Below are 57,671 nucleotides of genomic sequence, written 5' to 3'. Positions count from 1 at the left end.
ATAATAAAGCAGTTTATATGATGTTTTATGCATTCTATGCATATTCGGGCAACATAACTGTGTTTATAAGGAGTTTTATAACTGCATTTGCGGCGGTGGCTGTATTTGCTGTAATACTTGATATGCCTAAAAATCTTACTTTGTTTGCGGGACTTGTAGGTGCTGTGGGATATATGGCATATCTTACTGCGGGTATATATTCAAAGCTTGAGGTAACAAAGGTGTTCTGGGCTATGATAGTTGTTGCGCTTATAAGCCATATACTTGCAAGATGTCTGAAAGCTCCGGCAGCGGTATTTTCAGTATGCGGTATGATACCGTTTGTTCCGGGTGGGGGGATATATAGGAGTGTACTGTATTTCATAAGAGGACAGGGTTCATTAAGCAATCATTACTTTTCAGAAACTTTGCAGATTGCAGGTGCGATAGCACTTGCGATATTTATAGTGGATTCTCTTTTTAAGATGCACAATAAAAATAATAAAAAGAATAAAAAATGAGTATAAATGTGCCCGGCGGGATTTGAACCCACGGTCTTCAGAGTCGGAGTCTGATGCGATATCCAGCTTCGCTACGGGCACATAATTATATGGCACAAGACTGTGCCATGTGCTATATTAGCATAATAGAATATTTTTTTCTACACAATTTTATAATTTTATACTTTTATACTATGTGTTTATAATGCATGTTTAATGTAAATTAAAAGGGGTTTTATATTTTAATATGAAATTTGAAAAGAACAGAAAAATATTTGGTTTTGATGAGTTTGAAATTCTAAACAAATTAAAACTGGCTGCACTTCCTGCGGCTACAATAGTACTTATAATAATTATAGTTATATTTGACAAGAGCGGATCGGCAAAGAAAAAGGGCAGTCAGGAATCTGACATGCAGTATTCAGCCGCTACCTCATCACAGGCGTTTATGATAAATGATCCTGAAAAGTATGATTTTTATGCCTATGGCTTGCAAAAAGACAGCGTGCCTGAGATAAATGAGCTTGTAAACAGCTATTTTGAGGCAAAACTAAAAGGTGATGCCTCAAAGATATATGATATATACGGCAGAACCGATGCTGAGGGACTTAAGGATCTTGAGGCGGCACTTAAGCAGGAAAAAAAGCTATATAAAGATTTTCAGAATACGGTATGCTATGTTGCCGCAGGACTTGAACCTGATTCATATATTGTACTTATAAGCACTGAGGTTTTATTTAAAAGGGCATCGGTAAATGCTCCCATGCTTATTATGGCATATATTATAAAAAATAGTGATGGAAAGTATATTATAAAGGACAACAACCTGTTGACCGATGATGAAAAGGCGGTTGTTAAAAAGGTTTTGTCTGCAAAAGAGGTAATTGCTCTGAATAATGAGAATAGGAAAAAGCTTTCTGAAGCGGTAGCTGCAGATCTTCAGGTTTCAATAGCTTACCAGAAATTTATGGCAGGAAATGATATGCTTAAAGGCTCCGGGGATGGTGAAAATAAAAATGAAACATTAAATTTTGAAGATGTTGAGATATGGCTTGAGGGTGGCAGTGAGAGCGATACGAGCGTACAGGGTAGAGAGGATGCAACTTCACCTCAAAGTGAGGAGGCTTCCGCCTCAAAAGAAGGCAGTGAGGAAAGTGCTTCAAATGAAACAGGTGAAGGCGGCAGCTCAAACGATACGACTGAAGCCGCACAGTCTTCAGAAGCTTCTGAAAGTACCCAAAGCTCAGGGGAAACGGAGTCTCAAGGGGCTCCGGATAGTGCCTCCGAGGGTCAAGGCGGTGGCAATTAATGAAAAAAAGTGATTTTTACTATGAACTGCCTCAGGAGCTTATAGCACAGGATCCGCTTGAAGTGCGTTCGCTTTCAAGGCTCCTTGTACTTCATAGAACGGGGGCCGGCATAGGGATTGAACACAGGCAGTTTACTGATATTTTAGAATATTTAAAGCCGGGAGATTGCCTTGTTTTAAATGAAACCAGGGTAATACCTGCCAGACTTTTTGCACTTAAGGAGACTACGGGTGCAAAAATAGAGCTGCTGCTGCTTAGGAGGCTATCAGAGGGCAGCTGGGAATGTATTGTAAAACCGGGGAAAAGGTGCAGGGAAAATACGGTACTTATATTTGGCGACGGGCTTTTAAAAGGGGTAATTACAGGTATAGGGACAGGTGGAAATCGTATAATAAAGTTTGAATATAACGGAATATTTGAGGAGATACTGGATAAACTGGGACATATGCCTCTGCCTCCATATATAAAACATGAACTTAAGGACAAAAATCGTTATCAGACGGTGTATGCAAAAAATGATGGAAGCGCTGCCGCTCCTACTGCGGGTCTGCATTTTACAAAGGAACTTCTTGAGAAGGTAAAAGATATGGGAGTAAATCTGGCAAAAATAACGCTTCATGTCGGACTGGGTACATTTAGACCTGTAAAGGAAGATGATATATTAAAACATCATATGCATTCTGAATATTATATAATAGATGAAGAAGCCGCAAACAGCATAAATTTTGCAAAACAAAACGGTTACAGGGTAATCTGTGTCGGAACTACCGCATGCCGTACCGTTGAAAGTGCCTCTGATAATAATGGAGCGGTACATGCAAAAAGTGATATGACTGATATATTTATATATCCCGGATATAAATTTAAGGTGATGGACGGGCTTATAACCAATTTTCATCTGCCGGAGTCAACACTTATAATGCTTGTAAGTGCTTTTGCCGGTCATGGACGTACACTTGATGCCTATAGGGAGGCTGTGGAGCATAATTACAGATTTTTCAGTTTTGGAGATGCCATGCTTATAATTTAGTATAAGGAAATGATAATTAAATAATCTGATTAAATAATTATTTCCTTATCGGTGTTTTTTGTAAAGAACTTGTAAGTTTACTATTTGGCTTTTTCAAAGTATACTAATAAATATATAAAGGTTCTTAAAAAGGAGGATAATATGAAGCATATTAAAGCGATTTTCGGCATAAGCTTTGTTATATCATGCCTGTTTGCATCAAAGGCTTATGCGAATATAAAGACAATTACCGAAGTGAATTTTAAAGTACATCATGAGCTTGAGGCAGGACTGTTCCTTGAAAATCTGGCAGTGGACACATCATCACCTAAAGGAGGCGATATAAATGTCTATGTCAAATCAAAACAGTACTCACTTGGAGTTATTGAAAAAACAAATTCGGGTAAAAATAAAACAGGCATAGGAGACAAACTGAGAATTAAAGTATCTGCAAGTCCGTCCGGAGGTTCAAACGGATACCAGTTCAGAGGCAATTACTCAAAGGATAATGTAAAAGTTACAGGTGCCGATGTGATATCGGTTGAAAAAAAGGGCAGTAATCTTGAGATTGTAGTGGAGTTAAGACCTGTAAAGGGTACTTATGAGCCTCCTAAGGAAGTTGAGCTTGTTGACGGGCAAAACGCCATAGGAAGAGGAAGATGGAAAAATCCGGAAGACAGTTCAGGCTACTATGACATTACACTTTATAGAGGAGAATCCCCGGTTTTTTCAGTTGAGGATCATCAGGGGGAAAGTTTTAATTTTTATCCATATATGACGGCTGAAGGAACTTATAAGTACAGGGTAAGGACGGTACCGCATACTCAGGAGCAAAAAGAAGTAGGAAAAAAATCCGAATGGGTTATGTCGGATGAATACTATATAGATAAAAACCATATCTCTGACGGAAGCGGAAAAGCAAATGCCGCTACGGCACAAAATGACGGAAAAGTAGGCTGGATAAAAGAAGATGTTTATTGGTACTATAAATTTCCGAACGGCAATCTTAAAACAAACGGTTGGGAATATATAAACGGAAAGTGGTATCTGTTTAATGCAACAGGTATTATGCTTACAGGCTGGCAAAAATATAATGCAAAGACCTATTATATGAATCCTGAGGGCGATATGAGGACCGGCTGGTTTTATGATGAGGGCAGATGGTACTATTTAAGTACTGATGAAAAAGAAAAAGAAGGTCAGCTTGTTATGAAGGCGTGGATTAAAGCTCCGGAAAACAAGACCTACTATATGAACGCAGACGGTGCTATGGCACAGGGCTGGCTTGAGATAGGAAATAAATGGTATTATTTTTACCCCGATACAGGGCAGATGGCATATAATACAAGAGTTGATACATTTTACCTTGATGCCGATGGAGTGTGGATAAAAAATAAAAGCAGATAGAAGTATATATTTGGATAAAATTTAAAACCCCTGCGGACTATTTCCGCAGGGGTTTTTTGGGGGCTTTTACAGATTGTTAAAGTTTTAATGTTTCAAATATAACGTTATATCAGCGTATCTTTGTCATCTTTCCTTCATCATTGACATAATAATTGTCAATCCACTGTTCCGTTTTAAGTTTTCCTTCTTCATCAAGGCAATACCATGAATTTTTATACTTAATCCAGCCGGTTTTCATAAGACCGTCTTTATCAAGATAATAAGTACTGTCATCATGAATAACCCAACCGCTTACGTTTTCACCCTTTTCATTAACACAATGCCATACATTGGAGGTAGTCTTTGTCCAATTGTATGAATCTGCATTAACTGCTTTGACTGAAGCAAAGGCGGGTGTTAAAGACATTATGGAAATTGTTGAAGAAAGAACTAAAGAATATAAAATCTTTTTTACTCCCATATACGATACCTCCTTTTTTAAAATTATTATCAGGTTAATGAAATCCTATGAGCAATATCTCATTCATCATCAACTCATGAATTGATTATACCAGATATTTAAAATAATAAAAGAGTAAAATTGTGATAGTAAGAACATTGTAAGAAAGCTGTAACCTGTAAACTTTTTTTCATTTGAGCCTTTTTATAAAATGTGGTATACTCTGGGAAAAGACATGCTTATATTTATGCAGGTTTTACAGATTAAAGGCGAGGAGATTTTAATAAACCAGATATGAAGATTAAACTAAGTGACTATATTGCTAAAAAAGTAGTTGATTTAGGGATTAAAAATTCATTTTCAGTAACCGGAGGAGGTGCAATGCATCTTAATGATTCCCTTGGGCATCAGGAGGGGCTGGTTACGGTTTACAATCATCATGAGCAGGCATGTGCCATAGCAGCTGAGGCTTATGCCAGGATACACAATAAAATTGCTCTTGTATGTGTTACTACGGGTCCGGGAGGCACTAATGCAATAACAGGAGTTGCAGGTGGCTGGCTTGATTCCATACCCATGCTTATAATATCAGGTCAGGTCAGGTATGATTGGACTGCAAGGTCATCAGGAGTTGATATAAGGGCTATGGGAGATCAGGAGTTTGATATATGCAAAATGGTTTCATGTGTAACAAAATATTCTGAAATGGTAACGGATCCCATGAGGATAAGGTATTGTCTTGAAAAGGCTGTCTATCTGGCGTATTCAGGACGACCGGGACCTGCATGGCTGGATATACCTCTTGATGTACAGGGAGCGTATATAGAAAGCACTGAACTGGAAGGTTTTGACATCAAAGATTATGAATCCGGGGGAGACGGTTGGGGCTGCAAAACAAGTAAATATATTGCAGCTGAGGATAAAAGAGGATGTGGTGAAAAGCGGCAAAAGCTTCCCGGCAGGGTGAGTGATGAAATCGCCTCGGAGATAATACAAAAGATAAAGCAGGCAAAAAGACCTGTGTTTAACGCCGGAAACGGTATACGGATAGGAAATGCACATAAGGAGTTTATAGAAGTTGTACAAAAGCTGGGTATACCTGTGGTAACCGGTTGGAATAGTGAGGATTGTATATGGGATGACCATCCGCTTTATGTAGGACGACCCGGAAATTTTGGGGACAGACCCGGAAATTTTGCAGTACAAAATTCGGATCTTGTATTTTCAGCAGGTTCAAGGCTTGGTATAAGGCAGGTGGGATTTAACTGTAAAGGCTGGGCAAGACAGGCATATACCATAGTAAATGATATAGATGAGAATGAACTTAAAAAGCCTACACTGCATGTATCAATGCCTGTGCATGCAGATTGCAAAGAGCTTTTTTCTGCGATGCTCAGGGTGCTTAAAGCTGAAAAGACGCCTATATGGTCAGGAGGCGGTCCGGGTATAAAAGGTATGAACTGGGTGGATACATGTATGTACTGGAAAAAGAAATATCCTGTTTGCAGAAAAGAGTTTTTAAAGGATGATGACAGCAAACAGGCTGATGTATACGCATTTATACATGAGATAGGGCTAAGAGCAAAAGAAAAACAGATTATTGTTGTAGGAAACGGTTCCGCATGTGTGGTAGGAGGACATTCATATATAATTAAGAGAGGGCAGAGGTTTATATCAAATTCGGCATTTGCCTCAATGGGATATGACCTTCCTGCTGCAATAGGTGCATATACGGCAGTCATTGAAAAAAGCACGGAATCAGGTGATGAACACTATGAAAAAGAACTTGTGCTTATAACCGGAGACGGAAGTATACAGATGAATTTACAGGAACTTCAGACTATAATACATCACAGAATGAATATAAAAATCTTCCTTATAAACAATGAAGGTTATCACAGTATACGCCAGACCCAAAGAAAGTTTTTTTCACAAAGACCTATGGTAGGTATAGGTCCTGAAAGCGGAGACTTAAGTTTTCCGAGTATGGAAAAACTTGCATGGACCTATGGCTATCCTTATATAAAGGCGGAACATAATTCACAGCTTAAGGCTGCGGTTGATGCGGCATTTAAAACGGAAGGTCCCGTGATATGTGAGGCATTTGTAACTAAAGACAGGGAATTTGAGCCTAAGTCTTCGGCAAAAAGACTTCCTGACGGCAGTATAGTAAGTCCTCCTCTTGAGGATCTTACACCGTTTCTTTCTGATGAGGAAATGGATGAAAATATGATAATACCACGTGAAATATAGTTATAATTTATGTTGAATTTTAAGAAAAAGAATTTTAAGAGAAAGAACTTTAAGATATGAAAATATTTCTTACAGGTGCAACAAGCTTTATAGGGAGATATCTGGCTGTAGAGCTTGTAAAAAGGAATCATGAAGTATACGCTCTTGTACGTCCGGGTTCCGGAAATGAAAGCAAATGTGATTTCAGAAATATCCATGTCATAAGGCATGACATGAATTCCATAGAAGAAATGTCGTTCAATAAATTTCCCAGGATGGATATATTTATACATCTTGCATGGGCAGGTGAAGGTGCTGACGACAGGATGAATGAAAAAATCCAGAGACTGAATATAAAAAATACTTTAAATCTGATAAGTCTTGCTCAGGTTACTGGCTGTAAAAGATTTATATTTGCCGGTTCACAGGCGGAGTACGGTGTTACTCTTGACAGGATAGGAAAGAAAGGCTTTGACAGGAGTTATATATATGATGAAAATCTTTCATGCAGTCCGGTTTCAGAGTACGGCAAGGCAAAGCTGCGAGTACTTCAAAATGCCTGTGTATTGTGTGAGGATATGGATATGGAATACATACATTTAAGGCTTTTTAGTATATACGGCACAGGAGATCACCGAAATTCACTTGTAAGCACATGTATAAGAAATCTTCTTGAAGATAAGGAAGTTATATTCGGAAAATGTACGCAGCTGTGGAACTATCTGTATGTAACCGACTGTGCCTCTGCGATAGCCGATCTTGCACAGTGCAAGTTTATGTCCGGAAGACATGAGGAGGCTCATGTTGTAAATATAGCAAGTGATACTACAAGGGTGCTTAAGGATTTTGTACTTGATATAGAGAATGTTCTTGGAAAAAAGGGTAAGGTTTTATTTACAGGTAAAAACGACAGGAAAGAGGGGATACCGTATCTTAATCCCTCGATAGAAAAGCTTAAAAGACTTACAGGCTTTAAAGCCGGTGTGGATTTTAATAAAGGGATACAATTAATCAGAGATGCAATGCTTTCAGAGAGATGATGTTTAAATAATAGTTTCATTAAAATAGAGATATTAAAATTATTGTGAATAGAACTTTAAAAAGGATTTAGAAAAATTTGAAAAAAGATTTTAAAGATGATTTGAAAAAAGATTTAAAAAAAGATTTAAAAAAATATACAACAGAAACATCATCCGGAAAGTGCAAATCGGATACTGAAAAAGTTCATGCAAAGAAATGCAGATCAGATAATTCAAAAACGCAAGGCAAGGTATTTAAAACAGGCTCATTGCCTGTTTTACAAAATGTTAAAAGTTGTATAGCCTGCAGTGGAAGATTAAAAAAGCTCTTTTCAATTGAAAACATGCCTGCCACAGCCCAGGATATACCTGATTTTAAAGACCTTAAAAATGATAATCCCGCCGATATTACAATTATGTTCTGTACAGGCTGCGGGCTTGTACAGCTTGGTGAAGAGCCGGTGTATTATTACAGGGACGTGATAAGGGCAGGCGGGGGCTCAAGCACAATGTATGAGCTAAGAAAAAAACAGTATGAAAAATTTATAGAGATCGGAAACTTAAAAAACAAGAAAATAATTGAAGCGGGCTGCGGTGCCGGTGAATTTCTTGAACTTTTTAAGGACTTTAAGGTTCAGGCTTACGGCATCGAACATAATGAAGAGCTGGCACAAAAAGCAAGAGATAAAGGACTTGATGTTGAAACAAATTTTCCTGAAAATGAGTATACAGTATTTAAACATGCGCCCTTTGATGCATTCTGTTCATTTAATTTTCTTGAGCATCAACCGGATCCGCTTGGCTATTTAAGGGCGATTTATTCAAATATATCCGATGACGGTTTCGGGCTTATTACAGTACCTGATCTTGAGTATATAATTAACAATAAGGGATATTACGAGATAATACCGGATCATATAGCTTATTATACGGTAAACAGCTTAACAACATTATTGAACAATGCGGGTTTTGAGGTGCTTTCAAGCTGTATAGTAAACTTTGATACCATAGAAGTGATAGTTAAAAAAAGAAAAGCCCCGGATTTTAGACCTGTTTTGAAACAAAAAGATGAGATAGAGAAAACTTTTGACAGTCTTTTTAAAAGGGCGGAGGTTCAAAATAAGAGCGTGGCGATATGGGGAGCGGGTCATCAGGGTTTTACACTGTGTGCCACAATGCTTTTAAAAAACAAAGCGGATGGTATAAGTAGCGATGACGGGTATAAAAAGTGTAATACAGGTGATGGGAAGATTATAAAATATATAATAGATTCCGCAAAATTTAAGCAGGGAAAGTATGCCCCTGCCTCACATATACCTATTATATCACCTCAGGCTGCCCTTGAAGATCCGGCAGATATTATTATAATAGTTGCACCCGGTTACAGCAGTGAGATAGAAAATATTATAAAAAGGGATTTTAGACCGGGTACGGAGATCTATACACTTAAGGATGATTTAAATAAACTGACTTAAAAAATTGAGAGGTAAATATAATTGAAAGCATTTATTCTTGAAAGTCCGGGGAGAGCGGTGTTTGAGGATATGCCTGAACCGGTGCTTAAAGATAGTTACAGTGCGATTTTAAAGCCGGTGGCAGTGTCTGTATGTACTTCCGATGTAAATACGGTTTATGGAAGCGGAAGCAGGAAGCCTGACCGGCTTATATTGGGACATGAGGCGGTGGCGGAAGTTTATAAGACAGGAAGTGGAGTAAGGGATTTTAAGCCCGGAGATTTAGTGGCAGTTCCTGCAATGACACCTGATTGGCATTCGCCTGAGATTCAGGAGGGGAATTTTTTGCATGCAGGCAGGGCATTTTCATCAAATGCTCTGGGCAGAAGTATACCCGGGGTGTTTGCGGAGTATTTTGCTGTAGATGATGCCGATGCTTCTCTGGCAAAAATTCCTGAAAATGTGTCGACAGATGATGCATTAATGTGCGTTGATATGGTTACTACCGGGTTTGGCGGCATAGAGGCTGCCGATATCCGTTTTGGAGACACGGTGGTTATTATAGGAATAGGTGCTGTCGGTCTTATGGCGGCGGCAGGTGCAAGACTGCACGGTGCAGGCAGGATAATTGCGGCAGGTACAAGAAAGGTATCAGTACCGCTTGCATTTAAATACGGCGTAAATGACATTATCAATTATAAAGAAAAGGACATAAAAACCGAGGTATTGAGACTGACTGAAGGCAGAGGAGCCGATGCGGTTATAATATGCGGAGGCGGTGATGATGTGCTTTGTCTTGCTTATGATATAGTACGTTATGGTATAGGACGTATAGTAAATTTAAAGCATTTTCCGGGCGATGAGGCTATACCTGTACCTAAATTTTCTTCAGGCAGAGGCATGGGCGGAAAGACCCTGTATATGGAACTTGGCATGGGAGGCCGTATAAGGCTTGAAAGGCTTATGAGAGTTGTAAAATATGCAGACTTCAATCCGGGTTGTATGATTACGCATAAGTTCTGCGGTTTTGAAAATATCGCCACTGCTCTTGAGCTTATGAGGTTTAAAGGTGATGATGTAATTAAGACCGAGGTAATATTTTGATTTTTATCAAATCGCTGTGGCTATATGCCGCACCGGTCTGTGATGATATAATTAAAATTGGAAAAATATTTTAATATCGGATATTGCGGGATACTTTAATCCGGAGATTTAAATTTGAGCCTTAAAAGCCGGAGATTTAAATTCAGGCTTTTAAATCCGGCTCTTTAAATTTAATAAGAGGTTTTAATTTATGAAAACTATAAGCATAGTTGTACCATGCTATAATGAAGAGGCGAATATAGAGGCGCTTGCATATGCTGTAAAAGATATATTTAAACTCAGGCTTGCAAATTACAGGTATGAACTTATATTTATTGATAATGACTCATCAGATTCTTCAAGGGATATTATAAGAAAATTATGTGCTGAAGATAAGGACATAAAGGGGATATTTAATGCGAAGAATTTCGGGCAGTTCAATTCCCCCTATTACGGTATGCTTCAAAGCAGCGGTGATGCCGTTATACTTATGGCGGCTGATTTTCAGGATCCCGTTGAGATGCTGCCTGAGTATGTAAAGGCGTGGGAGGAGGGATATAAGATTGCGGTAGGCATAAAAAAAGCCAGCCGTGAAAATTTCCTTATGTACCGTATGAGGAGTCTTTATTATAAGATTATAAAAAAGCTTTCAGATATTGAACAGATTGAACATTTTACAGGTTTTGGGCTTTATGACAGAAGCTTTATTGATGTACTCAGGAGGCTTGACGATCCTACGCCGTTTTTACGTGGAATTGTTGCGGAGCTCGGTTTCAGGCGAAAGGAGATACCCTATGAGCAGCCCAGAAGGCGTGCAGGAAAAACAAGCAATAATTTTTACAGACTTTATGATGCCGCAATGCTTTCAATCACTTCATATACCAAATTCGGACTTAGGCTTGCGACCTTTATAGGGGGGATTTCTTGCATTTTAAGTATGACTGCCGCTTTTGTATACCTGGTACTTAAACTTATGTACTGGGACAGATTCCCTGCCGGAATGGCTCCTATTCTTATAGGCATGCTGTTTTTGGGCTCTGTCCAGATTTTTTTTATAGGAATGATTGGAGAGTATGTGCTTACTATTAACCAGAGGGTTATGAAAAGACCGCTTGTGGTTGAAGAGGAGAGAATTAATTTTTGAGGTTTAATCAATGAAGTATAAGATAGATATAGTCCGTGTCAGAGAGAATATTATAACTATAAACGGCTGGGCTGTCGGTAAAAGACCTGATTCCTGCATTAAATTCAATGTATATGCAGGTGATAAAAATAAAATTGATTTTAAGCTTGTACTTACAAGGCGAGATGATGTAAGCAGGATATACTTTGGAGAGACAGTTGATAAAGAACTTGGATTTGATATAAGATTTGAATATAAAAGGACTGAGGACTACTACCTTGTAATAGATGCGGACGGAGCAAAAAAGACTGTTAAGTTTAATGAGGAGCTTATAGCAAAACGTTCAAGTGCAGCCCATAAGAGATTTGAAAAGATAAAGGATCTGTGCAATATGGAAACTGTAAGGGTTTCTTTAAATTTCTTAAAGGAGCATGGACTGAGAGCTTTATATAGAAAGTCTGTTGCAAAGATAAAGGGTATTGACAGCGATTATGAATATGGTGAATGGTATGAAAAAACCAAGCCGTCAGATGAGGAACTTCAAAGGCAGAAAAAAGAGGTATTTGAATATATGCCTAAATTTTCAGTGGCAATACCGGCATATAAAACACCTAAATTTTTTATGACTGAATTAATTGAAAGCCTGCTTGCACAGACCTATTCAAATTTTGAAATATGTATTGCCGATGGAAGTCCTGTTGAGGACGGGGAGCAGGATGCAGAGAGCATAGCTGAGATCCTTGCCCGGTATGCTAAAAAAGACAGCAGGGTAAAATATAAAATCATAGGTGAAAATCTGGGGATTTCAGGAAATACCAATGAAGCTTTAAAAATGGCACAGGGAGATTTTATAGTGCTGTGTGATCATGATGATTTGCTGCCTTTAAACGCTTTATATGAAGTAGCTTCGGCAATTAATAAAAACAGGGATTGCGATTGTCTTTACAGTGATGAGGATAAATTGGATCTTGACGGTGGAGCACTTTTTGACCCGCATTTTAAACCTGATTTTAATATAGACCTGCTTAGAAGCGTAAATTATATATGTCATCTTTTTATAATAAAAAGGCAGCTTCTTGATAAGATAGGCATGTTTAATGCGGATTATGACGGGGCACAGGATTATGATTTTATATTCAGGGCATGTGAAAATGCACAAAAGATAGTGCATATACCGAAGGTACTGTATCACTGGAGGTGCCATATGAATTCAACGGCGGCAAATCCTCAAAGTAAACTTTATGCATTTGAGGCAGGTGCAAGGGCTATAAGGGCACATTACGAACGCACTCTCCCGCATATCAGGATAGACGGTATAGAAAAAGGGATTGATTACGGAATTTATCATACTTTTTTCCATATTGAGTCGGAGCCGCTTATATCGGTGATTATACCGAACAAGGATCACAGTGCCGATCTTGATATTGCGATAACCTCGCTTATGTCGGGCAGTTACAGAAACCTTGAGTTTATAGTAGTTGAAAATAATTCCTCTCTTGATGAGACATGGGAATATTATAAATCAATTGAAAAAAAATATAATAATGTAAAGGTTGTCAGATGGGAAAGGGAATTTAATTATTCCGAGATTAATAATTTCGGGGTTTCACATGCCTCAGGAGATTATCTTCTGTTTATGAATAATGATGTGGAACTTAAAGAAAAGGATTCTTTAAGGGAAATGCTCGGGTATGTGCAGAGGGAAGATGTAGGAATATGCGGATGCAAGCTTTTATACAAGGATGATACTATACAGCATGCCGGAGTTGTGGTCGGTTTCGGAGGGATTGCAGGCCATACTTTTATAGGGCTTCATGATACTCAAAACAGCTATTTCCATAGAGCTGCGACAGCACAGGATTATTCAGCGGTTACTGCAGCCTGCATGTTGACTAAAAGGTCGGTATTTGACGCTGCCGGTGGATTTTCAAAGGAGCTTGCGGTAGCTTTTAATGATATAGATTTCTGTATGAAAGTAAGAAGACTTGGGAAATTAATTGTATACACCCCTTATGCCGTGTTTTATCATTATGAGTCAAAATCGAGAGGGCTTGAGGACACTCCTGAAAAGATGGAGAGATTTAACCGGGAAACTGCAAGCTTTATTAAAAAATGGCCGGATATACTTAAGGACGGAGACCCTTATTACAACCCGAATCTGACATTAAGAAAGTCGGATTTTTCCCTTAGAGATTTATATAAGGAGAAGATAGGTGAGCAATATCATATAAAGGATATAGAAAAGTATTTTTAACATAAAAAATAATGATATATGCTATATTTTACAAATACAATATACCTTAGATAAACTGACAGAATAAATTGCTATGAATAAAATTATGAACTGAGCACAGGAAAATATATGGAAAAAAAAGTAAGGGTAATAATACCTAATTATAATGGTTTAGACTTTCTGACTGAATGTATAAAATCGCTTAAAAAACAGACATGCGACTGTTTTGATATACTTGTAGTTGATAACGGTTCAGATGACGGCAGCAGACAGTGGCTTAAAAAAAATAAAATACCGTCTCTTTTTCTTACTAGAAACAGGGGGTTTGCAGGAGGAGTAAATGCAGGTATAAGGATATCAAATACCAAGTATATAATACTGCTTAATAATGATACGATAGTATTTGAGGACTTTGTGGAAAATCTTCTTAAAAGGATTGAAACTTCTGACAGGATATTTGCAGTAAATCCTATGATGATACAGGCGCATAGAAGAGAGCTTATAGATGATGCAGGCGACGGATACAGCATTATGGGTTGGGCATATCAGAGAGGAACCGGTGAAAAAACGGATTGCTATGAAAAAGCTGAATTTATATTTTCAGCCTGTGCAGGAGCTTCAATTTACAGGACTGATTTAGTAAAAAAATTCGGTTTATTTGATGAGATGCATTTTGCGTACCTTGAAGATATAGATTTAAGTTACAGGGCAAGGCTTGCAGGCTGTATAATTATATATGAGCCCAAGGCAAAGGTTTATCACCTGGGAAGTGCAACCTCCGGTTCAAAATATAATCCATTTAAGGTCAGACTTACAGCAAGAAATAATATATATTTAAATTATAAAAATCAATCGGATTTACAGCTTTTTATAAATGCGCTGCCCTTAATTTTGGGGATTGTGCTTAAGGGAGTATTTTTTTTAAAAAAAGGCTTTTTAAAAGATTATATAGCAGGTATAATTGAGGGGGTATGCACATTTAAAAAATGCAGGCGTGTCGATTTTGAAAAAGTGCCTATATACAGAATTATGGCAGTCGAGTTTGAACTCCTGCTCGGAGCACTCAGATATACCGTACATTTTATAAAGAGACGGCTGTAATTGAAATTAATGTAAGATTATAAAAAAATTAATAGAAAAAAATATAAAAATATGTATAATATACGGAGCAGCGATTATGATAGAAAATAATCAAATACGCCTTAACAGGCTGTATATGATAATTGACGCATTGACCATCATTGCCGGATATACAGCAGCATATATAATAATATTTGGCAGAAATGCAGCGACAGCGGCACTTCCTGCAAGTATATATATAACGGCGATGGCATTGATAGTTCCGCTGTATATAATATTAAATGAGATATTCGGACTCTATACTCCTAAACGGATAGGTGGTGTAGGAAAAGAATTTGAGGGTATATTAAAAGCAAATACAATAGGTTTTCTTATAATAACCCTTGTACTTTTTTTAGGTTCAAAAAATCTTTATCTGTACCATTTTTCAAGAAGACTGGTTCTTATATTCTATATAAACTGTATAGTATTTGAGACTGTCGAGAGAAATCTTATAAGATTTTTTTTCATGAAACTCAGGATAAACGGTCATAATCTTAAGCATATACTGCTTGTAGGTTACAGCCGTGCAGCAGAAGGATATATAGACAGGGTAACTTCAAATTTGCAGTGGGGATATAAGATAATGGGTATTCTTGACAATAATAAAGAAAAAGGATACTCATACAGGAATATCGCAGTTATAGGAGGCATAGACAACCTTAAAGGCATACTTGATGCGAATAATCTTGATGAGATTGCCATAACACTCGGACTTGAGGAATACGAGCATCTTGAGGATATAGTAAAAAGCTGTGAGAAGTCGGGAGTACATACAAAATTTATACCCGATTATCAGAATATAATTCCTACGATTCCGTATATAGAGGATTTGATGGGGCTTCCGGTTATAAATATAAGACATGTACCGCTTACAAGATGGCATAATGCAGTTATAAAAAGAATTGTTGATATATTTGCGGGTATAACCGGACTTATAATATTTTCTCCGCTTATGATTGTTATAGCAGTGCTTATAAAGCTTACAAGCCGGGGTCCTGTGATATTTCCTCAGGAGAGAGTAGGGCTTCACAATAAACCTTTTAAGATGTATAAATTCAGGTCTATGGCTGTACAGGAAAAGAAAAAAGAGGCAAAGGCGTGGACTACGCCTGATGACCCCAGAGTAACGGCAGTAGGCAGATTTATAAGAAAAACAAGTATAGATGAGCTGCCGCAGTTTTACAATATACTGATAGGCAATATGAGTATAGTGGGTCCCAGACCTGAAAGACCTTATTATGTTGAGAAGTTTAAAGAAGAGATTCCACATTATATGATAAAACATCAGGTCAGACCCGGTCTCACCGGATGGGCACAAGTCAACGGATTCAGAGGGGATACATCGATACAAAAAAGGATAGAACATGATCTGTATTACATAGAAAACTGGACATTGGGCTTTGATTTTAAGATAATGTTCCTGACTATTTTTAAGGGCTTTATAAATAAAAATGCTTATTGACAGAAGATATACAGAAGCAGATATTTATGTAGTTATATTTTTACATACTTATTGATTTTGAGAAAGGTATAATCGTATGAAGGATGATTTACAAAAGAAAAACGATTCACAAAAGAAAAATACAAGACCACGCTCAAGAAGCCGCAGAAAAGTATTAAAAGATGCTGTAAAAGAACAACAGGATATACAGCAGAAAAATACAGACGGTCTTTTTGCCGATCAGGCTTCATCTGACGGGACAAAGTCCGCAAATATGCCTCTTGAAAGAACTGCACATAAAAATGTACAGGATCAAAACTCAAAAAACCGAACTGCACAGGGTAAAAAGCAGCCTGTTTCTAAAAAAGATACGGGTAAAAATGATGAAAAAAATCAAAATCAGCCCAAAATGTCAGCGGAAGATATACAAGTAAAAAAGACAGATATTAAAAAGCAGGCTGATTCAAAAAATAATGAGGCACAAACTGCAAAGCCGAACCGTCAGGTACCGGTACCGCTTAACGCTTCAACACAGGATATAGTATCTGAAATTCAGGATAATCTGCGAAATGAAATTAAAAAAGAAAACAGAAGCCGTGCACTTAAAAAGGAGAAAGAATACAAGCCTAAAAAGAAATCAAAACTTCTTAAGGTAGTGCTTATGGTTATTGCTGAAGCACTTGTGCTTGGAGTTATTTTTTCATATGCTTATATGCTTGATAAGTACAGCAGGATACAAAGACCTGAATTTAACAAATCAAATGTTGTAAATAACGATCTTTCGGTTGAAAATATAAAACGTATGGAAGGATACCGGAATATAGCCATATTCGGTGTCGACACAAGAGATAATTCGGTTACAAGAGGAAATTCCGACGTTATAATAATAGCAAGCATTAATCAGGCAAACGGCGAGATAAAAATGGTAAGTGTATTTAGAGATACTTACATGAATACCGGCAATGACAAATACAATAAGATTAACAACGCCTATGCGGTAGGAGGTCCTGAGCAGGCACTGAAGGCTATAAATAAAAACCTTGATCTTAATATTACGGAATATGTAACTTTCAGCTGGAAAGCCGTTGCTACCGGAATAAATATACTTGGAGGCGTTGACCTTGAGATTACAAAGGCTGAACACAGATATATCAATTCATATATTACAGAGACTGTAAAATCAACTAAGATAGGTTCAGTACAGATACCTGCCCCGGGTATGCATCACCTTGACGGTATACAGGCGGTAGCTTACGGCAGATTAAGATATATGGACAGTGATTTTGCAAGAACTGAAAGACAGAGAAAGATTATAACACTTGCACTTGAAAAGGCTAAAAATTCCGATTTAAAGACACTTAACGATCTTTTAGGAAACATGCTTGAGATGGTTGCTACAAATCTTACATGGCAGGACGGTCTTGATGTTATATCGGATGTTAAGATGTATCACATAGGTGAGACGGCAGGCTTTCCTTTTGCACGAGGAGGAGGAAACATAGGCAGAAAGGGAGACTGCGTAATACCTCAGACACTTGAGAGCAATGTAAGGCAGCTTCATAAATTCCTTTTTGAAACTGAAGATTATGAACCGTCTGAAACGGTTAAAAGTATAAGCCGCAGGATTTCATCGGATTCAGGCATGTATAAAGAAGGAAAATATATAGATCATGTACCTACTGATAAGGGATATGTTCCTGATGAAGGAGAACGCTCAGGAAGCGGCTCTTCCAAGTCCGGAGGTTCAGGCGGTTCTCATTCAGGAAATTCATCAGGTTCTGACGGCGGCTCATCAGGTTCAAAATCATCAACCAAAAAATCAAGTGAGTACGGGGTTGATTATGAGACCGATGATAACGGTGAGACAAAATGGTTTAAAAAACCTTCTGATGAAAGCAAGAATTCAGAAAATAAAAAGAATTCTTCATCAACGGCAATATACGGTCCCGGAGTTGATGATCCGACAAAGGACACCGGAAATAGACTGGATTCAACAAGTGATGAATATATAGGATCGGGGGAACAGAGCCCTGAAAAGAAACCGCATGAAAGTTCTGCAAAGGGTATAAATCCGGGAAGTGAAAGCACATCTGAGAGAAAACCCTCATCCGAATATACAAATCCTGCGGAATCTACAGCTGAGAGAAAGCCTGCAAAGACAAATGAGTCAACCTCAGAAAAAAAGCCGGCACAAGGCGGTGAAACCAAGTCTTCAAAGAAGGCTTCAGGTGAAGAAACAATAGCACCTGCACCGAACTAATAAGCAGTATATATTTTCACACAATCATTTATATTATGACACATTTTATACACAAAGCATTGGTAAACTACATACATAGTTTACCAATGCTTTTATGCATATAGAGATAAACAGCTTAAAGGTCCTCAAGGGCACAACAGCGTATTAATACTGAAGATGGAGGTACATTATTATGTATGACGATTATGAAAACAACCAGAATATAAATAATGAAGGCACTAATAATAAAAAAGACTTTAATGGAGGAAATTATAACAGAGAAAGTTCTAACACGGAAAACGTTAATAAAGAGGGCTTGAATATGAATAATGCTTCTTATTCCGGCTTAAATGCGGAAAATACATCTGCAAACAGTTCATATTCAGGTACAACCTCAGATTCGGACATGTATTCAGATGGGGCTTCTGATTCCGGTATATATGCAGGAGGCAGTTCAAATGTTTACCGGGATTCAGGAAATACATATTCAGATAGCACAAATACATACCGAGGCACTCAGGAAAGTACATATCAGAATGCTCAAAATAATACAAATATATATTCCGGTAACCAAAGCAGCTCAAATATATATACAGACTCAGGCTATAACAATAAATCAGACAGTGAAAATTCATTAGGATATATGCAGGAAAGTGCAAATATCCCTGCCTCATATAACAGCCATACACGAAACACATATTCATCAAACAGATATGTAGATAATACATATTCATCAAACGGATATAATGAGAATATGTATTCATCAGGTTCAGCTGCAAACAGGCGATATACAGACGGATATGAGGGTAATGCGGCATATCTTCGCAATCCGAATAATTATAAGCGTTCAGGCGGCAAAAAGGGCGGTTTTGTAAAAAAAGTTGCAGTTATTACAGCTTCGGCGGTTTTATTTGGAACCGTAGCAGGAGGTACCATGGTTGCGGTAAACAGATATGCCTATAAGCCGGATATCGGAAGTTCCGATTTACAGGAGCAGGCAAGACAGACTGAACAGACATCAAAGATTGCAAGTATTCAAACCAAGGATTCGGTATCGGGAAATACTGATGCCGATTCGGGCTCAGTACAAAGAGCGTCAAACGGTATTGAAGCTATCGCTGAGCGTTCTATGCCTTTTGTAGTTGCAATAAACGGAACTACAAAGATAGATGCTTCAGGCTGGTTTGGAGAAAGGCAGATATATGAAACTCCTTCAAGCGGTTCAGGTATAATTATAGGGCAAAATGATGAGGAATATCTTATAGTTACCAATAATCATGTTATAGATGATACAAGTAAATTAAGTGTGGTATTTATAGACGGGCAGGAGGTATCTGCAAATATAAAGGGCGGTGATGCGGATTCGGATATAGCGGTGATTGCGGTTAAGAAATCGGATGTAAAGCAGGATACTGTTGACAAGATAAGTATAGCGAATCTTGGCGATTCCGGAAGTATAAAAGTAGGTCAGAGCGTAGTGGCAATAGGCAATGCACTGGGTTACGGACAGTCGGTTACAGCAGGTATAGTAAGTGCGCTTAACAGGGAAGTACAGACAAAAGACGGTGTAAAGAAAAGTCTTTTGCAGACTGATGCAGCTATAAATCCAGGAAACTCAGGAGGTGCTCTTATAAATATGGACGGTGATGTAATAGGAATCAACTCGGCAAAATATTCCTCAACTGAGGTTGAGGGTATGGGTTATGCGATACCTATATCCGATGTAAAGGGAATAATTGACGAACTTTCAAATCAACAGACTAAAACCGAGGTTGAAGAGTCAAAACAGGGATATCTGGGAATACGTGGACAGAATATAGATTCAGATATGGCTCAGGCGTATGATATGCCCAGAGGCGTATATGTTTATAAGATACTTGAGGGCGGTGCGGCTGCAAATTCACAGCTTAGAGAAAAGGATATAATTACTAAGATAAATGCTCAGACAATAAGGAGCATGGATGATCTTAAAAAACAGCTTACCTATTACTCAGGCGGTGAGGAAGTTAAACTTACAATACAAAGACTTGAAGGAAGCGAATATAAGGAGATGCAGGTAACGGTTAAGCTTGGATTCAGAAAGGATACTGAAGTTAATAATTAGGAGCCGTCTGTAAAAGTATGGCAAATCGGGAGATGGGGACTGCCCCATCTCTCTTGGCATATAGAAAAAAGCACAGCTGAGTTATAAAATAAAACCGCAGCCACATTATAATAATACGACAGCTGCATACTTGCACAACTTGTAAAATCTGTATATAATGGATAAGATAGGAGATTAATTTTGAACTTTCTGTACAGAATTAACTGTACAGATATAATGTCAGACATAGCATCAGGCATAACGGATGCGGATCTACGGTCCGTATAAAAAACGATATATGGCTAACGGACTAATTTTAAGGAGAAATATGGACAGAAAGCAATTTTATAAAAAATATACATATAACCGGAATAAGAGCGGAAATGATTTTGACGGTAAAGATTTTGATATCAGCAAGTTTAGAATCAGAGGTATTAATGTAAAAGACAAGAAGGATTCAAATAAAGGCAATAAAAAACAGGATGATAATACAGACAGGGTTATATGCAGTATGTGCCACAGACCTGAAGACACTGCCGGAAAGCTTGTAAATATGCCGGGCGGAGTAAAGCTCTGCCATGACTGTCTGCAAAAGACTGTTGATACGGTAAATAATGGAAAATTTACATTTGCCAGAATTGAAGATTTTCCTTTTATGGAAGGCGTAAAAAAGGATTTTGAAGGTCTTATGAATTTTAATGTAGGGAAAAAAACTAAAAAAAGAGTCGTCCTAAGACTCCTATGTTCAGTATGAAGGATGTGCCTGCACCACATATAATTAAAGAGAGGCTTGATGAATATGTTATAGGGCAGGATAAGGCAAAAAAAGTTCTTGCGGTTGCGGTTTATAATCATTATAAACGAGTATTTCTTGAACAGAGAAGACCGAAGGCAAATACTGCCGACAAAAGTCGTCCGGTTGAGGGAGACAATATAAAAAGCACAAAGGCACAGACATCGGGGAATGTCAGGATAGAAAAGTCAAATATACTTATGATAGGTCCTACCGGAAGCGGAAAAACTTATCTTGTAAAAACCATAGCCAAGCTTTTAAATGTGCCGCTTGCGATTGCGGATGCAACATCACTTACAGAAGCGGGATATATAGGTGATGATATAGAAAGTGTAATCTCAAAGCTTCTTGCAGCAGCAGGCAATAATGTAGAGAGGGCACAATGCGGCATAGTATTTATAGATGAGATAGATAAAATAGCAAAAAAGAAAAGTACGAGTTCAAGAGATGTAAGCGGCGAGAGCGTACAGCAGGAGCTTTTAAAACTTCTTGAAGGCAGCAGAGTTGATGTGCCTGTGGGCTCAAACCAGAAAAATGCAATGTCTCCGCTTTACAGTGTAAATACTGATAATATACTGTTTATATGCGGAGGAGCTTTTCCGGATCTTGAAGATATAATAAAGGAAAGACTTAATAAAAAAAGTCTTATGGGTTTTAACTCAGAGCTTAAAGACAAATATGATAATGAAGACATATTAAAATATGCCTCAAATGATGACATAAGAAAATTCGGTATGATACCCGAGTTTTTAGGAAGACTTCCTATACTTGTAACTTTGGCAAAACTTAAAAAAGAGGATCTTGTAAAGGTATTAAAAGAACCTAAAAATGCTATATTAAAACAATATATAAGGCTGCTTGAGCTTGACGGTGTAAAGCTTGAGTTTGACGATGATGCACTTGAGTGGATAGCACATGAAGCTATAAAGAAAAATACGGGAGCAAGAGCACTGCGTTCAATAATAGAGGAGTTTATGCTTGATATAATGTATGAGATACCTAAAGATCCGAATATAGGCAAGGTGGTAATAACGGGTGCATATCTTGAGAAAAAAGGCGGTCCCGGCATAAGCATGAGAATAGATGAAGGCAGAAGTATACATGCAAAAAACTAATCATTGTGAACAGCTGCTATACTATATAATAGCAGTGTTATTATCAGGTGTCGATATTCTTGTAAAAAACAGGATTGAAAGGCTGCCTCAAAAAAGCCTGCCTAAACCTTTTAAAATACCCTGTATCGGACATTTTAAAAATAAAAAGACATATAAAAAAAATAATATTAAAGAAGATATTATCAAAGAAAATAATATTAAAAAAAATAATATTAAAAAGAATCACGAATTATTTAAAAATGAAAAAATCCTGATTTACAGCTGCCGGAATAAAGGTTTTTCAATGGGAATATTTGAGGGCAGCGGTATAGTGAAATATCTTCCGGTACTTATAACAATTCATATAATGAATTGCCTTTACAAAGGAATTAAACTTAAAAAAGGATTTTTGCATAATATATCATTAAGCCTTATTGTAGCAGGTGCACTAAGCAATATTTATGACAGGTTCAAGAGAGGCTATGTTGTTGATTATATTAATATAAATGTTTCAGTATTAAAGAGAATAGTATTTAATATGGCTGATGTATATATACTGCTTGGAAGTATGCTGCATGCAGCTGTAAAGATATAGACATAGGAGCTGATTTGGATAATCATACGATTTGGCATATAGTTATACTTATAATACTTTTAGGTCTTTCAGGCTTTTTTTCATCGGCGGAGACGGCATTTACAAGTTCAAACCACATAAAGCTTCGTACCCTTGCCTCAAAGGGAAATACAAATGCGGTTCTTGTACTTAAGATAATGAAAAAGCCTGAAAAAATGCTTTCAGCGGTGCTTATAGGCAATAATATAGTAAATCTTTCAGCCTCGGCACTTCTAACCGCTATTACTATAAAACTGTTCGGCAATGCTTCAATAGGTGCAGCAACGGGAATACTTACATTTTTAGTGCTTATATTCGGCGAGATAGCACCTAAGAGTTTTGCAACAAAAAATGCTGAAGTGCTTGTACTTATATATGCCGCACCTGTATACGGGCTTATATTTGTACTTACACCTGTAATTGCTGCGGTAAATATTGCTGCAAGTGCGGTATTAAAGGCTTTTGGAATTGACGTTAAAAAAAATAATGAAGCCATGACTGAAGATGAACTTAGGACCATAGTCAATGTAAGTCATGAAGAGGGAGTGATTGAAAATGAAGAAAGAAATATTATAAATAATGTTTTTGATTTTGCCGGAGTGCTTGCAAAGGATGTGATGGTTCAGCGCATAGACATGGTATTTATAGATATAAATGCAGGATATGATGAGATTATAGAAATATACAGGCAGGAGAGGTATACACGACTGCCTGTATATGAGGGCAGTACCGACAATGTAGTAGGTATAATAAATATAAAGGATCTGCTGCTTTATGATAAAAGTGAGGATTTTTATATAAAGGATTATATGAGAAAGCCTCTTTTTACTTATGAATATAAAAAGTTGTCGGAGCTTTTACTGCAGATGAAAAAATCATACAGCAATCTTGCCGTGGTTCTTGATGAATACGGGATAACTGCCGGCATGGTTACAATGGAGGATATACTTGAGGAGATAGTCGGCGAGATAAGGGATGAATATGATACTGACGAGGAGGACAGTTTTAAGAAGCTGGGAGAAGGCATATATATGCTTGACGGCTTTGTAAAGCTTGATGAAATCAATGAAAGACTGGGAACAAACCTGTGCCTTGATGATTATGAGTCGATAGGAGGGTTTGTTATGGGACAGCTTGAACATATTCCCAAGGTCAGGGAAGGTATAAAGGTAGGAGATGTAAGCCTGACTGTTGAAAAGATGGATAAGGCGAGGGTGGATAAGGTGAGGCTTGAACTGCTGAATAAGACTCAGAAACTGTAAAATTTTGATTTGTCTGAATATAAATTGCGATTGGTTGTTAATTGTTAATTTTTAACATATATATATAAGATTATAAAATAAATTTGTTTAAAAGGTAGTTTGTAAAAAACATTTTTATTGGTATAATGTATAAGAGGAATAAAAGTATATAGAAATATTTATAGGATTAACATTACTTAGAGCATTAAAGAGAGTTTGTTTATTATATCAGGAGGAAAGATATGATGAAAGAAAAGTACTATTCCATAGGGAACACGTCCTCTCTCTGCAGAATTCCTGTAAAAACGCTTCGTTATTATGATAAGATTGATGTTTTAGTACCAAGTCTTAGAAAAGAAGGCAGCCATTATCGCTACTATAGCAGAGAACAACTTAGGGCAGTTTTTATTATAAAACGGCTTAGATTTTTAGGATTTTCATTAAACGAAATAAAAGAGATATTAAAAGAAAATAAACTTGATCATATGGAATATATACTGAAAATCAGGCTTGGCAGACTGCGTGAGGAAATTGAAGAATTAAAGCGCAAGCATAATGAGGCGGAGATATTTTTAAGGAATATTTTATCAGGAAAAAAATACTTTAGTATTGATTCGGATCCGGAAGAGAGAATAACAATTGAAAAAAGACCTGAGATATTTTTATACAGCAGACGGAAAATTATGTATTCTTATAGAAATGAAGATGTAAACCTTGAAAATTGGATACAGATTATTGAAGATGTAAGGAATGAGAAGCTAAGTGTATGCGGTTCTATTTTTGTAACGTATAATTCTGAAATTTTCGGTCAATTTTTTCAAAAAGACTGTGAAGTGGAATTTGCCATACAGGTTGAAAACAAATGTAAGGATATGGATAATGTTCATAAGTTCGGGGGATTTGAGGCTGCGACTTTAGTTCATGCAGGCGATTATAAAGATATATTTAAGTCCTATCTGGCATTAAAAAGATGGATAGATAGGAAAGGTTATAGTATAGCAGGACATTCCACTGAAGAATTTATAGTTTCTCCGGTAGATATAGGGAATAATATGATGCATATAACAAAGATTATTATACCTGTAAAGAAGCAATAGGAAAAAAGCGATAAGAAAAAATCATATAAAAAAATTTATACTGTAATTTCACAAAACACTTCACCAGGTGGAGAGTTTGATAAAGTAAGACTTGGTAAGAATAATAAAAAAATATCAAAGGTATTTATAAAAATCTAGTATTATTAATAGTGTTTTTGTGTAAATATATGGGTATATAATAGTTTTTTTGTAAAAATAAAGATTTGTTTTATAAACAAATGGGAGGGTAATGTTTAATTACCCTCTTTTTTTATTGAATTTTAAGACTGCCCGTATTGACTTGCCATTTCCTGTATGCTCTAAAATATATTTATAACAAAGTTATAAAATCTTATATTTTACTTTAGTTCTATGCTCAAGAATCAGGTGAAATATAAAAGGTTTTAGACTTAAAGCTTTACATTTACGGAAAGGAGGATAAATCATGGATGCAGGCTATATTTTTTCAATAGCAGTCGGAAGTGCAATTGTTGCAGGGACATGGACAGGTATAAGCACCGCCTATGCAGGACCGCTTATTGTAAGCTGGGTAGGTTTTGCCGGATGCACCTCATATTTTACTGCAGGCGGCGGAAAGAACGGTTTTATAAGATCTATGGTCAGTAATTATGCAGGAGTGCTTATAGGCTGCATTGTAATTATGCTTGGAAGTCTTATATCGGACGGACCGCTTTTTAGCGGGATATGTACAGGCTTTTTTACAGGTGTAATATGTTATCTTGCACATTGTGATCTTACAAAATTTGTGCCATGCACATTTATAGGAGGGTTTTCGACATTTGCTTCAGGAGGTAATTGGAAAATGCTTTTAATATGCCTGCTGTTTGGAAATTTGGTTGGTGTCGGAAGCGATTATTTAGGAAGATTTATTTATAAAAGTATCTTTGAAAAGAGAAACAGGGGAAGTAATAAAAAAGACTGGATAATTGCAAAAATACTTAAAGATTGATATTTGAACCATAGACGGTAAGAGGAAGGAATAAAAATATGAGCGATATTGTTAAAAAAGCATATGCCCGGGAGGCTGAAACGGGCTTTAATTACAGAACTGCTATGGAAGAAGCTTCAAGATGCCTTTTATGTGAAGATGCTCCATGCAGTCGGGATTGTCCTGCTTCAACAAACCCTGCAAAGTTTATAAGGTCATTGCGCTTTAAAAATATAAAGGGGGCGGCAGAAACGATACGTGAAAACAATCCGCTGGGCGGATGCTGTGCATGGATATGCCCATATGACAGGCTTTGTGAAAAAGCATGCAGCAGGGTGGGAATTGACAGACCTATAAAAATAGGAAGTCTTCAGAGATTTCTTATAGAAGAGGAAGAACGGGGAAAGATGGACTTTATCAAAGCAAAACCCTTATGCGGTAAGAAAGTTGCCTGTATAGGTTCAGGACCCGCTTCACTTTCATGTGCAAGACAGCTTGCGGCTGAGGGGGTAAGTGTAGAGATATATGAATGCAAAGCTTCTGCAGGAGGTATTTTAAGTCATGGAATTACACCGACAAGACTTCCCCAAAGAGTTGTTGACCATGATATAGAGCTTATTAAAAGACTTGGAGTAAAATTTCATTTCGGTGAAAAGATATCTAAGGAAAACATTGACAGCCTGAAAGATAAGTTTGATGCGATTTTTATAGGTATAGGACTTTGGTCCTCGAAAAAACCTGATATAAAAGGAAAGGAATTTAGCGGTGTTGAGTATGCACTTGACTTTTTAGAGAGGGCAAGAAGTAATACGAAATCGGTAGTGCTTAATGATGATGTGGTGGTTATAGGCGGAGGTAATGTGGCTATGGATTGTGTAAGTACTGCAAAACAGCTCGGTGCCAAAAATGCTGTAATAGTTTACAGAAGAAGTATAGAAGAGGCACCTGCGGATATAGATGAGCTTAAATTTGTACAGTCAATGGGAATCCCGGTAATAACGAATTTTATACCTGAAGAAATAAAAGGCAGTGAAGGGAGAGTAAAAGGCATAAGGTTTAGGGGGAGAGATGGATATTCAGAACTTTTACTTAATGCACAGCACATTATTTTTGCTATAGGTCAGGAGCAGGTAAGTGAATTTAAGGATATTAAAGAAAAAGAAAATATTTTTATAGGCGGCGATGCGGCTCACAGTTCAGGAGCTACAGTAGTTGAGGCTGTAGCCCAAGGAAAAGCTTCGGCAGTAAAAATTCTTAATTATTTCAAATCCTTAGACAGCTTATGTAAAACAGGAGGTAAAGTATGACTTTAAAAAGAGACTTATCAATAGATTTTTTAGGAGTTCATTGTGAAAATCCTTTTTTCCTGTCATCTTCTCCTGTGGGCAGCAATTATGAAATGTGTGCAAAGGCACTTGAATGTGGTTGGGGAGGTATTTTTTATAAAACAATAAGTGTATTTATTCCAAATGAATGTTCACCAAGATTTGATATAGCTTCAAAAGAAAATACTCCGTGGACAGGTTTTAAAAATATGGAGATGACATCCGATAAACCTAACGAAGTGAATTTCGGATATATAAAAAGGCTTAAGAAAGATTTTCCTGAAAAGGTTATTGTAGCCAGTATAATGGGAAGCAATGATGACGAATGGGCAGTGCTTGCAAAAGAGGCGCAAAAAGCCGGTTCCGATATGATAGAATGTAATTTTTCATGCCCGCAGATGACCTCATCTACTATGGGTTCCGATGTAGGGCAAAGTCCCGAACTTGTAAAACACTATTGTGAAGTTGTGTCTGCAAATACGACTCTGCCTGTAATAGCTAAAATGACTCCGAATATAGGAAATATGGAGATACCTGCCAGGGCGGCGATTGAAGGCGGTGCAAAGGGAATAGCGGCAATAAACACCGTTAAATCAATTACTAATATTGATCTGGATTTGAATATAGGTATGCCGGTGGTAAACGGAAAATCTTCGGTGTCAGGTTATTCGGGAGCGGCGGTAAAACCGATAGCACTTAGATTTATATCGGATTTAAAGCATGATCCGCTTCTTAAGTCAATACCTTTAACAGGTATAGGAGGGATAGAAACCTGGCGTGATTGTGTGGAGTTTTTATTACTTGGTGCCTCAAATATCCAGGTAACGACTGCCATAATGCAGTATGGCTATCGTATAGTTGAAGATATGATAAGCGGTTTGTCATTTTATATGGAAGATTACGGGATAAAAAAGGTTGAGGATATAGTCGGAAAAGCGCTTGACAGTATAGTGGGTGCCGATGAACTTGACAGAACATATAAGATACTTGTAAAAGTGAATGAGGAAAATGCACGGGCTGTAAAAGATGTTATGTTTCATGTTTTGACGGGGGGCATCAGGCAATAATATTTGATGATGAGAGAAGAAGACCTGAAATTGATGAGGAAAAATGTGTAGGCTGTCATCTCTGTCTGAATGTATGTCCTGTTATGAACTGTATAATGCCAGGAAAACTGGTTATGAAAGATAGCGAGTCAAAACATGATATTTTACTTAAAGAGAGTTATTTATAGGTAAGTTCGTAATTAAAGTGGAAACTGCCTGTATATTTAAATAATTATTTATTGATGAAAGGAAGGCTAAAAAATGAAACATTATAATTTGATTATCAAAAACGGAATAGTGGTTACAACTGAAGGCATGTATAAATGTGATATAGCAGTTAAAGATGAAAAGATAGTTGAAATGGGACTCAATATAGAAGGCGAAGCGGATAAAACAGTTGATGCTTCAGGAATGCTGGTTCTTCCCGGAGCAATGGATGTACATACACATCTTCAGATGCCGTTTGGAGGAACGGTATCTGCTGATAGTTATCTTTCAGGCACAAGAGCTGCCGCATGCGGAGGCGTAACCACACTTTTTGACTATCCTGTTCAAAGAGCCGGCGGCACAATAATGGATCTTATTAATTCAAAAAAGGAAATTCTTGAAAAAGATGCCTGTATAGATTGGGCTTCGCATTGCTGTATAACCAATCTTAATGACGGTGCGATACTTAAGGAGATGGAAAAAGCGGTTGAAGAGGGTATTACAAGCTTTAAGTGTTTTCTGGTTTATAAAAAAGAAAATATGATGGTTGATGACGGAACTCTTGCAAGACTGCTTTTAAGAGCAAGAGAGCTTGGTGCACTTGTAAATATACATGCCGAAAATCCCGATCTTATAGATATGTATACAGAACAGTTTTTAAAGGAAGGTAAAACCGGAGCATGGTATCATTATTTAAGCAGGCCTGAATTTGTGGAAGCCGAGGCTGACAGACGTGCCGTTCATTGGGCAAAGCATCTTAACGGTCCTTTATATGTAGTGCATATGGCTGATAAAGAGGGGCTTGAGGCATGTATCCAGGCGAAAAGAGAAGGTGCCGAGGTTTATATAGAAACCTGCCCGCAGTATCTTGAATTTACATGTGATGTATATAAAAGAGAGGACGGACGCAATTTTGTATGCTCACCTCCTATGAAAGGTCAGGAAAGTCAGGATGCACTTTGGCAGGCTATAAAAGCCGATCTCATAGATACTGTCGCAACAGATCACTGTCCTTTCCAGAGTTATGAAAAAGACTGGGGTAAGGATGATTTTACCAAAATACCGAATGGCTGTGCAGGTGTTGAAAACCTTTATCCGTATATGCTTGATGCGGCAAATAAAGGCAAGATCACCTTTTCACAGGCGGTAGCCCTCTGCTCTACAAATCCGGCAAAGATCTTCGGATGCAGTCAGAAAGGAGAACTCAGAGTAGGTAAGGATGCAGACATAGTAATATATGATAAGAATAAGGACTTTACAGTAAGCGTAAAAAACATGCATTCCGATTATGACCATACTATCTGGGAAGGGAAGAAATTCCACGGTTATCCGGTACAGACCTATTTAAGGGGCAATCTTGTTTATGATAACGGCGAATTTACCGGAAAACCTGGCATGGGAAAATTTGTAAAGAGAGTTCCTAAAAAATGATAATTTATGGATGATGAATACTGTGTGAAATTATCTGACGATACAGGGAAACTTTTATTGTCATATGCACTGGATATAGGGGCTGAAATGCTTGTAAACGGTGCTGAAATCAGCAGAGTGGAAGATTCTATAAGCAGGATTTGTAAGGCTTACGGTGCAAAGGAGATTAATGTCTTTTCAATACCGTATGTAATACTGGTTACTATTTACTGTGAAAATGAGGGATATATAACTCAGAGCAGGAGAATAGAATCATTTAAGTATGATTTATATAAGCTGGAATACCTAAACAGTCTTTCAAGAAATATATGCAGAATAAAGCCTGATATTAAGTCTATAAAAGATGATATTAAAAGCATAAATAAATTAAATGGGGCTTCATTTGTCAGGACATTTATAGGATATGGCATGATTTCAGCCGCATTTACGATATTTTTCGGGGGCAGTACCGCTGAAGCGGTATCTGCCTGTATTATAGGTTTTATGATGCATGCATATGAAACAGTGCTGAAAAAACTGAAGATGAATAAATTTTTAAGTTCCTGTGTGTGTGCCGGAGCGGCGGGGATACTTGCTGTATTATTTGTAAAATTTAACATAGGAGAGTCAGCTGAAAATATAAGTATAGGAAATATAATGGTTCTTATACCCGGGCTTATGATTACAAATTCTTTTAGAGATCTCTTTTCAGGAAATATTATATCCGGTTTTGTACGTTTTACGGAATCCGTTTTATTAAGTATTGCGGTAGCACTTGGAATGTCCATAGGGAAACTGATTTTATAGGTATGAGCAGGTGTTAAAGCGGACTTGGAATACTTAATTTCACTATTTTTAAATAATTGGGCAGAGGTCTGTAATGAGAGAGATAATACAGCTTGCAGCTGCATTCTTTGGAGCATTGGGATTTGCACTTGTTTTTAATCTGAAAGGATCCAGTATGTTGTGGTCTTCGCTTGGCGGTATGCTTTCATGGGGGGTATATCTGACGGCGGCAATATATTTTAAAGGAGAGGGGATAAGGTATTTTTTTGCCGCTTTGTTTTTAGGTCTGTATGCTGAAGTTTTTGCAAGACTTAAAAAAAAGCCTGCGACAGTATTTTTGGCTGTAGGTTTTATACCTCTTATTCCAGGATTTTCACTTTATACAACCATGCACTGTGCGTTAAAAAATCAAAGGGAAAGATTTGCTTTTTACGGTATACAATCACTTTTAATTGCAGGAGCACTTGCAAGCGGCATAATAGTGTCCTTGATCTTATTTCAACTCTTAAAGGAATTTATAAAACAATTTTTTGAATATTTTAGAAAGAGGTTTAGTAAATAACAATTAAAATATTTAAGGAGGTAATTATGTATAAATGCAGTAAACAAAGAATGGAAGATAAGATTAAAACAATGAGTAAGTATGGAGATGCGGGTCATGGAGGAGTTACACGCTATACACTTTCTCAGGAAGATCTTCAGGCGAGAGATGAATTTGTAAAAAGAATGAAGGTAATAGGTGCGGAAATTAAAACCGATGATATGGCAAATATGTATGCCACAATTAAGGGAAGCAGTCCAAATCTGCCGGGTATAGTTATGGCATCTCACTGTGATTCGGTCAGAAACGGAGGAAATTACGACGGAATACTGGGAGTGATGTCTGCAATGGAAGCACTCGAAACCATAGCTGATGAAAAAATTCCTCATAAACATAATATTACTGCAATGATATGGACTAATGAGGAGGGCTCTCTTTATCCTCCGGCAATGATGTCGTCAGGTGTAATTTGCTATGATTATCTGCCTGAGAATATAAGGAAAAATTTTAAACATGAAAATATGCTGCTCTCAAAGTCGGTACTTGATAAAACGGTTACTTTCGGTGAAATGCTTGATAAGAATAAGTATAAAGGTGATAAAAAAAACAGGCTTAATCCAAAAGAGTATTCGGCAATGTTTGAGCTTCATATAGAGCAGGGACCTATACTTGAAGCTGCAGGCAATGATATAGGTGTAGTTACCTGTGTGCTCGGCATGGTAAATTACCGTATAAGAGCTTTCGGTCAGTCGGATCATGCAGGAACAACTCCTATGAAATACAGGAAAGATGCTTTATATGCAGCTGCACTGGCTATACAGCAGCTTCACAATGAGCTTGACAAGCTTGCCCCCGATCTTGTTTATACTACAGGAGAGATACTCTGTCATCCGAATGTACATACAGTAATACCCGATATGGTGGAGTTTTCACTTGATGCAAGACATGAAGATCCTAAAGTGATAGAAGGGGTTGTAAAGGCTATAAAGAATCTTCCGGAAGAATTGGCAAAATGCCGTATAGAAAGTGAAGTGGCATGGACAAGAGATACAGTTTATTTCAATAAAAAACTTGTAGGCTATGTTCAGGAAGCGGTTGATGAACTTGGATATAAAAATCAAAAAATAAATTCGGGAGCAGGTCATGATGCTCAGTTTGCTTCTTATATGATGCCGACAACTATGATTTTTGTTCCGTCAAAAGACGGTCATTCGCATTGTGAGGAAGAATTTACGTCTTTAGAGCAGTGTGTAAAGGGAGCGGAAGTACTTTTAAATGCGGTTTTAAATTTGGATAGGAATTAAAATATTTTTGGAGGAATCTATGAGTACAAGAAAAAAGGCATTACTCAGTTATAAAATGACAACGGCGGATGCAAACAGTCCTGACGGTGTAATACCTTTCGGCAGGCAGTTTGATTTTATAGGTGATGCTGAAACGGAACTTATGATACTTAATGACGGAGATGAGTCTCTCTGTCTTGGATACACAGATGTTGAACTTTATGAAGATGCGTATGTTGGAGATCAGCTTGATTTCAGTGCGGAGCTTATAAAAGCAGGGAATACTTCAAGGACATGCAGGGTAAAAACATATAAGGTTGCAACTTTAGCTTCAAGGATGGGGGTTAAAGATGCAAATCCCGGTGATATGTATTATTTTGACGAGCCTAAACTTATAACGGAAGGCACTGTGGTACTGGTTGTAAAAAAAGAGGTACAGAGGGGAGAGCAGCCTTTCGGAATGGTAAAGGATCCATGGAGAGAAGTTGAATCGATCTAGATGTAGAGAAGATTGCGAATGTTTGCTTAATATGTAAATATAATTGATGAAAGATGAGGAAAGGTAATATGCATGAAATTACTATGAGGTACCGTATGTCAACCAGAGATGCATTTTATGGGGGAGGTGTTGTAAATGGTGCAAGATCTATAACCCTTTTAGAAGATGCAGCCGACAGGCTTATGGCAAAGGTATATAAAAATACAGGAAGATGCTCTAAAGTAAAAAAAATAAGGCTTTTTGTACCGTGTTTTGCAGGAGATTATATTGAAATAAGGGCACGTATACTGAAGGAAGAAGATGAAAAAACACTGATAGAGGTTCGTTCATTTAAAGTTGCACAAATTCCTGAAAAGCCGAAATTTGCAAGTTCTATAGATGTACTTGAGGATCCTCCGCTTTCAACTCTTGCCATATTTGAATATGAGATACCTAAAAAAAAACTGGATAGGAAATCAGGTAATAAAGCACTTTCAGGAATAAGGGTACTTGATTTGACACATGCATATAACGGTCCGTTTTGTACCACATTACTTGGAGATAACGGAGCCGAAGTAATAAAGTTTGAACCTATAGGCGGGGAACAGTGCAGATTTTGGCCTCCTATAGATGAAAAGACAAATGAAAGCGGATTTTATGCATTTCTTAACCGCAATAAAAAGGGCTGTACTATTAATCTTAAATCGGATAAAGGCAGAGAAATATTTTATAAGCTTGTAAAAGAGGCTGATATTGTTGTTGAAAATTTTAGACCGGGTGTTACTAAAAAACTTAAGGTAGACTATGAAACATTAAAGAAAATAAATCCCGGCATTATATATGCCTCAGGAACCGGATTTGGGCAGTATGGTCCTTTATCACACAGACCTTGTTATGATATCGTGGCACAGTCGCTTGCAGGCATGGTAAATATCACAGGCTACCCGGATACTCCACCGGTAAAAGTGGGTGCTTCAATAGCCGATAATGTTACAGGTATATACCTATGTGTAGGTGTTTTAATGGCACTGTACAGAAGAAGTGTTACCGGTAAGGGGCAGCATGTAGACGTGGCTATGGCGGATACTATATTTACTTTACTTGAAAATGCTATAGTTACAACAACTCTTTCAGGTACAATACCTCAAAGACAAGGAAATATAGATCTTACTATAGCACCGTTTAATATTTATGAGGCAGAAGACGGTTATGTGGCACTTGGAGTCGGGAATGACAAGCTTTTTAAGGTATTTTGTGATGTTATAGGACGCAGTGATCTTGTACAGCATCCTAAATACTGTACAAATGACCTTAGAGTAAAAAATTACAATGACGGACTGCATGATATTATAGTGCAATGGGTTAAAAAGCATAAAAAGAGAGATATTGAGGAAATGTTTGATAAAGTCGGCATTCCATGCGGTCCCGTACTTGATATGAAGGAGGCGATAGAGCATCCGCAGTTTCAGGAGAGAGAGATGATGGTGCATATGGAGCATCCCTTAATAGGTGATATGTATTTTCAGGGATGCCCGATAAAATTAAGTGCAACCCCCGGAAGCGTAGATACACCTGCTCCGATGCTTGGGCAACATAATAAGGAAATCTACGGTCTGTCCGATGCTGAGCTTGAAGAGCTTAAAAAAGAAGGAATAATTTAATACAAAAAAGGAGCCTGTCAGGCGGATTTTAACTATCCGCCCGGCAGGTTTTTATTTATGCTCAAATTCAGTTGACAAATTTTTTTATTCCTGTTACAATATAAAAAACAGACCGACTGTCAGTCTAAAAAGGAGGAAAACTTATGAAGAATAAAAAAGAACAGATTTTGGATATTTCATTCTCTCTTTTTCTGGAAAAGGGATATGATAATACTTCAATTAGTGATATTTTAAGTAAATTGGATATTGCGAGGGGCACTCTGTATTATCATTTTGAATCTAAAGAGGCAATTATGGATGCGATTATAGAGCGTTCTGCAAAAAAAATAGTAGAAGAGGCACAAAGTATTGTTTTGAAGAAAGAACTGCCCGTATATGAAAAGATTTTTGCATTGTTTTCAAGTACGAGTATGAAGCGTTTATCCGGCGGGAATTTGATGATTGATTATATGAATCAACCTCAGAATGCACTTTTTCATGAAAAGAGCAACATATCCTTCATTCAAAAAATCACTCCTATACTGGGGGATATTATCAAAGAGGGTGTGGAAGAAGGTATATTTCACAATGCTTTTCCTTATGAGAGTGCGGAGCTGATTTTGGTTATGATCATAGGATTTATAGATGTACATTATGAAAATATGGATAAAAAGGATTTAGAACGCCGGACGGAGAGCCTTTTATACAATATAGAGCGAATGCTGGGGGCAAAAGAGGGGAGTTTCGACAGATTAAAGGTATTGTCCTGATATTAAAAGTGAGGTGGATAAGATGAGTAACGGATATAAGAAATTTTTATTATTATGGGGAGCCAGCCTTATTTCGGCAAGCGGCTCGGGTATGAGTTCTTTTGCACTTGGTATTTTTATTTATCAAAAAACAGGGATGAGCAGTATGACCGGATTAATGATTCTGGCAGGTTTTCTTCCGGGGCTTCTTTTTTCCCCGTTTGCAGGTGTTTTGGCAGATCGTCATGACCGCAGGCTGTTGATGCTTATGGGAGACGGATTATCCATTACAGGTTTGCTGTGTATACTGTTTTCTTTGCAGTTTCTGCATGAAACATTTCTAATTGGAGGAATACTTCTTGGAGCGGCGATAAGTTCAGGATTTTCTTCTCTGGTGGAGCCGTCATTTCGTTCTACGATATCAGATCTGCTGGAAAAAGAGGAATATACAAAAGCGAGTGGAATGGTGCAGCTGATACCGGCTTCACGCTATCTGCTTTCACCGGTGCTTTCAGGACTAGTTTTAAGCATTGCAGGCATCCGTTCGATCCTTTTTCTTGACATTCTAACCATACTGATTACTTTACCGGTTACCTATGCTGTAAGAAAGGAAATGAAGGGAGTATGTCGTCCTGTGGAAGCTAAACTGGGGGAAGATTTGAAATTCGGTTTTCATATTATTTATGATAAAAAGGGACTCTGGGTTCTGGTTATGCTGGGCATTTTGGTTTCCTTTTGTCTGGGGACAGTTCAGACTCTTATGATACCGATGCTTTTGTCCTTTGGTGGAGAATCTTTCGCAGGATTTGCAACTACGATTTCAGCTTTCGGAATGTTGGCAGGCGGATTAATTTTAGGCAGGGTGAGTATAAAAAAAGATTTGACGTATATTTTGCAGTTTGCTCTGTTTGGAATGGGATTTTTTATGGCTGCATTTGCATGGAGAGAGAATAAGATCATGGTCTGTCTTTTCGGGTTTTGTCTTTTTTTGAGCCTGCCGTTTGCAAATACGGCGATGGATTATCTGGTAAGAGTTACTGTTCCGTCAGTTCATCAGGGAAAAGCATGGGGACTTATAGGTCTTATTTCTCAGGTGGGTTATGTAGCCGCATACGCCCTGACAGGAGTGCTCGTTGATTTTATTATAAATCCTTTTATACAAAAGGAAGGCGGTATTGCAAGGGCGGTTCTGGCGTTAATCGGCAGAGGCGAGGGGAGAAGTGCTGCACTTATGATTATTCTTGCAGGTGCTTTCCTTATGATTATAGCCTTGACTTTGCCATGCAGGAATGAAATTAGAAAATTGGAGGAAGAGCATGTATTGGACGCTGCTTAAAAATGATATAAAGTATAATCGTCTGCAAAGTTTTAATATTGCATTTTTCATTATCCTGTCAGTTGCGTTTTTGGCAGTGGCAGGTCAGCTTACGATTCGCTTAAATGACTCTATTCATAGCTTGCTTGAAAAAGCAGAGACTCCTCATCTTTTACAGATGCATACCGGAGAGATAAATATGGAGCGAATGAAATTATTTGTGGAATCTCATCCTGAGATTGAGGAATATCAGATTCTGGAATTTTTAAATATAGATCAATCTCTCCTTGCTTTTAACGGAGTTTCATTGAAAGATTTTGTATATGATAACGGTTTTTCGGTGCAAAGTCCGAAGTTTGATTATTTGCTGGATCTGAAAGGAAACAAGATTAATCCGAAAATCGGAGAGGTATATGTTCCTATATTCTATCAAAGTGCAGGACTTGTCAAGGAGGGAGATATTCTCAGTATTCGAGATCACAGGCTTAAAGTAACGGGTTTTGTAAGAGATTCCCAGATGAATTCATCAATATCCATTTCCAAGCGTTTTATAATCAATGAGGAGGATTATAGCTCCATTAAAGCATTGGGAAATCCGGAGTATTTGATAGAGTTTCGTTTGCATGATTTAAAGGATTCTTCAAAGATTGAAGCCGCTTATGCTGAATCAGGATTAGAATCAAACGGACCGCCTTTTTTAAGTTATCGCCTGTTCAAAATTGTAAATGCTTTTTCAGATGGTATTACGATCATTGCCTTGCTTTTAATAGGTATGCTTATTATAGGGATTTCGCTCTTATGTATACGTTTTACTCTTTTGGCTAAGCTTGAAGAGGATTACAGGGAACTTGCCGTACTAAAAGCAATCGGTATATCTCCGGCAGAGATCAGGCTGTTATTTCTGGCAAAATATCTTTTCATAGCAGGGATATCTTCGATAGCGGGATTCTTTCTCTCATTTCTGCTAAAGCGTCCCTTTCTTGCAAATATGAAGATGTTTTTCGGAGAGACGCAGGAAAGCGGATTAAGCTATGCGGCTGCGTTTATCCTAAGTGCACTTATATTTCTGGTGATTTATCTTTATATGAATAAACTCTCAAAAAGGTTAAAATATTTGAAGTTAAATGAGAATGCGGTAGAGGAAAAAGAAATTTTTTTACACTCTCTTTCGAATTTGCCGAAGATGCTGCAGCTTGTAATCAGCGATTTTTTTGCCAGAAAAAAGATGTACTTTACACTGGTTTCGGTTTTTGTGCTTTCAGTATTTATTCTGACAATTCCGATGTCAATATATTCGACTATATCGGATAAGAATTTTGTAAACTACCTGGGTGTAGGAGTTTATGATATACGAATAGATATATCTGAGACTGCAAAAAATGAAGAGGCACTGCAAGCACTGCTTAAGGATTTGGAGAAAGACCCTGCCGTAGATAAATTTGAACTTTACACAGGAAAGCTGGTCGATTACAGGACAGAGGAAGGAACGAGGCAAAAACTGTGGATTGATTCCGGCAAACAAAGCAGTTTTCCGATAAGATATATTTCGGGAAAGGCTCCATTAAGTGATTATGAAATAGCATTATCGAAGCTGGCATCTGATGAATTGTCAAAGAAAGAAGGGGACAGCATTACTCTCCTGATTGGAAATGAAGAAAGAGTGCTGAGAGTATCGGGGATTTTTTCGGACCTGACAAACGGGGGTAAGACTGCAAAAACAAACTTTCGTATTGACGAAGGTGATACCGTGTGGACAGTGATTCCTATAAGGCTACATGAGAGCTCCTCTGTCAGAGATTTTATGGAGGATTATACACAGCGATATTCTTTTGCCAGATTTGCAGATACTGAGACTTATCTAAAACAGATATTCGGAAATACGATTGTGATGGTAGAAAATATTACCAAAGTAGCATTAGCTGCCTGTCTTTTTCTGGTTTTCCTGATTGTAAGTCTGTTTGTCAGGATGATGTATTTAAAGGATAGAGGACAGAATGCTATTTTGAAATCAATCGGTTTTAGCAATAGGAGTTTATATTTACAGTATATGGCAAAAACGGTTTTTAGCTTAAGTGCGGGTATTTTAGCAGGGAACCTTCTGGTTTTGAGTGTAGGCGATCGATTGACAGGAAAGATTCTTTCTCTTATCGGAGTTAGCGGTGTGCATTTTGTCAGAAATCCGATCTTTACATATTTTTTGGTTCCTTTCGCAATGCTGTTATCTGCTGTTTTTGCTACAATCATTGGAGTAAAAGGATTAAGCAGAATGAATATTGCCGAGTTTTTAAAGGAGGAATGAGCAGAATGATTTTAAAAGGAATAAATCTGGAAAAAAGTTATGATAATGCAGTACTTAAAACAAAGGTGTTAAAAGGAGTTGATATTGAACTTAAAGAGGGGGAATTTGTATCAATTATGGGCAAGTCAGGTTCGGGAAAATCTACATTACTAAATATTTTATCCTCTCTGGATGCTCCGGATAACGGAGAACTTTACTTTGAAGGAAGAAAAATCACACATCTTGAAGAGGAAGAAGCTGCAAAGCTTCGCCGGGAATCTTTCGGCTTTGTGTTTCAGCTGCCTAAAATGGTACGAAATCTCAGCATCATGGATAATATCCTCCTTCCATCAGTAAGTTACAGGAAGAATAAGAAAGAACTGATCGCTAAGGCACAGGAACTTATGAAAAAAATAGGAATTGAGCAAATCGCAGACAACAGGATTTCTCAGGCTTCAGGCGGGCAGCTGCAACGTGCCGGAATATGCCGTGCACTTATTAATGATCCGAAGATTCTTTTTGCGGATGAGCCTACCGGAGCGCTGGATTCAAAAACAGGTCAGGAAGTGCTTGAACTTTTTTCTACATTGCATGCAGAAGGAAAGAGCATTCTTATGGTTACTCATGATATTCAGGTGGCATCAAGGGCGGATCGGGTAATATTTATGAAAGATGGTTTTTTAGTCGGAGAAATTAAGCCCGGTGCCGACCGTAAAGAGGGTTTGAAGAAAATTCAGGAGGCGGTGAATTCCTTATAGGATAGAGAGGTATTTAAATGTTATAAGAAAAGAATCCGAGTTTATAAGAGCCGGTGCAAAGATAGATAAGAGAGGCATTTAAACATTATAAGAAAATAATAGGAATTTTTACAGGAATGATTTTTTCACAAAAATGAAATTTTAAATAATATATATCAAAACGGAAATACAATAAAAATATATTATATATAAAAGCAAAAAACATAATTTAATTTTTGATATTTATATTGACAATAGCTTGACATATTCATCAAAATGGAATATTATTATATTGCAATGAGAATATATTCACAAAAATGAAGAAATGAGGCATTATGATTAAGGTCAATGAATATTTTTCCGGCAATGTAAAATCTATAGCTGTGCAAAATTCGGATGGAGAACAAACAGTAGGCGTAATGAAAGCGGGAGAATATAAGTTTTCAACATCCAAAAAGGAATTTATGTTTGTAGCTAGTGGACAGATGGATGTGAAACTTCCCGGTGAGTCGGAATTTAAGAGTTTTTCAAATCATGGAAGCTTTGTTGTGGAAGCAAATCAGAGTTTTGATGTGATAGTCAAAGAAGATACGATCTATATTTGCAGATATGAGTAATTAAACTTAATCACATTGCAAAACAGTGTTACGTCAATAAGAATGAAACAGGGGAGTACGATGGAACATTTGTTGTTAGATATACAAAAATATTCAATACATAATGGAGAGGGTATCAGAACTACTATATTTTTTAAAGGCTGTCCGCTCAAATGTAAATGGTGTCATAATCCTGAAAGTCAGTCATATCGGGCAGAGATCATGTATAATAAAGAAAAATGTGTTTCCTGTATGCGCTGTTTAATGAAATGCCCACAAAAAGGCATTGTTGAGAAGGATGGATTTTATCCTGTTCCCAGAGATAAATGCGATGCTTGTGCTACCTGTGTTGATTTTTGTATCTACGGTGCGAGAGAAAAAGCAGGCAGGTTATATTCTGTAGATGAGGTCATAAAAGAGATTGAAAAAGATAAAATGTTCTATGAGCAGTCTAATGGTGGGGTAACTCTATCAGGCGGAGAGGTGATGACCCAGGACATCAATTTTATCTTACAGATCCTGAAAAGATGTGATCGTATGGGTTATAATGTGAACATTGATACCTGTGGATATTCAAGTTTTGAACGTTTTGAAAAAATTTTACCTTATGTAGATACTTTCTTGTATGACATTAAACATATTGATCCTGACAAACATCGATTATTAACCGGTAAGGATAATGTACTTATTTTAGATAATCTAAAGAAGCTAAATGATAAAAATGGAAAAATTCATATTCGAATCCCTGTGATCGAAGGGGTCAACAGCGATGATGAGAATATCAATGGAATTGCAGATTTTATCAAGGATATGAATATTACGATGGTGAGTTTACTGCCTTATCATGCGATCGGTCAAGGGAAGTATGATCGTATTGATATGGAGTACGAGGGAACGGATTTTTCTGCTCCGGGCGAAGAACGCATGCTGGAGATTAAAAATATTTTTGAACGGAAAAATATACCTGTAAAAATTGGAGGTTAAAATGGAAAACAGAGGAATGAACGAAAGAATTAAAAGTCTTAGAAAGCAGAGTGTTGAAGCGGTTCCGCATATTTACATCGAGCGTGCAAAATTGATTACAGATGCTTATAAGATGTATGAGGGCACAGTTTCGGTTCCGGAGCTGAGAGCGCTTGCATTCAAGCATTTTATGGAGAACAGAAGTCTGTGTATCAATGACCATGAACTGATAGTAGGTGAAAAAGGAGATTCTCCTCAGGCAGCACCTACATTTCCTGAGCTTTGTTGCCATACCCTGGAAGATATGCATGTTATGGACTCCAGAGATATTATTTTCTTTAAGGTAAATGATAATGACAGAAAAATTCAGGAAGAAGAGATCATTCCATTTTGGGAAAAACGTGCTCTTAGAAGCAAAATGCTGAATAATCTTGGAGAAGAATGGAAAAAGTGCTACGGAGCCGGCATTTTTACAGAATTTATGGAGCAAAGAGGTCCCGGGCATACTGTGGGTGGAGAAGTTTTCTATAGAAAGGGCTTTTTGGATCTTAAAGCGGAAGTTGAAACTCAGATCAATGCATTGGATTTTATAAATGATAAAGAAGCGCTTAGAAGAAAGCAGGAACTTGAAGCGATGAAGATCTGCTGCGATGCGATTATTATATATGCGGAAAGATATGCAAAATACGCAAAAGAGCTTGCCGAAAAAGAAAGTGATCCGGTAAGAAAAGCGGAGCTTCTTCAAATTGCACAAAACTGCCTTGTAGTACCTGCACATGCACCTGAGACATATTATCAGGCATTACAGATGTACTGGTTTGTGCATATCGGAGTTACAACTGAGCTTAACCCCTGGGATGCGTTTAGTCCGGGAAGATTGGATCAGCATCTGTATCCATTCTATAAGAATGATACGGCAAAAGGCATTTTAGATGATACAAAAGCTTTGGAACTTCTTGAATGTCTGTGGGTTAAATTCAATAATCAGCCGGCACCGCCAAAGGTCGGCATCACTTTGAAAGAAAGTTCAACTTATACGGATTTTGCAAATATAAATACAGGCGGTATCGCTCCGGACGGAAGTGATGGTGTTAATGAGGTCAGCTACCTGATCCTTGACTGTATGGATGAGATGAGATTGCTTCAGCCAAGCTCTAATGTTCAGATAAGTAAAAAGACACCGCAAAAATTCCTTAAGAGAGCCTGTGAGATTTCAAGAAGAGGCTGGGGACAGCCTGCATTTTACAATACCGAATCGATCGTTCAGGAACTTTTGAATGCAGGAAAGACATTGGAAGATGCAAGAAGAGGCGGAACCAGCGGATGTGTCGAGACCGGTGCTTTTGGAAATGAAGCCTATATCCTGACAGGATATCTGAACCTTCCTAAAATCGTTGAGCTGACAATATATAACGGATTTGATAAAGTATCAAACCAGCAGTTAGGGCCGAAAACCGGTGATGCAAAGGACTTCAAAACTTATGGAGAGTTCTTTGAAGCTTATAAAAAGCAGGTAGAGTATTTTGTAAATATTAAGATCGAAGGAAATAATATTATTGAAAAGATCTATGCGGAGTATATGCCGGTGCCGTTCCTTTCTCTTGTTACAAATGGATGTATCAAATCAGGAAAAGACTATAATGCCGGTGGAGCAAAATATAACACAAACTATATTCAAGGTGTAGGAATCGGAACAATCACAGATTCATTAGCTGCAATCAAGTATAATGTCTTTGATAATAAAAAGTTCTCAATGGAAGAATTGCAGAAGGCACTTGATGCGAACTTTGAGGGTTATGAAGAGATACATCATCTTGTAACCAATAAGACACCGAAGTACGGTAATGACGATGACTATGCGGACGATATCATGAAATCGGTATTTGATCTGTATCGTGGAATGGTTGTGGGAAGACCGAATGTTAAGGGCGGAAAATACGGAATCAACATGCTGCCGACAACCTGCCATGTTTATTTCGGTGAAGTTATGATGGCAAGTCCGAACGGACGTAAAGCACATCTGCCGGTTTCTGAAGGGATTTCTCCTGAAAAAGGTGCGGATGTGAAAGGACCTACGGCGGTTATAAAATCCTGCTCGAAGATGGATCACCTGGCAACAGGCGGAACTCTTCTTAATCAGAAGTTTACACCATCTGTTGTAGAGGGGGATCTGGGTCTTGAGAATATGGCAAATTTAATTCGTGCTTACTTTAATATGGACGGTCATCATATCCAGTTCAATGTAATTGATCGCAAGGTGCTGATTGACGCACAGAAGTATCCTGAAAACTACAAAGATCTGATTGTACGTGTTGCAGGTTATTCCGACCACTTCCATAACCTGAGCAAAGTATTGCAGGACGAGATCATCGGAAGAACAGAACAAAGTTTTAGTTAGTATTTTAGGCGTGCTACTGGCACGCCTTGAAATTTTTTGATAAAATATAACAATGAGGTGAAAAACATGAATAAAAAAATTGGTTTTATAGGCTGCGGAAATATGGCGAAAGCGATGATAACAAGCATTATAAAAGCCGGGCTTGTAAGTCCGAAAGATATTTTTGCAAGTGATGCTTATCAGCCGGGTTTGGATGATGCGAAGACACGTCTGGGAATAAGTACGACTATGGATAACAAGGAAGTCGTAAAGACCTGTGATGTAATATTTCTTGCAGTTAAACCAAATATGTATGATTCTGTAATGAAAGAGCTTGCACCTTTAGGAGATGGAAAGATCTTTGTGTCAATTGCTCCCGGCAAGACTTTGGATTATCTTGAGAATGGTCTTGGAAAAAATACAAAAATACTTAGAACGATGCCGAATACTCCGGCAATGGTGGGTGCAGGTGTTACAGCGATTTGCCCAAATAAAAATATTACACAGGAAGATCAGGAGGTATTGGAGACTGTCATAGGCACTTTCGGTACAGTAGAGCGTATTGAGGAAAAGCTGTTTGATACGGTTGTTGCCGTTTCGGGATCTTCACCTGCATATGTATTTATGTTTATTGAAGCAATGGCAGATGCGGCAGTTCTTCAGGGAATGGCTCGTGATAAGGCATATCGTTTTGCAGCACAAGCCGTGCTTGGAAGTGCAAAAATGGTTCTTGAGACGAAGCGGCATCCCGGAGATTTAAAAGATATGGTTTGTTCACCGGGCGGGACTACGATTGAGGGAGTGGCGGTATTGGAAGAAAAAGGCATGCGCTTTGCTGTGATACAGGCGATGAATGCCGTACACGATAAATCGGGAAAGATGTAGATCTTTACTGTAATTTTATAAAAGAAACAGGTTAAAATATGAATAATTTGGATATTGGCAGCAGGGTACAGAACAGGCGGAAAGAACAAAAGATCACACTTAAGGAGCTGAGTGAACGTACGGGTCTATCAACGGGTTTTTTGTCCCAATTTGAGCGTGGGATGACATCAATTGCGATTGATTCACTTCAAAACATCGCAAAGATTTTAGGTATGGATATGGACAGTTTTTTTAATATACCAAAAAAATCAAGTTATGATGCAGAACCTATCATACGAAGTTATGATCGTAAAGTAGGCTCAGTCAATAAAAAATATGTCCAGTTTTATTTGGCAAAGGATCTTGAAAATGCAAAATTTTTGCCCAGACTTTATGAATTATGGCCCTCATCGGAGAATGATCATCTCAAAACCTATGTTCATGAGGGAGTAGAGTTTATTTATGTTTTAGAGGGTATTTTAACATTAAATTATAAAAATAAAGTGTATGAGATGTATCCTGAGGACACAGCCTATTTAGATTCAAAAACACCGCATAACTGGGAGAATAACACCAATAAGAAGGTGCGTATACTTGTTATCCATTATCCGAATCCGTTTATTCAAAACGATGCTAATACACGCACAGATGAACATGAAAAATAGATAGATTTTTTAAGAGCTGCAGTCATTACAGCTCTTTTTTATTTAAAATTTTTTGTATTTAAGTACCGCTTTATAAGGGGGTTATTTGCATTTTTTTCTATATTCAGTAGGTTTCATTCCCGTATGCCGTCTAAACATATCGGATAGGCTGCTGAGATATTTATATCCGGTCATTTCAGCAATCAGGGATACCGGAAGTTTAGTATCTCTAAGGAGACGCTCGGCATGTGTAATACGACGTGCAACTATATATTGCTGAATGCTCATATGGTATACATATTTGAATATATATTTAAGTTTTGCCTGACTCATACATGTAATATGGGCAAGAAAATCCATTCGTATATCTTCATCACAATGATCGTTAATATAATTAGCTGCGGATATAACGGCATCAAGATCATCACCGGCTATGGAAAGTCTTTGCCTGACATGTTTTTTATTATATTTTTTCGCCTTTTCAAGGATTATAGAAAGTGCTTCATTTACCTTGCTTTCATAGAAAAGTTTTGCCGATATACCATCTCCTGTATAAGTTTTGATTTGATTAAAAATAATGATCAGTTCAGGGAAATCGGTACAGCCGTCTATACGCTCAAATGCTTTTGAAGGATTTTCATAGATAGACGGGTACTGTTCGCTTAAAAAACCCTTATAATATTCAGGCATAAAAGTAATACTTACGCTGTTTATCGGGATTTTTTTGTGTATAATCATACGATATTCACTTTTTTTTCCGACATAAGCCTGAATTGTTCCGGCTGCCAGGCGGCGGTACGGAGTCAGTATTTCTCCGGAAACAGAATAAAAATAGCCTATACAGATATATTCCGGTTGTTCAAATACACAGCATGTATCTGCATAGTGAGTTTGATTCATAACAGTGATGGCAATGTATGGATTACATTGATATATCCAGCAGTATCCCGTGCCAAGTTCAGGATTCATTTTGTAAAACCTGCCATTAGGATTAAAACCGGGTACGGGTTCACATGGAATAACGCCTCTGTCTACAAAAATATCACTGTACATTTTTTCTAATTGTTTGTCCATAGAATTGAATTTTCTCCATTCGGTAAATGATTTAGGCTGATAGCTAATAATTATTTTTTTTATTGACACTAAAAATGTTTATAAATAAGATGAAATTAAGGTTATTGGAATATTTATTTGCGATATAACTTAAGTAAATTATATATTAAGAAAATTAAGCTTTCAAGTTTTTTGTAAAAGGAGGTAAGAAATCATGAAGGTTGTTTTTCTTGTATTCAGCCCGTCAGGGCATACCCTGCTTACAGCACAAAATTTTATGAATATGCTTGAAAACAAAGGGGTTTCATGTGATATGATTAACATTACTAAAAATGATAATTATATTCAGAAAGAGGATATTACACATACATTGTATAGTGATATTGGGGAACATTGTATGTTAGTAGTCTGTGCTCCAATATATGCAGGGCATTGTGAACAAAATATGCTCAGAATTATACATATGCTGCCGAAGAGAAAGAACGGGCGGATTCCGGCGATTTTGCTTGTAACATATGGAGGAGTACATAGCAGTGTGGCATTGGAAGAAATGGGAAAAGGGATTCGCAGTCGGGGATATATCCCGATTATGGGCATTAAGATTGCCGCAGAACATACATTAACAGCAACTTTCAAAAAGAGGATAAACCGGCAGCTGCCGGGGGAGAAAGAGCAACAGGTCCTTGCGGAAGCGGCTGAAATAGCAGTAAATGTATTAAACGGCAAAACAGATGCAGTTGATGCAAAAAAAGCGCTTGAATATGCACCGTTTCCTAAACGCCTTATGTTTCGCATTTTAAGTCAGGAAAAGATTCATGGAAAATATAAGAAAGTGGCAATCAATTCACAAATTTGCAACGGTTGCGGGCAATGCATCCGTGCCTGTCCTGTTAACATGTTTGCATGTGTTGATAATAAAGTACAATTGATACGAAATCCGGGGCATTGTATTTTATGTGCAGAGTGCTATCATCATTGTTCTGCGGGGGCTATCATACATCCTTATATCGAGGTTGCCAGAAAGAGACTTTCAGACGGTTTTGCAGAACTTGAAAATCCGCAGTCCGCTGTTTATCACTAAGATTATGTAAAGTGAAAAATCTGCAATTTTAGAAATATTAACTTTTTGAATTTAGGAATTTTTATACATTTTAAAATTCTATTTAAGCAGCAATAATATAATGTATGAAACTGCTGTAAATAAGGCTGATATAATACTCATCGTTATACATCCTTTTAAAAAACCTATAAAGTGGAAAATATAATTTTTATTAGCATTACAGGTTTCGGTTCCGGGCAATAAGAAATATTTAACTGACAGGCTACAGATTAGAAGCCAGTCAATAATAAACAAGTCTATGATATTCCAGGTTATGCAAATAATCCATAAATGGAAAAATATTTTTGAAAACGATAATTCTTTACCGTTATATTCTAAAATTGCAAATGATATAAGTAATCCGAACAGTATTAAAAAACTTATGGCTGCAAAAATAATTCCGTTTCGTTTATGTTTTTTTGACGGTTTTGAAATATTTGCAGCTTTTCTTACATCATCAGGATAATCATGTTCAATAGTAAATGGAAATATTCTGATTGATATAGACACCATAACAGTCCATAAAATTGACCAAAAAACTGCCTCTGTGAATATTATTTTAAAATTCAATGCTGGTTCACCTCATTTTTTATCATTTATAGCTGTATTTTACCACAATACCTTTGTTATGAAAATAAAGGCAAATGGAGTGGTATATACTGAAAAAATATGATATAATCACAGATGATGTTCCGGATATATATTTGTTAATAGTATATACTTACAACATCAAATAAAAATTTTTATATTAAAGGAGACAATATGGGGCTTTTGAGTGCAGGCTTAGATGCTGCCAGGGGAGTTCTCGCAGATCAGTGGAGAGAATATTTTTACTGTCCTTCACTTGGACCCGACATTCTTGTGAGAAAGGGTGAAAAGAGGGATACAGGCAGAGGGACTAATAAAGGCAGTGATAATATAATATCCAATGGTTCGATTATAGCTGTAAATGAAGGTCAGTGCATGATTATAGTTGAACAGGGGGCGGTAGTTGAGTTATGTGCTCAGTCGGGTGAGTTTATCTATGATAATTCTACTGAACCCAGTATATTTTACGGCGGGCTTGGAGAAGGAATAAAAGAAAGCTTTGCAACATTTGCACGAAGATTTACTCTTGGAGGATCTACAGGCAAGGATCAAAGAGTATATTTTTTTAATATGAAGGAGATCACAGGCAATAAGTACGGCACTGCCAATCCTGTACCTTTCAGGGTGGTTGACCGGAATATAGGGCTTGATATTGAGATATCTCTTCGTTGCCATGGCGAGTATTCATATAGATTTACGGATCCTATACTTTTTTACAAAAATATATGCGGCAACGTAGACTATGAGTACAAAAGGGATGGTATAGATTCACAGCTTAAGACGGAACTTCTTACGGCATTGCAGCCGGCATTTGCGAGAATATCCGATATGGGTATAAGATATTATTCAATTACTGCCCATACACAGGAGCTTTCAGCTGCATTAAATGAGATTCTTTCCGAAAAATGGGGCGGCAGATACGGTATAAAGATAGAGGCTTTTGGTGTAAGCTCAGTAAAGGCATCTGAAGAAGATGAAAAAATGATAAAAGAGCTGCAAAGAAATGCCGTTTTTAGAAATCCGAACATGGCAGCTGCACAAATTGTAGGAGCACAGTCGTCAGCGATGCAGTCGGCGGCTTCAAATGAATCGGCAGGTCCTATGATGGCATTTGCAGGAATGAATATGGCGGCAAATGCAGGCGGAGTAAATGCTCAAAGTTTATTTGCCATGGGTCAGCAGCAAAATCAGGCACCGCAGAATAACGCAGGTCAGAATATCGCTGATAACAATCAAAATAATACTTCAGCACAGGGTACTTCCGCTAATATGCAGGGAGCTGTGCCGGTTGCCATGCCTGCTGCGTCAGGTGAAGCTGCGGATTCAAATAATGCTTTTTGGGATTGCAGCTGCGGTACCAGAAATGCAGGTAAATTCTGTATGGAATGTGGAAAACCCAGACCGGTTGTACAAAATTACAGTTGTGGGAAATGCGGTTGGAAACCGAAAGACAGCGGCAATCCGCCAAAGTTTTGCCCTGAATGTGGGACTCCGTTTAACGGCAGCAGCAATGTGTAACAGATGAAAGTTATATAATGTATATAATAAAATAAATATTGTAAATAAGTTAAATAGATATAATAATATATGAATGACTAAAGCATATAAATTTATGTTTTGGTTCTGCCGACTTAAATTACATAAGATTAAAATTATTTGATTTACAGTTTTTTATGAAATATTTAAATAATAAATTATAAAAGAGGGATGATAAATTTATGAAGAAGAATTGTAATTTAATTAACAGATTGCTTGGTGTTTTTGTACTGTTTATTATTGTGGCATCAATTGCCGCTTGCGGAGGTTCAGGAGGAAAGTCTGTATTTACAAAGACTGAGACAGATACAACTACTACATTGGAATTGATACATGATAAAGATACTATAACCAAAATCAATGTAAATTCGGTTACGGATGCAAAAAGCGCAAGTGAAGAAGAGCAGAAAGTTGCAAAAGAGATGGCTGAAGCGGCGTATAAGGCTATAGACGGAATCGAAGTCAAGGTGGATTTTAAAGATGGAAAAATGATTATGGATTTATCAATTGACGTTGAAAAGGTTAAGAAAAGCAGTCCTGATATGATAAGTGGAATGATGGGTGTTAGTGCCGATAAAATAGGATCATTCGAGGAAGTTAAGAAAGCTTTGCTTGAGGAAGGATTTACTGAGAAAAAGTAATTTAAGGTAATAAAACTATATAATTTATTCTTTGTAAGGCGGGATATTTTATAAAGTCGGCAGTATAGAAATTTTAACGGATCATATTTAAAATACTGAAAATGATTTAAACAGATATTTGCCTGTTCCGGAAAATTATTAAAAAACCTTTCATCATTTAGGATGGGAGGTTTTTTAATATCAATTTGCAGTATATGCAGTATAATAAGCTCTGTTTTTGATTGACAGTATGTCGGTTTTTAAGTTTACCTGCAAATAGCGTGCCGCTTAATTTTAAATTTTAAGGATGGAGTTGCAATCAAAAATACAAGTAGAAAAAATGATAAATTAATAATAAAAAATAAATAATATTTAGATGATAAAAATAAAAATAAAAAGTATATTTAAAGAACAATCGAAAAAATGGTATACATTTTCATTCTGAGTAGTGCTATAATAGACGAAAAGGGTTATTGCCGCATTACTGCATTACTATACGGCAGAAACCTTATAAAACGGTCCGCCTATAATGACGGAGAATAAAGGAGGATACAGTTATGTCATGTACTACTATTTTAGTAGGAAAAAAGGCGAGTTTTGACGGTTCAACTATGGTTGCAAGGAATCATGATTCACCATCCGGAGTTTTTACAGCTAAAAAATTTACGGTTGTACAGCCGGATAAACAGCCCAGGCATTATCGCTCAGTTCTTTCACATGTTGAAATAGAGCTTCCGGATAATCCGCTTCGTTTTACAGCACTTCCGAATGCTATCCCAAATGACGGGATTTGGGATACCGCCGGTGTAAATGCTAAAAACATATCAATGACTGCAACGGAAACTATCACAAGCAATGAGAGAGTGCTTGCAGCAGATCCGTTAGTAAATTTTATACCTGCAAAGGACGGCACTCCTGAAAAGGCAGGCGGTATAGGCGAGGAGGACATGGTAACAATAGTGCTTCCTTACATACATAGTGCAAGAGAGGGTGTGGAAAGACTTGGAGCTCTTCTTGAAAAGTACGGAACCTATGAGATGAACGGAATCGCTTTTCAGGATCTTGATGAGATATGGTGGCTTGAAACCATAGGCGGACATCATTGGATGGCAAAGAGGGTTCCTGACGATGCTTATGTTGTAATGCCAAATCAGCTCGGCATAGACAATTTTGATCTTGATGATGCATTTGGCAAAAAGAAAAGTCATCTCTGTTCTGCCGATTTAAGGGAGTTTATAAAGGATAATCATCTTGATCTCTCATTAGGCAAAAAGTTTAATCCAAGGGATGCTTTCGGAAGCCATTCAGATGCCGACCATGTGTATAATACTCCAAGAGCGTGGTTTATGGGAAGATACCTCAATCCGCATACATATAAATGGGACGGACCTGATGCTCAGTATCGTCCCGATTCCGATGATATTCCATGGAGCTTTGTGCCTGAAAGAAAAATAACCGTTGAAGATATAAAATATGTGCTTTCAGCTTATTTCCAGGGAACACCTTATAATTGTTATGGAAAACATGGGGATTTAAGTGAAAAAGGCAAATTCCGTCCTATGGGTATAAACCGCAACAGTGTTTTGGAGCTTACACAGCTTCGCCCGTATGTGCCTGCTGAAATTCGTGCTGTTGAATGGCTTGCATTCGGCTCAAATGCTTTTAATGCATTTGTACCGTTTTATGCAAATATAGAAAACACACCTGAATATTTTGCAAATACTACTGAACTTGTAACAACCGAAAGCTTTTACTGGGCTAACCGTATAGCGGGTGCACTTGCAGATGCCCAATTCGGTTCATGCAGTTCACATATAGAGCGTTATCAGGCAGCTCTGCCGATAGAAGCAGGACGTGTAATACATGAATATGATAAAAAGTTTGTAGATGGAAAAATCAGTAAAAAACAGGTTGTGAAGCTGCTTGAAGAAGCAAATGAGAAGATTTCACAGATAGCTAAAAAGCAAACCTACGAGCTTATAAACAATGTTCTGTATGAGGTAAGCTGTGCTATGAAAAACGGATTTTCAAGATCTGATTCGTAATTTTTGTAATTTTTGATTTTTTAAAGAATAAGATTGTGTGTTCAAAAACATAGTGGGGCTGTAAAAAACTGCCATTTCAAACAAAAACAACTCCTAAATTTGCAAATTCCGGTACAGGAATTGTTTAAATTTAGGAGTTTTTTATAGCCTTTAATAATTGAAATTAAGAGGAATTTTAATAATGAAAAACTCATCGCTTTATTATAGCGTAGGTGCACTTTTATACTGTCCGGCAGTTAACGGCAGTATTGCAGATTCGATTATAAATGAGAGATTCGGAAAGAATTATTCACTTGCTCTTTGTCTTGAGGACACTATAAATGACAGCTTCGTTGAAAAAGCTCAGATGCTGCTGTGTGCTTCTATAGAAAAGATATATAATGCTTTTATCAAAACTGAATTTTATCTGCCTAAGATATTTATACGTGTAAGAAATCCTAAACAGATGCTTTCTGTACATAAAAGGCTGGGTGAGGCTGCCGGTATAGTTTCGGGTTTTATAGCACCGAAGTTTTCCCCTGTAAATTCGGCAGATTATATTAATATACTTACCGACATTAATTTAATGTCTAAAAAGCCTTTATATCTTATGCCTATATATGAGAGCATGACACTTGTTAACCTGAAAACAAGATTTGATATATTGTATGAGCTTAAGGAACAGCTTGATAATGCCGGGGAGATCATACTTAATATACGGGTAGGCGGCAATGATTTATGTCATATATTCGGATTCAGGAGAAATGATAATGAGTCAATACATATGATCGGAGCTATATCACGTATATTTGCAGATATTATAACGGTATACGGACCGGAATATGTGGTTTCAGGTCCGGTATGGGAATATTTTGACGGAAAAGGCTGGGAGCAGGGTATGAAAAAAGAGATAGCTGATGACAAGCTGTGCGGCTTTATAGGCAAGACCGTCATACACCCGAAACAGATAGAAGTGGTAAATGCTGCGTATTCAGTATCAAGAAAGGACTATGAGGCTGCGTATGCGGTGATGAACTGGGATAAAAAATCAAACACCCTTGTATCAGCCGATCATATGGGTGAACGTATGGATGAAAGAAATACGCATACAAACTGGGCAGAAAAGATACTGTTTTTATCCGAGATTTACGGTATAAGGGACTAAGCACTTAAAAAGGCTAATTACAGGTAGTTAAGTATTTTTCTATAAAATAAAAACAATTATCAAAATAATACTTTTATGGTATTATTAAGCAATAAATATACCATAAAAGGAGGGGTCATGTATTCCGAACATGAGCTTGTGTGTATAGCAAAAAGAGATAATAATTCGAAAAGGAGCTATCTTGTCGTCAATCGACTTCAGGGCAAGCACATACCTGTTGAAGCCTCAAAGGCTTTTTTAATGTTTAATGAGCTTGCCTTACAGTTAAAAAGGACGTATAAAGATGAAAAACTCCTTGTAATAGGTTTTGCAGAAACCGCAACTGCCATAGGCAGTGCTATAAGCGAAGTGCTTGATTGTTTTTATATACATACTACAAGAGAGGAACTTCCAGGAGTCGATTTTTTATATTTTTCGGAAGATCACAGCCATGCAGCACAGCAAAAACTGGCAGCAGGAGAAATTGACAGACTTGAGGGATGTATAGACAGGGTGATATTTGTAGAGGACGAGATAACCACAGGTAATACTATATTAAATATTATAAAGCTGCTTAAAAAGCACTACCCCTGGATCAGGCGATATTCTGCCGCTTCAATACTAAACGGCATGAACTGCAAAGACCTGCTGACATATGAATCAAATAAAATACAGCTCCACTATCTTGTAAAAACGGACAATTCACATTATCATACTGAAGCCGAAAGATGTGATGCCGGCGGGAGATATTTTATATGCACTGATTTTAATGATGTTTCTGATGATAATTTAAATAATGATTTAAATAAGGTTTTTAAAGATTACAATTTTAATGAATATAAATTTAATATTCTGCCTGTAAATCCGAGAAAGCTTGTACATAGCAGGGATTATACCGCTGCGGTAAATCTTCTCTGGGAAAATATAAAAAAAGATATTGAATTAAGCCGTTTTAATACGGTTCTTGTGCTTGGGACTGAAGAATTTATGTATCCTGCACTTTTTACAGCAAAAAAGCTTGAAGAATCAGGTATAAGCACAAGATGCCACTCAACCACAAGAAGTCCTATAAATGTAAGTGAAAATGCCGATTACCCGTTTCACACAAGATATGAACTTAAAAGTTTTTATGACTCTAATCGCATCACATATATATATAATATTGACAAGTATGACTGTGTACTTATAATTACCGATTCATCCGGAAATCTGCAACAGGGGGTAAAAAGCCTTGTTCAGGCACTTGCTGTTAACGGTATTACAACAATTTATATGGTGAGGTGGTGCTGATATGAGAACTTCATATGATACAGATGATGTGGTTTTGCTTTTAAAAGATGTAACCGGTCTTGTAAAACCACAGCCTGCAAAAGAGAGGGAGCGACTTATACAATCGGGCAGACACTATTGTGAGATGCTTCCGGTAGAATATGTTCCTACAAGTGAATATATGGATATGTATAAAAAAGCCCTTGAGCAATATGCGGCACCTACCGCTGCTGCAATTGGAAAGCTTGCCGACAAAATAATACATTTTAAAGGCGCTGATCCGGTTTTAATTTCAATTGCAAGAGCCGGCATACCTGTGGGTATACTTTTAAAAAGATTTATAAAAGCCAAATACAATCTTGACCTTAAGCATTACTCAATCTCAATAATAAGGGGCAGAGGTATTGATGACAATGCTCTTAAGTATATACTCGGACGGCATGCTCCTGAAAAGCTGTTATTTGTTGACGGTTGGATAGGTAAGGGGGCTATATTAAATGAGCTTAAAAAAGACCTTGATAATGAGGCATACACAGGTATATCACCGGACATAGCGGTTGTTTCGGATCCGGCATATGTAACGAGGCTTTGCGGAACGCATGAAGATATACTTATACCCAGCTCATGCCTTAACTGCACCGTTTCAGGTCTTATAAGCAGGACATTTTTAAGAGATGATATCATAAAGTGTGATGATTTTCACGGTGCGGTATACTACGGAGAGCTTAAGGATAACGATCTTTCATACGGTTTTATAGAAGAGGTGGAAAAGCATTTTGATATAAGCGTTACTGATAATATACTGCAAGGTTCTGATGATACTATACCCGGTTTAAATTGCGGCATGAATGAAGTTCTTGAAATCGCACATCATTTTAACATACCGGATATTAACTTTATAAAACCCGGCATAGGTGAAACTACAAGAGTTCTTTTAAGGCGTATACCGTGGAAAATACTTGTAGATCCCTCATATAAAGACGATATGACACTCAGGCATATTATAAGACTGGCACATGAAAAGAATACCAGAGTGCAGTTTTACAGTTTAAAAAATTACAAATGCTGCGGTATAATTAAAAAGCTTGCAGATATATGATATATAAAATGATATAAAAATTTATATCAGGTAAAATAAACATTTATATATCAGGAGAAAAAGTATGACGCAACAAAATAAAGCAAAGATTTCATATGTATTTGCATTATTTCTATATGGAACTATGGCTGTATTATTAAAATACATAAATTTACCGATCGAATTTGTGGCTTTAATCAGAGGGATAGTAGGCAGTTTATTTTTACTTATACTTACCTTGCTTACAAGAGGGAAACTTGATATCAGCTCAATAAAAAAGAATTTTAAGTATTTACTGTTATCGGGCATGAGCCTTGGTATAAACTGGGTCTGTCTTTTCAGAGCATTTAGAGTAAGTACTGTATCAATATCCATACTTGTGGACTATATGGCACCTATATTTATGATAATTATATCACCGCTGCTTTTTAAGGAGCACCTTAATAAAAAGAAACTTATTTGCGTGTTTATAGCTTTTATAGGGCTTATAATGGTGTCCGGAGTTGTGGGCAGTGATATAAGGATGATTAATGTAGAGGGGCTCCTTTTGGCTGCCGGAGCAGGACTCGGTTTTATGGGTGTTATAATATTTAATAAGCTGATGGGAGATGTATCAGTCTATGACAAGGCGGTAGTGCAGATATCAATCGCCGCACTGACCGTAGTTCCTTTTGCTATAAAGGCAGTGCTTGAAACAAGTATAGTGTGGGACTTTAAGTCGGTTTTTTTAAGTTTTATTATGGGACTTGTAAGTACAGGAATGGCTTATTATTTTTATTTCTACGGCATAAGCGGTTTAAGTGTGCAGACAGTGGCAGTAGTGGGTTATGTAGAACCGGTGATAACGGTACTGTCTTCCGTAATTTTTCTAAAAGAATCTATGAGTATGGCTGCAATGGCAGGGGCGGTACTTATTATAGGAGCGGCTGTAAGCAGTGAACTTATATCAGGTCATGGGGAGGATAAGAAAGAATTAAACGGGTCTGCAATATAGTAATTTTGATTGCAAGGATTAAAATTATGTGTGAAAAAAAATGCCAAGAAAAGATAATATTTAATACAGGGACAGTAAATCAAAAAGATTTGCTGTTTTTTTGTTCAAAATCAGATATAAAAGCAACTGTATGATAATACCGAATAAAGGAAAAAAGTATGTCTTTTTAGAGTATAATTATAATCAGCAAAATAAAGCAGCTGTCAAATCCACATACATATATTATTTTATGGTAAAATGAAAAAGTTACTTCCAGTTATCTTTCCTTATCCTGATTTTAGTTTTTCAATAAGTACTTTATGAAAGACTTACTTCCGGCTATCCTATTACCTGTGATGTTCATAGGAGAAAGGATGACTATTATGAAAGCAAAACATTTAACTTTAGATGACAGGAAAGCCATTCAGGAAGGCATAGAAAGACGTCTTTCAAAAACTGCCATAGCTAAATCTATTTCCAAAGATCCTACTACTGTTGCCAAAGAAATAAAACTTCACAGAACAGTTAAACAGCGAAACCGTTTTAACTCTCCTGTCATGTGTGCTAAATTGAAAGAGTGACAAAAAACCACGTAAGTTCTGCTCGGAA

49 protein-coding genes, 1 tRNA gene and 1 pseudogene (1 of these 51 running past the window's edge) are annotated in these 57,671 nt (G+C 37.3%); 47 read left to right on the top strand and 4 right to left on the bottom strand.

Annotated elements, in window-relative coordinates:
- On the top strand, positions 1-500 hold the 3' portion of the coding sequence (locus HMPREF9333_RS09020) for a threonine/serine exporter family protein (RefSeq protein ID WP_005541523.1). The gene continues 19 nt to the left of window position 1, outside the view; the window shows 500 of its 519 coding nt (coding positions 20-519); its start codon lies off the left edge, out of view; its stop codon occupies positions 498-500.
- Positions 501-507: 7 nt separating this feature from the next.
- Here HMPREF9333_RS09020 and HMPREF9333_RS09015 read toward each other — a convergent pair.
- Positions 508-581: transfer RNA gene (locus HMPREF9333_RS09015), tRNA-Arg, on the bottom strand.
- A gap of 145 nt (positions 582-726) precedes the next feature.
- On the opposite strand from HMPREF9333_RS09015, the gene HMPREF9333_RS09010 reads away from it, so the two are divergent.
- From HMPREF9333_RS09010 to HMPREF9333_RS09000, 3 genes are all read left to right on the top strand, one after another.
- Positions 727-1,788 carry an ICP22 family protein gene (locus HMPREF9333_RS09010; protein ID WP_005541522.1) on the top strand — a complete coding sequence of 354 codons (1,062 nt, stop codon included), beginning with the start codon at positions 727-729 and terminating at the stop codon, positions 1,786-1,788.
- Positions 1,788-2,819: a tRNA preQ1(34) S-adenosylmethionine ribosyltransferase-isomerase QueA gene (queA, locus tag HMPREF9333_RS09005; RefSeq protein ID WP_005541521.1), complete on the top strand. Its 1,032-nt coding sequence runs from the start codon at positions 1,788-1,790 to the stop codon at positions 2,817-2,819. The genes HMPREF9333_RS09010 and queA overlap by 1 nt, the downstream gene beginning before the upstream one ends.
- 141 nt (positions 2,820-2,960) lie before the next feature.
- A complete protein-coding gene (locus HMPREF9333_RS09000; RefSeq protein ID WP_005541520.1) occupies positions 2,961-4,205 on the top strand; it encodes an N-acetylmuramoyl-L-alanine amidase family protein in 1,245 nt (414 codons plus the stop codon).
- Between the two features lie 109 nt (positions 4,206-4,314).
- On the opposite strand, the gene HMPREF9333_RS08995 is transcribed toward HMPREF9333_RS09000, so the two are convergent.
- Complete coding sequence (locus tag HMPREF9333_RS08995; protein WP_005541519.1) at positions 4,315-4,665, bottom strand: hypothetical protein; 351 nt, start codon at positions 4,663-4,665, stop codon at positions 4,315-4,317.
- A 273-nt stretch (positions 4,666-4,938) separates the two neighbouring features.
- Here HMPREF9333_RS08995 and HMPREF9333_RS08990 point away from each other — a divergent pair, with 273 nt between their 5' ends.
- The 34 genes from HMPREF9333_RS08990 (at position 4,939) to HMPREF9333_RS08830 (ending at position 45,699) form a co-directional block, all read left to right on the top strand.
- Entirely contained in the window at positions 4,939-6,897 is a 1,959-nt protein-coding gene (locus HMPREF9333_RS08990; RefSeq protein ID WP_005541518.1) for a thiamine pyrophosphate-binding protein, read from the top strand.
- A 56-nt stretch (positions 6,898-6,953) separates the two neighbouring features.
- Positions 6,954-7,916 (top strand): NAD-dependent epimerase/dehydratase family protein, encoded by a 963-nt coding sequence (locus HMPREF9333_RS08985; protein ID WP_005541517.1) that lies wholly within the window; start codon positions 6,954-6,956, stop codon positions 7,914-7,916.
- 323 nt (positions 7,917-8,239) lie between these two features.
- Positions 8,240-9,370 carry a class I SAM-dependent methyltransferase gene (locus tag HMPREF9333_RS08980; RefSeq protein WP_005541516.1) on the top strand — a complete coding sequence of 377 codons (1,131 nt, stop codon included), beginning with the start codon at positions 8,240-8,242 and terminating at the stop codon, positions 9,368-9,370.
- Between the two features lie 21 nt (positions 9,371-9,391).
- Complete coding sequence (locus HMPREF9333_RS08975; RefSeq protein ID WP_005541515.1) at positions 9,392-10,453, top strand: alcohol dehydrogenase catalytic domain-containing protein; 1,062 nt, start codon at positions 9,392-9,394, stop codon at positions 10,451-10,453.
- A 190-nt stretch (positions 10,454-10,643) separates the two neighbouring features.
- The gene (locus HMPREF9333_RS08970; protein WP_005541514.1) at positions 10,644-11,576 is read left to right on the top strand and encodes a glycosyltransferase family 2 protein; all 933 of its coding nucleotides are present in this window, start codon (positions 10,644-10,646) and stop codon (positions 11,574-11,576) included.
- A gap of 10 nt (positions 11,577-11,586) precedes the next feature.
- Positions 11,587-13,809, top strand: coding sequence for a glycosyltransferase family 2 protein (locus HMPREF9333_RS08965; protein WP_005541512.1), 2,223 nt, complete (start codon positions 11,587-11,589; stop codon positions 13,807-13,809).
- A 108-nt stretch (positions 13,810-13,917) separates the two neighbouring features.
- On the top strand, positions 13,918-14,889 hold the full coding sequence (locus HMPREF9333_RS08960) for a glycosyltransferase family 2 protein (protein WP_005541510.1): 972 nt from the start codon (positions 13,918-13,920) through the stop codon (positions 14,887-14,889).
- A gap of 76 nt (positions 14,890-14,965) precedes the next feature.
- Entirely contained in the window at positions 14,966-16,372 is a 1,407-nt protein-coding gene (locus tag HMPREF9333_RS08955; RefSeq protein ID WP_005541509.1) for an undecaprenyl-phosphate glucose phosphotransferase, read from the top strand.
- Positions 16,373-16,448: 76 nt separating this feature from the next.
- Complete coding sequence (locus HMPREF9333_RS08950; protein WP_005541507.1) at positions 16,449-18,611, top strand: LCP family protein; 2,163 nt, start codon at positions 16,449-16,451, stop codon at positions 18,609-18,611.
- 172 nt (positions 18,612-18,783) lie between these two features.
- Positions 18,784-20,694, top strand: coding sequence for a S1C family serine protease (locus HMPREF9333_RS08945; RefSeq protein ID WP_005541506.1), 1,911 nt, complete (start codon positions 18,784-18,786; stop codon positions 20,692-20,694).
- Positions 20,695-21,001: 307 nt separating this feature from the next.
- Complete coding sequence (locus HMPREF9333_RS13735; protein WP_005541505.1) at positions 21,002-21,427, top strand: ClpX C4-type zinc finger protein; 426 nt, start codon at positions 21,002-21,004, stop codon at positions 21,425-21,427.
- The gene (gene clpX, locus HMPREF9333_RS08935) at positions 21,415-22,581 is read left to right on the top strand and encodes an ATP-dependent Clp protease ATP-binding subunit ClpX (protein WP_005541504.1); all 1,167 of its coding nucleotides are present in this window, start codon (positions 21,415-21,417) and stop codon (positions 22,579-22,581) included. The genes HMPREF9333_RS13735 and clpX overlap by 13 nt, the downstream gene beginning before the upstream one ends.
- Positions 22,550-23,155, top strand: a complete 606-nt coding sequence (locus HMPREF9333_RS12315) for a signal peptidase II (RefSeq protein ID WP_050798136.1) — start codon at positions 22,550-22,552, stop codon at positions 23,153-23,155. The genes clpX and HMPREF9333_RS12315 overlap by 32 nt, the downstream gene beginning before the upstream one ends.
- Positions 23,156-23,169: 14 nt before the next feature.
- On the top strand, positions 23,170-24,435 hold the full coding sequence (locus HMPREF9333_RS08925; protein ID WP_005541502.1) for an HlyC/CorC family transporter: 1,266 nt from the start codon (positions 23,170-23,172) through the stop codon (positions 24,433-24,435).
- Positions 24,436-24,656: 221 nt separating this feature from the next.
- Entirely contained in the window at positions 24,657-25,511 is an 855-nt protein-coding gene (locus tag HMPREF9333_RS08920) for a MerR family transcriptional regulator (RefSeq protein ID WP_005541501.1), read from the top strand.
- A gap of 424 nt (positions 25,512-25,935) precedes the next feature.
- Entirely contained in the window at positions 25,936-26,460 is a 525-nt protein-coding gene (locus HMPREF9333_RS08915) for a DUF1097 domain-containing protein (RefSeq protein WP_005541500.1), read from the top strand.
- A gap of 38 nt (positions 26,461-26,498) precedes the next feature.
- Positions 26,499-27,746 (top strand): FAD-dependent oxidoreductase, encoded by a 1,248-nt coding sequence (locus HMPREF9333_RS08910; RefSeq protein WP_005541499.1) that lies wholly within the window; start codon positions 26,499-26,501, stop codon positions 27,744-27,746.
- On the top strand, positions 27,743-28,831 hold the full coding sequence (gene preA, locus HMPREF9333_RS08905) for an NAD-dependent dihydropyrimidine dehydrogenase subunit PreA (protein WP_005541498.1): 1,089 nt from the start codon (positions 27,743-27,745) through the stop codon (positions 28,829-28,831). The genes HMPREF9333_RS08910 and preA overlap by 4 nt, the downstream gene beginning before the upstream one ends.
- The gene (locus HMPREF9333_RS13660; RefSeq protein WP_334290605.1) at positions 28,828-28,998 is read left to right on the top strand and encodes a 4Fe-4S dicluster-binding protein; all 171 of its coding nucleotides are present in this window, start codon (positions 28,828-28,830) and stop codon (positions 28,996-28,998) included. Before preA ends, HMPREF9333_RS13660 begins: the two co-directional genes overlap by 4 nt.
- Before the next feature lie 73 nt (positions 28,999-29,071).
- A complete protein-coding gene (gene hydA, locus HMPREF9333_RS08900) occupies positions 29,072-30,448 on the top strand; it encodes a dihydropyrimidinase (RefSeq protein WP_005541497.1) in 1,377 nt (458 codons plus the stop codon).
- Between the two features lie 6 nt (positions 30,449-30,454).
- The gene (locus tag HMPREF9333_RS08895) at positions 30,455-31,234 is read left to right on the top strand and encodes a threonine/serine exporter family protein (protein WP_005541496.1); all 780 of its coding nucleotides are present in this window, start codon (positions 30,455-30,457) and stop codon (positions 31,232-31,234) included.
- Between the two features lie 73 nt (positions 31,235-31,307).
- Complete coding sequence (locus HMPREF9333_RS08890; RefSeq protein ID WP_005541495.1) at positions 31,308-31,775, top strand: threonine/serine exporter family protein; 468 nt, start codon at positions 31,308-31,310, stop codon at positions 31,773-31,775.
- A 26-nt stretch (positions 31,776-31,801) separates the two neighbouring features.
- Positions 31,802-33,058: a Zn-dependent hydrolase gene (locus HMPREF9333_RS08885; protein ID WP_005541494.1), complete on the top strand. Its 1,257-nt coding sequence runs from the start codon at positions 31,802-31,804 to the stop codon at positions 33,056-33,058.
- 19 nt (positions 33,059-33,077) lie between these two features.
- Complete coding sequence (locus tag HMPREF9333_RS08880; protein WP_005541493.1) at positions 33,078-33,536, top strand: hypothetical protein; 459 nt, start codon at positions 33,078-33,080, stop codon at positions 33,534-33,536.
- A 68-nt stretch (positions 33,537-33,604) separates the two neighbouring features.
- Positions 33,605-35,176, top strand: a complete 1,572-nt coding sequence (locus HMPREF9333_RS08875) for a CaiB/BaiF CoA transferase family protein (RefSeq protein ID WP_005541492.1) — start codon at positions 33,605-33,607, stop codon at positions 35,174-35,176.
- Positions 35,177-35,319: 143 nt separating this feature from the next.
- A complete protein-coding gene (locus tag HMPREF9333_RS08870; protein ID WP_005541491.1) occupies positions 35,320-35,925 on the top strand; it encodes a TetR/AcrR family transcriptional regulator in 606 nt (201 codons plus the stop codon).
- Positions 35,926-35,947: 22 nt separating this feature from the next.
- Complete coding sequence (locus HMPREF9333_RS08865; protein WP_005541490.1) at positions 35,948-37,240, top strand: MFS transporter; 1,293 nt, start codon at positions 35,948-35,950, stop codon at positions 37,238-37,240.
- Positions 37,221-39,518: an ABC transporter permease gene (locus tag HMPREF9333_RS08860; protein WP_040882753.1), complete on the top strand. Its 2,298-nt coding sequence runs from the start codon at positions 37,221-37,223 to the stop codon at positions 39,516-39,518. The genes HMPREF9333_RS08865 and HMPREF9333_RS08860 overlap by 20 nt, the downstream gene beginning before the upstream one ends.
- A gap of 5 nt (positions 39,519-39,523) precedes the next feature.
- Positions 39,524-40,255 (top strand): ABC transporter ATP-binding protein, encoded by a 732-nt coding sequence (locus tag HMPREF9333_RS08855; protein ID WP_156797320.1) that lies wholly within the window; start codon positions 39,524-39,526, stop codon positions 40,253-40,255.
- Positions 40,256-40,569: 314 nt separating this feature from the next.
- A complete protein-coding gene (gene ppnP / locus HMPREF9333_RS08850) occupies positions 40,570-40,851 on the top strand; it encodes a pyrimidine/purine nucleoside phosphorylase (RefSeq protein ID WP_005541487.1) in 282 nt (93 codons plus the stop codon).
- A gap of 60 nt (positions 40,852-40,911) precedes the next feature.
- On the top strand, positions 40,912-41,814 hold the full coding sequence (locus tag HMPREF9333_RS08845) for a glycyl-radical enzyme activating protein (RefSeq protein WP_005541486.1): 903 nt from the start codon (positions 40,912-40,914) through the stop codon (positions 41,812-41,814).
- Between the two features lies 1 nt (position 41,815).
- Positions 41,816-44,191 carry a trans-4-hydroxy-L-proline dehydratase gene (gene hypD / locus HMPREF9333_RS08840; protein WP_005541485.1) on the top strand — a complete coding sequence of 792 codons (2,376 nt, stop codon included), beginning with the start codon at positions 41,816-41,818 and terminating at the stop codon, positions 44,189-44,191.
- A gap of 66 nt (positions 44,192-44,257) precedes the next feature.
- Positions 44,258-45,055, top strand: a complete 798-nt coding sequence (gene proC, locus HMPREF9333_RS08835) for a pyrroline-5-carboxylate reductase (RefSeq protein ID WP_005541484.1) — start codon at positions 44,258-44,260, stop codon at positions 45,053-45,055.
- Between the two features lie 38 nt (positions 45,056-45,093).
- Entirely contained in the window at positions 45,094-45,699 is a 606-nt protein-coding gene (locus HMPREF9333_RS08830) for a helix-turn-helix domain-containing protein (protein ID WP_005541483.1), read from the top strand.
- Positions 45,700-45,780: 81 nt separating this feature from the next.
- On the opposite strand, the gene HMPREF9333_RS08825 is transcribed toward HMPREF9333_RS08830, so the two are convergent.
- Entirely contained in the window at positions 45,781-46,752 is a 972-nt protein-coding gene (locus HMPREF9333_RS08825) for a helix-turn-helix domain-containing protein (RefSeq protein WP_005541482.1), read from the bottom strand.
- A 193-nt stretch (positions 46,753-46,945) separates the two neighbouring features.
- On the opposite strand from HMPREF9333_RS08825, the gene HMPREF9333_RS08820 reads away from it, so the two are divergent.
- Positions 46,946-47,812, top strand: coding sequence for a 4Fe-4S binding protein (locus HMPREF9333_RS08820; RefSeq protein WP_005541481.1), 867 nt, complete (start codon positions 46,946-46,948; stop codon positions 47,810-47,812).
- Positions 47,813-47,890: 78 nt separating this feature from the next.
- Here the strand turns inward: HMPREF9333_RS08820 and HMPREF9333_RS08815 are convergent, their stop codons facing one another.
- Positions 47,891-48,400: a hypothetical protein gene (locus HMPREF9333_RS08815; protein ID WP_005541480.1), complete on the bottom strand. Its 510-nt coding sequence runs from the start codon at positions 48,398-48,400 to the stop codon at positions 47,891-47,893.
- Positions 48,401-48,592: 192 nt separating this feature from the next.
- On the opposite strand from HMPREF9333_RS08815, the gene HMPREF9333_RS08810 reads away from it, so the two are divergent.
- From HMPREF9333_RS08810 to HMPREF9333_RS08775, 8 genes and pseudogenes are all read left to right on the top strand, one after another.
- Positions 48,593-49,936 carry an SPFH domain-containing protein gene (locus HMPREF9333_RS08810; RefSeq protein WP_005541479.1) on the top strand — a complete coding sequence of 448 codons (1,344 nt, stop codon included), beginning with the start codon at positions 48,593-48,595 and terminating at the stop codon, positions 49,934-49,936.
- A 200-nt stretch (positions 49,937-50,136) separates the two neighbouring features.
- Positions 50,137-50,595 (top strand): DUF1307 domain-containing protein, encoded by a 459-nt coding sequence (locus tag HMPREF9333_RS08805; RefSeq protein WP_005541477.1) that lies wholly within the window; start codon positions 50,137-50,139, stop codon positions 50,593-50,595.
- 536 nt (positions 50,596-51,131) lie between these two features.
- A complete protein-coding gene (locus tag HMPREF9333_RS08800; protein ID WP_005541476.1) occupies positions 51,132-52,619 on the top strand; it encodes a C69 family dipeptidase in 1,488 nt (495 codons plus the stop codon).
- 181 nt (positions 52,620-52,800) lie between these two features.
- Complete coding sequence (locus tag HMPREF9333_RS08795) at positions 52,801-53,763, top strand: HpcH/HpaI aldolase/citrate lyase family protein (protein ID WP_005541474.1); 963 nt, start codon at positions 52,801-52,803, stop codon at positions 53,761-53,763.
- Positions 53,764-53,880: 117 nt separating this feature from the next.
- Entirely contained in the window at positions 53,881-55,032 is a 1,152-nt protein-coding gene (locus tag HMPREF9333_RS08790) for a phosphoribosyltransferase domain-containing protein (protein ID WP_005541473.1), read from the top strand.
- A 1-nt stretch (position 55,033) separates the two neighbouring features.
- Positions 55,034-56,110 carry a cysteine protease StiP family protein gene (locus HMPREF9333_RS08785; RefSeq protein WP_005541472.1) on the top strand — a complete coding sequence of 359 codons (1,077 nt, stop codon included), beginning with the start codon at positions 55,034-55,036 and terminating at the stop codon, positions 56,108-56,110.
- Between the two features lie 64 nt (positions 56,111-56,174).
- Positions 56,175-57,083 (top strand): DMT family transporter, encoded by a 909-nt coding sequence (locus HMPREF9333_RS08780; protein WP_005541471.1) that lies wholly within the window; start codon positions 56,175-56,177, stop codon positions 57,081-57,083.
- 353 nt (positions 57,084-57,436) lie between these two features.
- Positions 57,437-57,671, top strand: a pseudogene (locus tag HMPREF9333_RS08775) (helix-turn-helix domain-containing protein); the annotation flags it as partial.

The organism is Johnsonella ignava ATCC 51276 (assembly GCF_000235445.1).
Classification (GTDB): Bacteria; Bacillota; Clostridia; order Lachnospirales; family Lachnospiraceae; genus Johnsonella; species Johnsonella ignava.
This window is presented reverse-complemented; position numbering and strand designations above follow the sequence as displayed.

Coding starts and splice junctions, on each gene's coding strand:
- HMPREF9333_RS09010 (WP_005541522.1), top strand. CDS start 727: ATGAAATTTGAAAAGAACAGAAAAATATTTGGTTTTGATGAGTTTGAA.
- queA (WP_005541521.1), top strand. CDS start 1,788: ATGAAAAAAAGTGATTTTTACTATGAACTGCCTCAGGAGCTTATAGCA.
- HMPREF9333_RS09000 (WP_005541520.1), top strand. CDS start 2,961: ATGAAGCATATTAAAGCGATTTTCGGCATAAGCTTTGTTATATCATGC.
- HMPREF9333_RS08995 (WP_005541519.1), bottom strand. CDS start 4,665: ATGGGAGTAAAAAAGATTTTATATTCTTTAGTTCTTTCTTCAACAATT.
- HMPREF9333_RS08990 (WP_005541518.1), top strand. CDS start 4,939: ATGAAGATTAAACTAAGTGACTATATTGCTAAAAAAGTAGTTGATTTA.
- HMPREF9333_RS08985 (WP_005541517.1), top strand. CDS start 6,954: ATGAAAATATTTCTTACAGGTGCAACAAGCTTTATAGGGAGATATCTG.
- HMPREF9333_RS08980 (WP_005541516.1), top strand. CDS start 8,240: ATGCCTGCCACAGCCCAGGATATACCTGATTTTAAAGACCTTAAAAAT.
- HMPREF9333_RS08970 (WP_005541514.1), top strand. CDS start 10,644: ATGAAAACTATAAGCATAGTTGTACCATGCTATAATGAAGAGGCGAAT.
- HMPREF9333_RS08965 (WP_005541512.1), top strand. CDS start 11,587: ATGAAGTATAAGATAGATATAGTCCGTGTCAGAGAGAATATTATAACT.
- HMPREF9333_RS08960 (WP_005541510.1), top strand. CDS start 13,918: ATGGAAAAAAAAGTAAGGGTAATAATACCTAATTATAATGGTTTAGAC.
- HMPREF9333_RS08955 (WP_005541509.1), top strand. CDS start 14,966: ATGATAGAAAATAATCAAATACGCCTTAACAGGCTGTATATGATAATT.
- HMPREF9333_RS08950 (WP_005541507.1), top strand. CDS start 16,449: ATGAAGGATGATTTACAAAAGAAAAACGATTCACAAAAGAAAAATACA.
- HMPREF9333_RS08945 (WP_005541506.1), top strand. CDS start 18,784: ATGTATGACGATTATGAAAACAACCAGAATATAAATAATGAAGGCACT.
- HMPREF9333_RS13735 (WP_005541505.1), top strand. CDS start 21,002: ATGGACAGAAAGCAATTTTATAAAAAATATACATATAACCGGAATAAG.
- clpX (WP_005541504.1), top strand. CDS start 21,415: ATGTTCAGTATGAAGGATGTGCCTGCACCACATATAATTAAAGAGAGG.
- HMPREF9333_RS12315 (WP_050798136.1), top strand. CDS start 22,550: ATGAAGGCAGAAGTATACATGCAAAAAACTAATCATTGTGAACAGCTG.
- HMPREF9333_RS08920 (WP_005541501.1), top strand. CDS start 24,657: ATGATGAAAGAAAAGTACTATTCCATAGGGAACACGTCCTCTCTCTGC.
- HMPREF9333_RS08915 (WP_005541500.1), top strand. CDS start 25,936: ATGGATGCAGGCTATATTTTTTCAATAGCAGTCGGAAGTGCAATTGTT.
- HMPREF9333_RS08910 (WP_005541499.1), top strand. CDS start 26,499: ATGAGCGATATTGTTAAAAAAGCATATGCCCGGGAGGCTGAAACGGGC.
- preA (WP_005541498.1), top strand. CDS start 27,743: ATGACTTTAAAAAGAGACTTATCAATAGATTTTTTAGGAGTTCATTGT.
- hydA (WP_005541497.1), top strand. CDS start 29,072: ATGAAACATTATAATTTGATTATCAAAAACGGAATAGTGGTTACAACT.
- HMPREF9333_RS08895 (WP_005541496.1), top strand. CDS start 30,455: ATGGATGATGAATACTGTGTGAAATTATCTGACGATACAGGGAAACTT.
- HMPREF9333_RS08890 (WP_005541495.1), top strand. CDS start 31,308: ATGAGAGAGATAATACAGCTTGCAGCTGCATTCTTTGGAGCATTGGGA.
- HMPREF9333_RS08885 (WP_005541494.1), top strand. CDS start 31,802: ATGTATAAATGCAGTAAACAAAGAATGGAAGATAAGATTAAAACAATG.
- HMPREF9333_RS08880 (WP_005541493.1), top strand. CDS start 33,078: ATGAGTACAAGAAAAAAGGCATTACTCAGTTATAAAATGACAACGGCG.
- HMPREF9333_RS08875 (WP_005541492.1), top strand. CDS start 33,605: ATGCATGAAATTACTATGAGGTACCGTATGTCAACCAGAGATGCATTT.
- HMPREF9333_RS08870 (WP_005541491.1), top strand. CDS start 35,320: ATGAAGAATAAAAAAGAACAGATTTTGGATATTTCATTCTCTCTTTTT.
- HMPREF9333_RS08865 (WP_005541490.1), top strand. CDS start 35,948: ATGAGTAACGGATATAAGAAATTTTTATTATTATGGGGAGCCAGCCTT.
- HMPREF9333_RS08860 (WP_040882753.1), top strand. CDS start 37,221: ATGTATTGGACGCTGCTTAAAAATGATATAAAGTATAATCGTCTGCAA.
- HMPREF9333_RS08855 (WP_156797320.1), top strand. CDS start 39,524: ATGATTTTAAAAGGAATAAATCTGGAAAAAAGTTATGATAATGCAGTA.
- ppnP (WP_005541487.1), top strand. CDS start 40,570: ATGATTAAGGTCAATGAATATTTTTCCGGCAATGTAAAATCTATAGCT.
- HMPREF9333_RS08845 (WP_005541486.1), top strand. CDS start 40,912: ATGGAACATTTGTTGTTAGATATACAAAAATATTCAATACATAATGGA.
- hypD (WP_005541485.1), top strand. CDS start 41,816: ATGGAAAACAGAGGAATGAACGAAAGAATTAAAAGTCTTAGAAAGCAG.
- proC (WP_005541484.1), top strand. CDS start 44,258: ATGAATAAAAAAATTGGTTTTATAGGCTGCGGAAATATGGCGAAAGCG.
- HMPREF9333_RS08830 (WP_005541483.1), top strand. CDS start 45,094: ATGAATAATTTGGATATTGGCAGCAGGGTACAGAACAGGCGGAAAGAA.
- HMPREF9333_RS08825 (WP_005541482.1), bottom strand. CDS start 46,752: ATGGACAAACAATTAGAAAAAATGTACAGTGATATTTTTGTAGACAGA.
- HMPREF9333_RS08820 (WP_005541481.1), top strand. CDS start 46,946: ATGAAGGTTGTTTTTCTTGTATTCAGCCCGTCAGGGCATACCCTGCTT.
- HMPREF9333_RS08810 (WP_005541479.1), top strand. CDS start 48,593: ATGGGGCTTTTGAGTGCAGGCTTAGATGCTGCCAGGGGAGTTCTCGCA.
- HMPREF9333_RS08805 (WP_005541477.1), top strand. CDS start 50,137: ATGAAGAAGAATTGTAATTTAATTAACAGATTGCTTGGTGTTTTTGTA.
- HMPREF9333_RS08800 (WP_005541476.1), top strand. CDS start 51,132: ATGTCATGTACTACTATTTTAGTAGGAAAAAAGGCGAGTTTTGACGGT.
- HMPREF9333_RS08795 (WP_005541474.1), top strand. CDS start 52,801: ATGAAAAACTCATCGCTTTATTATAGCGTAGGTGCACTTTTATACTGT.
- HMPREF9333_RS08790 (WP_005541473.1), top strand. CDS start 53,881: ATGTATTCCGAACATGAGCTTGTGTGTATAGCAAAAAGAGATAATAAT.
- HMPREF9333_RS08785 (WP_005541472.1), top strand. CDS start 55,034: ATGAGAACTTCATATGATACAGATGATGTGGTTTTGCTTTTAAAAGAT.
- HMPREF9333_RS08780 (WP_005541471.1), top strand. CDS start 56,175: ATGACGCAACAAAATAAAGCAAAGATTTCATATGTATTTGCATTATTT.